A 57,671-nucleotide genomic window follows, 5' to 3' on the forward strand; every position below is an offset into this window, starting at 1 on the left:
TTCGGCCGCCGAAGCGCCTGTTCCCCTTACAACGGGCTGCAGTTTTTCATTGAGCGCATAGGGCAGTGTGGTTCTGAGCCACGGATAATAAGCCGCACCATAGCTGAGGTTATTTACACCTATCTTTGTCCTGAAATCAGTCGCCAGGTCGGCAAACGACTTAATCCCCTTATCTGCGGCATCGATATAGAGATCAACCAGTACGACGCGGTCTTTCAGAAAGGCGGCCTGCGCAAGCCCCTTGGAGGTATAAAGTCCGTAATATTGATCGATGGTCAGTGTCAATGCGTCCGTCATCAGCAGCATGGTCGGTTCATCTTCCTTTTGCAGGGCGTCAAATGCTTTTTCAAAATCAGCCAACGCCGGATCAACCGCCGCACCTGTCTGTCCGCACGAGGCGATATAGCAAGGTCCACCTCCATTGGCATAAAACAATTGCAGGCTATAGTATAACCTGAATTTCAAGGCAGAAAACGGGTCTGTAATCGCTCCGTCGGTCACGAAACGGTTACCCCTTTTATTGATCTTCAGGCCGGTTGCCCCCGCTGTGCTGAAAACGGTGTTTTCGGCAAACCCGAAAACCTCCTCGTACTCCTTCAGCGATTTGATCCGCGTCGGTTTGTAAAGTAGTGGTAAACCATTGTACGAAATATTTTGTGTATAGCCGATAAAGGCTGGGATTGCCGTTTCGACTTCTGCTACAGATGGTGGGAGACGTGGGGTTTCTTCTACATAGACACCGGGGGTTTTGTATGCCATGATTTTTTTATTTACTATATTTTAGACATATATTTCTGAGAAGACCTGGTTCGTTTCCGGTTTGATCATCTGAACCGCAGGATTTGGAAGCTCTGTCGTGGTCAGTACACCGTTCTTATCTTTTACCTTGACCGGGATAAACCCCTGCCGGGTAAGCAGTAGTGTGGTATCGCTCACCGAGTTGGCGCCAAAATCAACCCCGATATACCGCCAGAACGTATACCTGTTCTTGAACCGGAGCGTAAAAACCGTTTGGTACATTAAATTCAGGTTCATTGGGCTAGTTTAAAAAGTAACCCACCCGCACAAAATCCCTAACTGATACTGTTGTTCAATTCTATTTCTTTGATAATTCCGCGGCTTTCTGTCCGGTTGTCTCTGAATACTTCCACAAGCCGCATCCGGTATAAAACATGTGGGAACTGTTTTCCCCCAAGCGTACTCCATAAGTAATTGGCCTGTTCAAAGGTGGGAGAAAAAAGGTCCAGTGTAAATTTAAAGTTGTTCAGGTCCTCGTTGAGGGTTGGGCTATTCTGATTGGTAAATGTGTTCTTCCCCTGGAAGAACGCGACAATCTGGGAAAGGTAGCTGAGCGACTTCTCGTATGATTTGGTTACGCAACTGGAAAACAGCACATACATGTTGAGGTATACGGGCGCATTTCGGTAAATGGTAGAGCCACCTTCCTGCTTGTAATTCGGAATATTCTTCATGGTCGATTCTTCCGAGATATTGACCAGCGTAATAAACACATTATCCAGCGCCATGCTTTCCTGTTCCGTAAGTTGTGCCACATTCTTTAAGACAACAAACTTTTCGGGCAAATCGGCATTTTCCTCAAGAGTCTGGAGGTAGGCATTCACCTGTTCCGTAAGGAAACTCAACGACTGGTATATCATAGAAGAAATTCAAAACGTGTTATAATTGGTCGATTATATGAGTTACAGGTCTAAGATAACAATATTTAACTAAATTATATTTTTTTTAATAATCTTTTCATGCAGAATGATCGCTTTCTGACATGTATGCGTATTCTTGCTAAATAATGGTTTACAGGTTGTTACAAGCACCTACTCCAAAAACTTAACTTCCGTGTTAACCACCTGCCGTAGGAGGCTAACCGATCTTGGTCGATTAAATGACTAATCTGCTTAACATACTTGAATCTATAACGAAAGGACCACTACACCCCAACGACGAACGTGTAAAACGTCTTAACCGTGACGGTTATAGATTTGGTCGTACCTCTCCTTGGTTTGACATTTAGCTTATAGTCAAACTTTCCCTTCATCATATACGGTTTCAGATCCACTGCACCGTCTGTTACCGGAATGGACAGTGAGGTTTTGTATACATCCGGATTGTTGGCAATCTCCGCGATAACCTTCTCTCCAACACCATCGGCTCCGACCGCCACCCGGATCGTTTCCAGGTTCTGGAGGTTGTTGTCTTCGTCGGCATCTGCCAGTTCGATGGTAATACCGGTGAGATTAATCTTCCTGACATTATCGGCACTGACCAAAGGGGCATTTAGCTGGATAATCGCATCCAGATCCATCGCTACCTCCTTGGTCACTTCAAAGTCCACGCCGGCAATCGGTACCGCTGGTATAGTGAAGGTAATGGCCTCTGCTTCATAGTCAAAATCTGCTTTCAGATTTTCTTTGATTTTGCTGCAAGAAGTTAAAAAGCCTGCGGCGAAAATCAAAATGAATACTAAAACTGGGTGAATCGTTTTCATACGAATGATTAAAATTTTGTCGTAGTGTGCGTGATTTCATCAGCACGCTTATTGTATTTTAACCAAAACGGATGCCAAAAAGCCATTGGCCCTACAGATTACTCCACCATCGCTTGGACAACCCCTATATATGCGGAAGAATGTTTGCCGTTTTCCCGAGCATCCATCACACAGCACCTTCTGACTCCCCAAGGCTCATTTGTCGGGCCATAGGGAAGGGGAACGGGCAGTTTTTCGAATGGTTAGATTTAAGCTTGAAACACAATTCACTCTTACGATGGTTCGAGAAGGCTCAGCAGCGCGTTAACGGCCTCGGCCTCACTCGCCTGTTTTGGGCCAGCTTCGTATATTTCTTGTGTCATTACGGAGCCGGCGGGAACGTCGAAACCGCCAAAAACAGTTATTTTAGCATTAATATAGGTGCCACTATCGTCTAAAATAAACATGATATAGCGCCAATTTGGCTTATCGTTATCATTGTTAGAGAAAATCTCAATGTTGGAATAGGGAGGTTTCCCAAGCCGGTAATCATTGATGGGTTCATGATACGGGTTGTTATTTTCGCTCTCTCTGAGGAATGTTTTTTCGGCAAGAATATGGCCGAGTACTCCTCTATCATAACTAAAGATTCCGGCTGTTCCCATTTCTCCCCATGAGACTACAAATTGCCGATCGGTAACGCCAGCAAGGAAATCTGCGTAATTGGAGTTAACCGTATTATATCCGTGGTATCCCGTTAGGAAATCTCCAAGAGCTTGTTTTATTTCGCTGTCTGATTTAAACATCCGGAATTTGCTGGTTTTGCTTACCGGCACCTCCGCTTTTTTACTACAGGCTGCTATGTTTACCATTACCAAGACAAGTAATAGGGTTAGTTTTGGTCGGTTCATCATGTTTAAGTTAGTGTATCAAATATAGTTATCTTTTTATTCAACTTATCAGCCTTACTTTTTTGACTATCTTTCGCGCCTATTTAAACTAATCGATCTAAATTTATTCGTTATCCTATACGTATTAATTGACAGGTCCTGGTATTACGGTGACATCGGCCTCCTGACCATTAACCAAACGAGCCGACAGCATCAACAATATGCTTGGCAGTAATTTACATTTTTCCATTCAGTTCTTTTTATCACTATAAGAATTGTTCTTCAATTTTCCTTCCATCGAGGTAATTTTGGCGGATCATCGGTTTACCCTCGTCGTCATAAATGATGGTTTCCCCACACAATACCAGATCTTTGAAATGGTTGTCAAACCGTTTCAGCCCATTTTCATCATAGATAATTACCCGTGTCACGCCGTTGCCTAAAAAAAAGGTTTCGCTCATCCCCGTTTTCAGCTGTACCGACTGGTAAACAAGCACCCCATTTTCAAATTTTTGGATGATCCAATCGGTTTCATCCGTTGTAAATCCGCAGCTCCCCGTAAAAAGCTTGTCAGGGTTATCTTTTTCATATGCCAGTTTATTCACGTACACGATCTTATCGGTATATGGCGGAGATTTCTGTTTCATAAGTTTTGCTATTTATTCCTGATCATCGCTGAAATTCCCCGAGTCTCCTTAAAGTGCTCAGTAAAACGTAGCGCTTCCGACCTGTCGTCGAAAATCGCGAAGGGCGGATCAATGTAGTTTTCCTCAGAATACACCAAATGGATCATCTGGTTTTTCATGGCTTATTAGGTTTTGCGGCTCACCGCGTGAAAATCAGCCGTCAAGAGTTTGGCTGGGTTAGTTGTTAGCTAAAGGTAGGGGTTTATAATCCAAAATCCAAAACTGGAAAGGTCATCCGTTGAAAGTAGGAGGGGTAAGCCCTCTTCTCCAGCAACCGTTTTCGAATCCGGGCAAGCCAACAACTAGTAGGACGGCCCCACAGAACGGTTCTAAATTAAAATCGGACTGCCCGAGCTGTCCCGGAATGTTCTACTTTTGAGTTTTTAGTAATTTCCTATGGCAAAAACAAGACTTACCATTAATAATAATGGGTCAGTGAAAATAGAAGGCGATTTTGAAATCGTCGATAAAAGTGGCAACGCGTATGGTCTTCAGGGACGCACAGTGTTAGGTATCTGTCGATGTGGAATGTCTAAAAACAAGCCTTTCTGTGATGGCTCACACAATGGGCATTTTGAGCATGAAGCCGTAGCATTTGATCTGCCTCCAAAAAAGCAGTAATTCGTATTTAAAGGCCCGGCGACGGAGGGAATTCCCGCAGTGTAACGCGCGCGCCCCGGAATTCTTTAGTTTTGGGTGGCTAGCGCCAGATATAATAGCCACTACTTGATCTGATAGTCAAGGGCTCTAAAAACCGTCGGCTTTTTACTTCCAAAAAATACCCTTCGTTACTTACGCCCTGGATTACGCGGAATTCACTGCCAATATCACCCGTGACAAATCAACGGAATATCTCCCTTCCTGATTTTTAGAACCGCTGAATTGAACGTCCCCGTACTGAAAACATCTGTTGATTAAACAAGTAAAGGTCTGTTGCAGTAGCTGGCAAATAATATTTTCCGTCGCTGGTGTTGTCCTTCAGAAAAAATTCCATTGACGCAGATACACTGCACAGTCAACTCCTATAATTGTTCATGATTTTAGCTATTTAAACCTTTTTTTAGTTTGAAACATTGTAGCAAAATGAGACAACCACATATCTATACACAAAATGAAATCGAAAAAGCAGGTAACATCCTTATCTATTTTGCAGAGCGGATTCCTGATTTGTCCAAAAATAAATTACTCAAACTCATATACTTTATAGAGGAAACAGCCATAGAAGCCTATGCGCGGCCTGTTTTGAATTTAGATTTCGAAGTTTGGCAACTTGGTCCAGTTGCAAAGGATCTCTTTGTGGATCTCAGTTCCAGTGAGCAGCAGCTGTTAAGGAATTACATAGAAACCTCACTAGATGAGGGAGGAAGGGCATATGTGTCGGCCAAAAGGCCGTTTGATGATGGTGAATTTTCCGATAACGAAATAGCCCTTATGGATCACGTCATCGATCGGTTTGGGAAATGTACTGCCAAGGAACTGGTCAATCTCACCCACCGCCCACATTCACCATGGACGATGACTGCTCAAAAAAATGGTGTATTGGAAGGGCTACTTGCCGAAAAGATTATGACCACCGATCATCAAATCGATTTCAGTACCCTGTTGGATGACGAAGGAAAACGACGTTATGTAGATCATATCAAATACCTCGACATGTCCAAGTCGATGAAGTAAGTATTGTATTTGCCTACTAGTCAACTCTACATTCCACACTATGTTTCAGCCCAGCACCTTTATTTTCAATCCATGTTATTTTTCGAGCAGCCCGGTCTTGGTATCCCAGCCACATCTATAATTACCTCCTAAGCGAAAAACCCATGGATAAACCACCGCTTGGGGCGTTCATCGTCATAATGCCCCGAGCGGAACAGCCAGTACCGTCGGCCCTGGTCGTCCTCCACATAGTAGTAATCCCGGTGCTCGCCTTCGTCCATCCACCATTCACGTGCAATACGCTCGGGTCCATCCGCCCTTTTTACCTGGTGCACCGTGCCCTGGTACCGGAATACCATGGGTGGGTAATCCGGTATGGGCGCCGTTACATCTATCGGTTCCGGCCTGGCCAGCAGCCGCACGGGCCGGGGCCGGTCAGTGCGCCAGGCACTGGCAACCGGCTCGCTAATGGCCGTTGCCCGCCTGATCGACCGTTCCGGCCAGTGGTGCTCGTCGGGCAGGTAACGGCTTACCGTACAGCAGTTGTCCCTGCCCGTCAGCCGGTCCAGCAGCTCGGCCAGTGCGGTATCTCCAAGCCCCTGTTCGCTGCCCCACAGCGCTTCCTGCACCGGGTCCGCATCTTCCACCTTCGGTGCCTGCAATACAAACAGCTCAATGCCCAGGCCCGGTTCCAGCAGGGGTGTTTTCAGCGCGAAAAGCTTAAACAGGTGTGCGGCGTTGGCCGTAGCGCGGTTGGTGCCGATAGCTACCTGCACGGTTTTGCCATCAATGCGATAACCCATCAGCGTCGCCTTTCGCAGTCCCTTGCCCTCGCCGAGCAGCCGTCGGCATAAGGTCTCCAGTAGCCGTTGTACCGCAATCTCAATTCCGGTGGCCGTGCAGATGGGTTCCAGGCAGGGCAGCCGCTCCTCATACGGAGGCACCGGCTGCAGGGGCTGCAGGTATTCCGCCTCCTGGCCCAGCGCCTGCCGCAGCCGTAGCAGCAGCCCGTCACCAAAGCGCCGGCGCAGCACGGCCGGTGGCATGCCCATAAATGTGCCGATAGTGCGGAGCCCTAATTTCTCCAACCGCAGCAGCACCTCCGGCGGCAGGCGCAGCGCGGCAGGAGGGAGGGCAGGCAGGATGTCCAGCTGGGTACCCCGTTTTACAATAGCTGCCCCCGTCCCGAAGCGCGCTACCGCCCAGGCAGTGCCGATGGTATCGGCAATGGCTATCCGCACCTGATAGCCCTTACTGCCCAGCCGGGTAGCGATCTCTTCGAGGTATAACTGCTCACCGCCCCACAGATGCGCGCAGCCGCTGATATCCAGTGTCAGTCCGTCGGGTGGGGCTACGGCCACCGTAGGCGTATAGCGGATGCACCACAACCCCAGCGCTTTCAGCAGCCTGCCGGCCAGCCCCGGCCGGTCGTCCAGCACCAGCAACTGCGGCACGGACGCCCGGGCATCCGCCGCCGCCATTCCGGCGGTTACACCCTGCGCCTCCGCCGCTGGGCTAACCGCTGATATCACCATGCGACCATGAACGGGTGCCGCAAGGGCAAAAAGCCCGCCCCGCAGTTCCGGCCGGCGGATAGCCAGCCAGTCCGTCGTTAAATAACGGAACCATATGGCAGCAAAGCGTCCTGTCATCGTACATCACCCTGTTCGTTGTTCCGGCACCAGCCGTTCCGGCAGTGCCACCGTCTGTTTGTGCGGGTCAGCCACCGGAGCAAACCGGCCTGCAGCCCATTCCAGTGTCCAGGCCCCCGGACTGCCATTGCGCACTTTTAGCAGTTCCACCCGCCAGCGGGGCAGTCCCACGCCCGGCATCCCCGCCTCCGGCGCGCTGGGAGCCGGACTAACCTGCCAGCGGGCAGCACAGGCCGTATTGCCTATGCGGAGCGGCTGGCTGCGCAGCACAAAGCCCGTCACGCGGCTTTGCTCCACGGCCAGCTGCAGCCGCCGCGACTGCGCAAAATCCAGCTCGCGCAGCTCGGCCACCACAGCCGCCAGGCCGCTGCACTTAAGCGCTTCCTCCGTGGCCCATAAAATATCTCTTTCGCGTTTCATATCAATAAAAACAATGCGGTCCGGCGTTACGCCAAAAGCCCCGATCGCCGGGGGGAAAAGCGTCCGCGATGCACTGATCCAGAGGCACACACCTTCCTGCCGCATAAGCCGGGTCAGCAGCCCCCCGATAAACCCGCTGGAAGCCGCTGCCTGCTCCGGGGCCGCAGCGATAAACTCGTGGATGCTGCCGGCGGGAAACACCCCGTTCGGAAATGCCCGTTCCACCGGCCCCAGGCTCATGCGCACAGTATGCCTGGCCGTTGCCTGATAGCCCTGCCAATGCAGCATTTTCCGCTGCAACTGGCTGATTACCTCCCTTTTGTTTTCCGCTGTTACTATCATGGCTCCATCCGTTACCCTCCTGGGCAGTAAGCAAAGTTAACACTAATAATATTAGTAATAAACTGTTTTGTTTAATATTGTTTTTATCTAAATTATTGAAACACCACTAAATCAATGCTTGACGGCTAATATAATTAGTAATATATTTGTCCAATACACCCGAAATTGCCAATAATATGGCTTAAAACGTGCAGTATGGGCTACAGCGAACTACAGGTAACCACCAATTTCAGCTTCCTGCGTGGGGCATCCCACCCGGAGGAGCTGGTCGAAGAAGCCGCGGCACTCGGCTATGGTGCCATAGCCATTACCGACCGCAACAGCCTGGCCGGCGTCGTGCGTGCACACATTGCCGCCAAAAAGCACGGCATACCCATCATTCCCGCCTGCCGGCTCGACCTGCTCGATGGCCCCAGCCTGCTGGCCTACCCAACCAACCGTGCCGCCTATGAACGGCTCTGCAAGCTGCTTACTGACGGCAACCTGCGGGCAGAAAAGGGGCAATGCCACCTCTATAAATCCGATGTCTACGCCTACCTCGAAGACCTGCTGTTCATCGCCGTGCCGCCCGATGGCCTGACGCCCGCTTTCGAACTGGAGCCATCCTACATCCAGCACATGCAGGAATACCGCGCAGCACTAGGCAACAGCTTTCACATTGGCGCCAGCCGCACCTACCGGGGCGATGATGCCAAGCTACTGTTCCGCATCCACCAGCTGTGCGAACAGCTGGACACGCCCATGGTGGCCCTGGGCGACGTGCATTACCATATCCGCGGGCGGCGCGAACTGCAGGATGTGCTCACCTGCATCCGCGAGAAATGCACCATCCACACCGCCGGCTACCGGCTGCACCCCAATGCCGAGCGGTACCTCAAGCCCGTCGATGAGCTGCACCGCCTGTTCCGCCAGTACCCCGATGCCATCCGCAATGCCGAAACCCTTGCCGAAGCCTGCCGCTTTTCGCTTGACAGCCTTGAGTACGTTTACCCAACCGAGCTCACCACCGGCGGGCGCACACCGCAGGAAGAGCTTGTACACCTCACCTGGGCGGGCGCCCATACCGAATTTGGCGATGACATCCCCCAGGCCACCCGGGATACCCTGGCCATGGAGCTCGCGTTTATCGAAAAGAAAGGCTACGCCTCCTATTTCCTCACCGTATACGATTACGTGCGCTTTGCCCGTGAGCGGGGCATCCTGTGCCAGGGGCGTGGCTCGGCCGCCAATTCCGCCGTATGCTACTGCCTGGGCATTACCTCGGTCAACCCCGCCAAGTTCCGCCTGCTGTTTGCCCGCTTCATGTCCGATGCCCGCGATGAGCCACCCGATATCGATGTCGATTTTGAGCACGAGCGGCGCGAGGAAGTCATCCAGTACATCTATGAGAAATACGGCCGCCACCGGGCCGCCATTGTGGCCACCGTCACGCAGCAGCGGCAGAAGGGCGCCCTGCGCGATGTAGGCAAGGCCATGGGGCTATCGCTGGATGCCGTGGGGCGCCTTTCCAGTGTCATCGGCGGCTTCTGGGACAGCCCTATCGATGAGTCGTCCCTGGGTGAGCACGGCTTTAACCCCGCCGATCCCCACCTGCGCAAGGTGCTCCAGCTCACGCGCCAGCTCATGGGCTTCCCCCGGCAGCTCGGTCAGCACACCGGCGGCTTTGTCATTACCGAGGGCAACCTGCATGCGCTGTGCCCCATCCTCAACGCCCGCATGGAGGATCGCACCAACCTCGAGTGGAATAAAGACGACCTGGAAGCCTTGGGCTTCCTCAAGGTCGATGTGCTGGGGCTGGGTATACTCACCTGCATCCGCCGGGCCTTTGACCTGGCCCGTCAGCACTACGGCCTCGAGCTTACGCTGTCCAACATCCCACAGGACGATCCGCGGGTATACGAAATGACCAGCCATGCCGATACGCTGGGCGTCTTCCAAATCGAGAGCCGGGCGCAGATGTCCATGCTGCCGCGGCTGCGGCCCAAATGCTTCTACGACTTGGTCATCCAGGTGGCCATCGTACGGCCCGGCCCCATCCAGGGCGATATGGTGCATCCCTACCTGCGGAGGCGCAATGGCGAGGAAACTGTCGATTACCCCTCGGAGGAAGTCCGGGATATCCTCGAAAAAACACTGGGCGTACCCCTGTTCCAGGAGCAGGCCATGGAAATCGCCATCGTGGCCGGAGGTTTTACCCCCACCGAAGCCGATGAACTTCGGCGCAGCATGGCCACCTTCAAGGCTAAGGGCGAGGTAAGCCAGTTCCGCCAGAAGATGGTGGATGGGATGATCAAAAAAGGGTATACCGAAGAATTTGCCAGCCGCGTATTCCGGCAGCTCGAGGGGTTCGGCAGCTACGGCTTTCCCGAAAGCCACGCCGTTTCCTTTGCCCTGCTCGTTTACGTATCCTGCTGGATCAAGTGCTTCTACCCCGATATCTTCGCTGCGGCGCTGCTCAACAGCCAGCCCATGGGCTTTTACCAGCCCGCCCAGATCGTCATCGACGCCCGCAAGCACGGCGTTACCGTGCTGCCTATCGACGTCAACCACTCCACGTGGGACAACACCCTCGAAGGCACCTTTGGCCAGCGCCATGCCCTGCGTTTGGGCCTCCGGCAGGCCAAGGGCGTGGGCCAGGAAGATGCCGATGCGCTGGTACAGGCCCGGGGCAGCGGCTACACCACCGTGGCGGCGCTGGCCGATGCAGGCGTATCCCCCGCGGCGCTGGAAAAGCTGGCCGATGCCGACGCCTTCCGCTCACTGGGTCTCGACAGGCGGCAGGCCCTGTGGCAGGTCGCTGCGTTGCAAAGCCGCCCCGAGGCGCTCTTTGCCGGGCAGCCCGCCGAAACCACCACCGAAGGGCAAATCCAGCTGCCGCTGATGACCACCGGCGAGCACGTGGTACACGATTACGCTGCTACTTCACTTTCCATAAAAGCACACCCGCTGAGCTTCCTGCGCGAGCAGCTGAACCTGCTGCACGTTACCCCAACGGAGCAGCTGGCTGCAATGAAAAATGGCATGCACGTCAAAGTCTGCGGCCTCATTACCGTGCGGCAGCGGCCCGGCACGGCCAAGGGCGTGTTGTTTGTTACCATTGAGGATGAAACCGGATTTGCCAACGTGGTGGTATGGGGGGCGGTCTTTGAGAAATACCGGCGGGATATCCTCCAGGCCCGGCTACTGCTGGTGTCGGGCAAATTGCAGATCGAGGGAGAGGTTATCCACGTGATCGCCCAGCGCTGCATCAACAGCAACGGCCTATTGAAAGGCTTGTCCAGTAAGGGAGATGCCGATAATAATGAAGCCGTCTTCTATAAAGGGCGGAATTTTAAATAGCCACTGGTCCCAGCTATTCTGATCCGGAATAGCCGGGAATCATTGGCTTACGTACTAATTTCCCGCAATACCCATATCACTAAGCGTTCTAAAGAAATTAACCCACTATACAGCAGATTTAGATATTCTGCAATCATCCTTATACCACATCCCCGTAAAACTCCCTATCTTTAGCTCTCAAACCGAAGTATCTGGACATGAGCGATTGGCAAACCCTTATCAACAAACTCAAGGAATTCAATGAAGCGCGCGATTGGGCACAGTTTCATAATGCCAAAGACCTGGCGTTGGCCTTAAGCATTGAAGCCGCCGAGTTAAACGAACTTTTCTTGTGGAAGAAAGCCGAAGAAGCCGATCCCGAAAAAGTCAAAGAAGAACTGGCTGATGTATTTGCCTTTGCCCTGCAGCTTGCCGCCAAATATAACCTGGATGTCAACCAGATTGTGTTAGATAAAATTGCCAAAAACGCAACCAAATACCCGGTAGAGAAAGCCAAGGGCAGCGCTACCAAGTATACCGACCTATGATTGTTTACAGCCGAACAAAGGAGGATTTCAGTAATGATATCCTCACCAATGATATAGACCACATCATTTCACAGCATTTGCTTGAGAAAGCCGGGCTTCGTGTAGCCCAGGCCGAACTCAATGCCTTCAAGCATTCGCTGGGCTATATGGAGCGCGTCATGAGCGATCGCGATATTCCGGACGATTGCGGTATCAGCATTGAATACCACATCCCGCAAACCTCCAAGCGCATTGATTTCATTATTAGCGGTACCGATGGCGCGCAGGAAAACGTAATCATTGTAGAGCTTAAGGGATGGAAAAGCGCAAGCCTTACCCAAAAAGATGGGCTGGTGGTTACCCAATACAAAAAGGGCCTTGCCGAAACAAGCCACCCAGCATACCAAGCCTGGTCATACGCCGCGCTATTGCAGGCATTCAACGCTACCGTGCATGAAGAAAACATCCAGCTGCACCCCTGTGCTTACCTGCATAACTATGTGCCGGATGATGTTATTGCAAATCCCTTTTATGACTACTACCTCAAAAAGGCACCCATCTTTCTTAAGCCAGATGCATTGCAGCTGCGCGCTTTTATCAAGCAGTTTATCAAACAGGGCGATAAGGCCAATATCCTATACCGTATAGACCACGGCAAAATACGCCCCACCAAAACACTTGCCGATAGCCTAAAGAGCATGATTCAGGGCAACAAAGAATTTCTGATGATCGATGATCAGAAAGTCGTCTATGAAAATGCGAAGAACCTTGCCCTGCATTCGCACGAGCAAAATAAAAACGTACTCATCGTAGAAGGCGGGCCGGGAACCGGTAAATCCGTCATTGCCGTCAACCTGCTCATCAACCTCATTCGCAGCGGCAAGATGGCGCAGTATGTAACCAAAACCTCCGCTCCGCGCGATGTCTATTTCGATAAACTTTCCGGCGAGCGGAAAAAGGTAGAGCTACGGTCGCTCTTCGTCGGCTCCGGCTCCTACATCCACGCGTTACCCAACAGTATATCTACGCTTATTGTAGATGAGGCACACCGCCTTACCAAACAAACCGGCCCCTACCGGAACGGAGAGGATCAGATCAAAGAGATTCTGCGTACTGCCTGCTGTTCCATCTTTTTCATAGATGAAAACCAGCGTGTACACATCGATGACTATGGCGATATCGCGCGTATCGAGCAGTTTGCTGGCGAGATGGGCATTAAGGTACACAAGCTGCAATTGGAGTCACAGTTCCGCTGCAACGGTTCGGACGGCTACCTAGCGTGGGTAGATCACGTGCTTCAAATCCGGGACACGGCTAACCCCGTATTTTCAGCCGCTGATTTTGAGTTTGATTTCCGGGTAATGGACAATCCTAAGGCGTTACAGGAGCTTATTTATGAGAAGAACAAGGAAGCGAATAAGGCCCGCTTGGTAGCTGGGTATTGCTGGGATTGGGACAGTAAGAACAACAAGTCAGCCTATGATATCGAATTCCCCGAATACGATTTCCGCATGCGATGGAATTTGAAGGATTATGGTGGCCGATTCATTATCGATCCCGGTTCGGTTACGGAGGTAGGCTGCATCCACACGGCCCAAGGCTTAGAGGTAGACTACATCGGTGTCATCGTAGGTGATGACCTTATCGTTCGCAATGGTGAAGTACTGGTAGACCCCAAGCAACGCTCCTCGATGGATAAAAGCATCCATGGGTGGAAGAAAATGATGAAGGAACGGCCGGAACATGCTAAATCCCTTCTCCGGGCAATCATCAAAAACACCTATCGTACCTTGCTTACGCGAGGGATGAAAGGTTGTTATGTTTATTTTACGGATGAGGAAACGGCGGCGTATTTTAGGGAGCAGATAATAGGTCAAGAATTACGATAGACGATATTGATTAAATGAAATTTATATCACTTTCATAAATCTATACTAAGAATGTGTTTAGTGCCCCAGAATGATAGATTTACATCATAGCTTCTTGCCAGAAAACCATCTATCATGTAAACGACGCAGTCTGTAGGTGATTTAGGGATATGTCAAAATATCGTTCATTAGAGAACATACTTCTTTTTCGTTGGCTCCAACTTTCTAAATAAGCCTGAACGACCTGCTTTTCAAATGTTCTTTCTTTTTTTACGATATAATCGATTGACGATAATAATTCTAATCCAAAGTCCGAATAAAACCCCTCAAGGAAGCGCATCGTTTTCTTAGCGATTTCCAAAAGTTCAGGTCTACTTTCAATATAAGATTTTACTGTCTCATAACCATCGGCCACTAAAGTCAATGGCTCGAAAGCCTTTTTGTCTTTATCGCTATATCCCATGATGTAGCTGCCATTCAACGCATATAATACATGACGTACTTTTCCTGAATAAGGACCATAAAAATTAGGTTGAAAATCTAGTTTAAAATATTTCTTGGCTCCGAAGCGCTGTAAAAAATAGCAAACCTTTTCACACGAGAATTCCGATACATACTCTCCATTTTTAACAAGGTCGTAAAGTACATACAAAAGCAAAGCCCTTGCCGCTGTCAATTTTGTTCGTTCCTTTTTTAAATACTCTTTTATCTGTGTTGTTGGTTCAAATACATATATATCTGTATCCAAATGTCCAAGTTTAACCTCAATTATTCTTTTCACGTTCTCCCATTCAAGCCCTCCATTTCCGGCACCAAGAGGAGGTATAGCTATGCTTCTTATGTTGTATTCATTTATTGTCGAGACCAACTTATCGAGTCCCACTTCAATAAAAGAATACTCAGAAGGTCTTCGCCAGTCTTTTTTTGTAGGAAAGTTGATAATTAATTTCTCGCCAGCGTCGAGATTACTATCATGTGTCACTAAAAGCTTACCAATTTCAACTTCTCCGTTTTTACAAGCTTCAGCGTAAGCTTTGAAATTACTTGGAAATGCTTTTTTGAATTGCAAAGCGATACCTTTGCCCATGACGCCTACAGTATTCACTGTATTTACCAATGCCTCGGCATCGCTTTCTAAGATATTACCTTTTAGATATTTAATCATCGTCTTGTTAATAATACGCTCGGGGTACCACATTTATTGTTTCTTCGTTGATACCGAATGCCATAAGCTTTCTTTTTGCGCCTTCATTGTAACATCCTATCGATGCAATAAAATCAGAGGGCAAATCATTTTCTACTAAAAGCTCAGCTTGCTTTTTACGCTTAAGATTTAAGTTTTCCTGACCACTCCAATAAGAAGCTCGTACAGCCGACCAATCAATAATAGAGGACAACTCATTTATTTTGTCGCGATTATAAAATGTAGTGAAACCATCAGTTGCATGCCCATCTGTAAAATAGAAATTAAAACCCGAGTCGACAATTTTAGAAACTGAACACGCTAAATATATAATTTCTTCCGCAGGTGTTGCTCTCTCAACAAAATTACCTCCAATTTGCATGACATACAACATTGGCATCCTTACCCCAAAATAAAATGGGATAAAATCGCCTAATACAATCGATGGCGGGTCAATTATTGTGTAATCTCCATTGTTTATGAAAACTTGTTTTATATTCCTGGTATTAATTAACGTAACGTCGCCAATAGTAATGAAATGTGGATTTGCATTAGGCGATTTATAATGGGTAATTCCGTATTGCAGCAAATGAGGGACATTCTCTATATGCGTCATGCGGTATACTTTTATATTCGCTAATTCCATAAATATATACTATAGCGTCGATAATTAAAGTCAAATATAATATATAGTTGACTTCATTTCTTTCCTCTGTCTCATATATCAACACCCTTGTGTTAAAGCTTACAGATCTAAGGTGAATTGCCTTTCAGGATTTACTTTATCTTGATACGCTTCTTTTTCTGTCAATTCAATTGGCAACGCTTGTGTTGCAAGAGCTGTAGTGTAATGCTTATTCACCCACACAACTTCAATTCTCTCTTGTACTATACCCTTGGAACCCTTGGTTGACGCCTTTATTTCACGACGGCTCCACCCATTATTTTCGCTTAACAATAAGTCATACAAGTCGTTGTGATATCCGCTAATGAATATCATACAATTTGCTTGGTTTGCTAAGTTTAAAAGTTTTGTATGGTACTCTTCGTCGTTAGCGTCCCAAGTATATCCATTCGCCCTGTCTCCTAAATAGGGTGGATCTAAATACACCAGTGTCGCAGGACGATTAATAAATCTTTTAAGAATGGTAAGTGCATCCTTATTTTCGATACGTACACTTTTAAGTCGATCCACTACTGCCTTAAGTCGTTTTGGAAGGTTATTCCAACGATTTACTCGGGCGTCATGTCCGTTTCTAGTGTACGAGTCAGTGTAGGAAAACCCCCCTTTCTCCTTACCGAACACCCCATTAATTGCCATCATGGCTTGTACTAAAAAGCGCCTTGCCCGTTCGAGATCGCTAATGCCTTCGGATTCTTTTCTTGCTTCAATTAATTCTTGCTCCGCGTATGGCGTTAATTCAATAGCCTCGCACAATGCCTTATCACGGTCGCGCAACTGCCTAAATAAGTTTACAATTTCGCCATCAATATCATTAATTATTTCAATAGGAGCCGGTGCTTTTCGCAATGTTAACGAAGCTGATCCACAGAAAGCCTCTACCCAACAATTATGAGGAGGCAAGTTACTACATAGCTCCAGTGCTATTTTATTTTTAGAGCCAAAATATCCAAATGGAGGACTTATTTTTTTATTACCTCTTTTTGTATTATTATTTTTCAATTTTTTCTTCTAATTCCTTTTGAATAACCGTTTGTATGCCGTCACGTCATCATCTGCACTGTGGTACAAATCTAAGTCGTATATTTCATAATCTTGCTCAATAATATCATACATCTTTTGAGCCTTATTGTTGACATTAGCTATTATGTCTTGATCAATTGAATTTTCATATTGTAAAAAATAATAATGAGCCTGGTTGAATTCAGATCCTCCTACCCGGTGTATCCTATCTAGCGATTGGATATATTGAGCTGCATTATAAGATAAATCATAGTATATTGCATGAAAACATGTCTTATGCAGTGATATAGATTCTGCACATGCTGCAGGGTTGGCAATTAAAATATTTAACCCACTTTTAGGATCAACAAATTCGTCCCGAATATCTTCTCTTGTTTTTTCATCATCAATTTCTATTACATTGTTTTTCCTGACCGGTGTTTTTCCATAAATAAGTTCACAATTTTCGCCCCTCGATAGAAAATGACTTTTAATCAATTCTAATGTGCCGATAAAATTTGACCAAATCAATACTTTTTGATCATTCGCCCGTAATTTGGTGACCAAACTAGTCAGCTCTAATAGCTTGTTAGGAATTTCTAGCCTATCATACGAATGAATTTTAAGAGCTAAATTTGAATCTCTTACTATGTCCTCTGCGTATTCATCAATGGCAGAAAGCAATAATTTTGGATAGGACACCGCCTGACGTAATCTCATCATTCTTCCTCTCCATAATTTATTCAATACCTCTTCATTTGTGAAGTAGTCGCCTTCTGCAAGGTCAAAAAGTCTTGCCTTAATATACTGATAGATGTTTTCTTCGACTACGTTCATTTTAAGCACAATCGGCGGGTGAAATATGGGGGGAATAAGCCCTAAATCATTTTTGCGAACACGGTAAAATAATGGGCCTATTTTTTTATGAAGTAATTCCTTTATCTGCTCATTCCTTTTTTGTTTTTCCCATAATTCAATTTGTATTTTGTCATCCTCAGTTAGAGGAGATTGGTGTTGCCATAAAAAATCAAAAAGATTAAAAATATCTCTGTAACTTTTCGGAATAGGTGTACCTGTTAAAATACATTTATATGATGCATGTTGCCCAATTTTAAGTAGAGAATTTGCCCACGATCCTCCGATTTGTTTCATGTAATGGGCTTCATCGACTATTAAAAAAGCGAAAACGCCCCGCTGGGAAAGAAATTTAGCTATTTCAAGGTAGTCATTTAATGCAGTTTGAAAGGTGCATAGGTACAGCTCGCAAGAATCTTTTTGGGATTTAAAGTACTCGGAACGTCTGAACTCTTTGGTGTTGCCAGATAAAATTACAGAATCGCTGTCGCGGCCAAGTGTCGCCTCAAACTCGTGTCTCCACGGTTGAAAACATGAGGGAGGACCGATGATAAATAAGGTGTTGCATTTGCCTTCAATACGGAGTTTCTCATATACAGAAAGTACTACTGAAGTCTTCCCACTACCAGGCACTGAAAAATTAGCGCCGTTTCCAATACTATATAAATGATATGCTGCTTTTATTTGATGATCCTTTAGTTTCCGCGGTAGCTTAGTGAGGAATAAATTAAAGTTATCAAATGATTGGGCTTTTATTTTTCCATTTTTAATCTCTTGAGCGTTTTTAAATATTTTTGTGATTTCTTTGTTTTGTTTGTCAAAGTCTTCCAAAAAATTGATAGCACCTTCTGTTACGGTAACATTAATTCCTTCTTGTTCAAAATAAGCAACCATTTGAGCAAGGTCGGTGTTGAAATTGCTTGACTCCTTTTGTAATGTAGATTCAATGTGTTTAAAACCATAAAAATACAATTGAGAGACTTGATATTTTTTTAAATCTTCAATACCACTAATAATAATGGAAGTATTATGAATTGCAATTTTCACCTATTTTGCCTTTTTGCCCAAGGAGTTGTATTTTCCTCGTTCCTTATCTATTAATTCATATAGTTCATCTGCCTTAGCTGAGATGTCTCTACAAAAGCCAAGAGCAAGTTTGTAATTTTCAACGCCCAGTTCATCAATTTTCATGTTTTCGTGATTCAACTTTTTCAAAGAGTCTTCTAGTAATTCAAGTGGCTTTATTCTTTCTATATGATTATTGACCGCTTTATAGGCTTTCATTAGATTACCTAATACGCCTTTTTTAACAGCGGTTGTGTTAGACCATTTTTCATCGATCTCTCTTTCACTGTATCTATTACCTTCTTTATCGAACTTTTCGCTTTCAGGGATATCTTCATCTACCTCTTTAGCTATATTTATCAAATGTTTTTTTGCACTATCATTACCTAAATATTTTTTTAAATTGCCTCCTCTTACAAAAGCATGGACTTTACCCAGTGCTTTTTCTATCTCTGTTGATTTTAAATTTCTTTTGCGAATAATTTTAAAAATGGCATTTTCTATTAAGCCTATCTCTGATTCAATTATGCCAAATTTTATTCTGGCTGTGGGGTTGTTTAAAGTGCTATAGTAAAAATTGCTATAATCAATAAAAGCTTGCCATCTTCCTTCCTTATCACCCGCACTTTCCGAAATAGTGTTATATAATCCCTCTCTATTAAACGTCTTTAAATACCTATCCACACATTCAAGAGGCAGCAAATATTCTTTCTCAAAACGTTTTTCAATCGTATTCAATTCTTGTGGGGCTTTATCAGAATACTGAGGATCATCCATTAGCTGAGCCCTTAACGAATAGTTTTCTTTAATATTTTCTCTAATCGTTAATGCTCTGTTTAGACCATGGTATTCTGACTTTCCATCATCCTGTAATTGATACCTGTTTTCAATCCTTTTAATGTCAAATAATGACACATTTTCGGGTAGGATAACTACCCTCATTTTCTCGAATTTTGAATTTTTATGATGTTCTTCATAAAGTTCTTCAAGAATCATTTTGCGCCTATTGCCATTTATTAAAAATCCGTCACAGGTAATTATTGCGGGTTGTAGTTGCCCCTTATGTTTTATTTGCTGTTTTAATACCTCTTTCTTTTCTGGATCATTTTTACTTAGAAAACCTCTTAATAAGTCTTGTGTTGCATCACTTAATTCATCCAGCAACCCATTAATTTTTTCATAGCTTTCAACTTCCGCCTTAATTCGACCATTCTCCTTTCTAAATTTTAATTCTTTAACTGGTAATTCATATATTTTACTTGTTTTGCCCTTAAACAGATTGTTTTGAAAATCGATGACGTCTTCAGTGGGCGGTGTTGCATCGTCTCTCAGCTTGTCTAATTTCTCTTTCAAACTTTTATTTACTGAGCGCATAGGCTCAGTAAATGAAAATTCCTTCTCTTGCGTGGATGATTGAAAAATGTTCTGAGTACCAATCTGAGTGCCAATAATTTGATGTTTGGCTTGGTTATTAAATTGTGTTCCAGAGCCCTCATTTTTGTTATGTTTTTCCATATATTTATGAATTGCTTGGTCAACGATATTATCTGTTACTGAAAGTTGCTCTCTCACGAATTTTTCCTCGTGCAATGATTTATATTTTCGTAATTCGGGAGATGGGTATTTTTTAACATCATTAGTAATTTTATGATGAATTGGACAAAGCAGGATTAAGTTTTCAAAACTTCTTCTATAATCATCATTAGAATCCTTATTAAACCTTTCACCTCCTTGCTCGGCCGCCTCTATGTGGCAAATTTCTCCAATTACTATTCCCGAGCTTTCCACGATATGTTGATCACACCCAGGGAAAGCGCATTGATTGCCAGATAGTGCAAAGAGCTTTTTAATAACAGATGGTTTTAGTTGAAGCCGTGCCATAAAAAAGATTGATTTGTTATTTTAGCTAGTAAGACCATATTTTCTTGCATAATACAAATAAGAAAAAGGCGAGTTCCTTATCGCTGCCCTACGTTGGTTTCTGTTTTCGATATGGGAATAGCCAATTTGTAGAGTTGCAACAGTAGCTAATCCAAATCCAGTAACATCAAATGGTAGCATTAACAACCCGGCTTTGCTTAAACCTCCTGCTGCTGCTAAAAGAGTCGTTGGTGATCTTATATTTATCAGTGATGTTAAGGACTTACCAACATGACTAATATTTGAATCCGCTAAAACATCGGATATATCTCTAACTCCCAAAGAAATTGTGTCTTGGAAGTTGAATGATATTTCCTTCAGTTCAGATAACGAAGTCGAACTTGAAATTTTACTATTAAATTCTGATAATAATAATCTGAAACTTTTCAAATTGTCTATTCGTCTACGCTTAAAATCAATAATTTTCTCTAAAGGTACATTTTCGGCGGGGGTGGGAAGTATATTATTGAGTGCTACTCTTATAGCCGGGAATCCTTCTTTTTTAGCCACTCGTCTAAAATTTAGAGTTTCATATGCATTGGCATCTGTCCCTATTGTCATCTGCTCGGGATTAATATCAGCAAGGTACTTCGCCAGCAAAGACATATATATTAATCCCGTGTTGTTTTCAAAACTCAGCCATTCGGGGTCTTCTTGTCTATTTGCTAATCCTCGCTCTGCAAGGAAATCATAAATTTGATATGTCGTTTTACTAGCATGTATTCTTGATTGTTCACCAATTCTTAACTTATCCTGATGAATGTTGTACGTCACGGGTTTGCTTAGCCTATTTACTACCCGTAAAAATCTTTCGTTTAGAATAATTTCTTTAAATTCATCAACGAAATCATTTAAAAATTCATAAGAGTTAGGACTGGATAACAAGGATTCCGGATCTATTGATCGATATTGGCCCTCGTCAATTAAATAACGTATGTCTGTCGATAGGAATTCATCTTCTCGACCTGAAAAAGTTCTCGGGACGATTGAGCAGACTTCATCCCAGTACATCAAGGCATTTCTAAGCCAAGTTGAGCTGGGGATATTTATTTTTGGGTAATATAGAATTGACCTCTTCATCTGATAGTTCTCAATTTCATATAAGAATTAAATAAACACCCAATCACTCCTATGCCATTCAGGATTTCTCATTTAGGTTGCAGAATTTAGGTTAATGATTGGTTGGGGCTTTATCACCCCTTAATATTTCGTTTAAATTGCTCATACGTTATCATCGTACTTTTAGACCAGTTACTCTCGTATAAAAGTTCCCGGATATCAACCCTTAATAGCTCGGCTATCTTGTTTAGGTCACCCAAAGTCGGTTGCCTTCTATTATTGCGCCATTTTGAAACAGTGCCTTCTGATTTTTTCACATAATTTGCAATCACTCTATTAGTGATTTTCCTTTCTTCGAAAACTTCGTCAAGACGATTAATAATAGCCATCAATAAAATTCTTTTCAATAAAGTTTGTCGTTTAACGACCAACTTGTTATATTTGTATCAAATAGCGACAACAATGTGATGTGTCGTTGATGCATCGCTGTACGATGTCACTCGTTCGAAATCCGCCAGATTTTACCCACGAGTTGACGATGGAGTCGCCCTGTTAGCTGGATTTTATACCTTTGTATATATATCCAGTAGGGCGTCTTCCTATCAGACTTTTGTGGGTAACTCTCAACTTCGTGTAAGTTCGGGAGGGGGCTTCTGGCGGAGCCACGAGCGAAAGCATGGAGGGCGCCCTACTGGTTTTAACCAGTTGGCCACTTCCTTTGCTTTCGGAGTTGACATCGTTTCATAACCAAAACAGATTATGAAAACGAACCAAAAACCGCCAAGCCATCCATTCCGCAAACTAACTGTGGGAGGTGTTGCTTTATGCAATACCCGGATAGCGCCCCAACCATTACCTAACCTAACAAAGAACGTTAAGCGAAATCCGGAATAACTGAAAAACACAGCCTGGGGAGGGTAGGAGCCTGTAAAAAATAATGGCCTGCCTAGTATGGTGCCTGTCATATCGGCACCGATTCCCGGATGTAGCCGACCCCATGCCAAAAAAAGAAACAACGCGTTTGCTTATATTGGAACAGGTTCAGTTTAATAGGTTTCGCAAATTCTTTTAAAAGTAGAACCTAAATCCCATAAATCCAAATTTGGGTTAAAATAGCAACTGGTTTCTTAGGCATGGTGGTTTGGTTAATGTCAATTAATCCATGCGCCAATGAACAGAATATTCGCACACAGTACCGGTATAACAGCCACTCCAATAAACAAAAATAGGAGGGGAGTACGCACTTGTTTTGCCCTGGCTGGCGGTGTCGGATTGATTACAAGCGCTTGGGAAGTAAGTATCGCAAACCGATATAAGAACGTGAAAAGGAACCCGGAATGACCCGTGCGGCGAAAGCCGATACTGACCAAGCTAACCACTTAATTCCTTATACCTAAATACAACCAAATGAGTCAAAATTTACTTGAAGGGGAGGGGTGTGCCTTTTCCGAAAATATAAAATCGCACACAAAAAAACATAATGCGAGGATTTACATGAAGTCTTCGGCCAATATTCGGGTAATGTTGCAGGCGGCTTCGACATTTGTTCGGGATTCCTTCGGGACTGCTTCGGGGATTCCTCGAAGCTCTTCGGAACGCAACGGATTGCACTGCGAGCAGCCCCGAAGCGCTGTCGAAGCGGAGTCGAAGCCGACTCGAACAAAGGTCGAACAAGTCTCGAAGAGCAGTCGAAGCGCACTCGAACAACCCTCGAAGCACGCTCGAAGGGTAGTCGAAGAATATTTGAATACGGAATTAGTAGTTCACTCGCCCAGGTTTATTTCCAAGGGCGCTCGTGGAACCTGTGTAACCTTACATGGGCTACACAGGTTTCATGTGTGCAGCCATTTGCGCAGGCCCCTGACCAACCCCACATGGGGCCTCGCATTTGGTGTTTTGCTTGTGCTACTGTTTGCTATAAGCAAACCGTCATTTGCCCAGCAAATGCCGGCACCGATTGCGATCGGCGAATATGCGCCCGATTTCCATGCAGATCAGTTGCTTAATAATCCTAATGGCGCGTTGAAACTCTCCGATTATACAGGCAAGTTAATAATCCTGGATTTCTGGGCGACCTGGTGCCAGCCATGTATTGCCAAAATTCCGGAAATGGAGCGGCTGCAGCGGGAATTTGATGGGCGGCTGCAGTTTATCAGCGTAACAAGCCAAAGCCGAACTGAAATCCAACAGTTTCTGGACCGCAGGGAAAAAGGCCAGCGCACACCATCAAACATCCCATATATTGTGGAAGACAACCAGCTGAAAAATGCGTTTCCGCATGGTTCCATCCCGCACTATGTATGGCTAGCCGGAAACGGCAAGGTGCTGGCCATTACTGGATCAGAAGAGGTTAACGAGGCCAACATCCGGCAGATGCTGATCGAACCGGTTGCGTTGAAACAGAAAACGGAGTTGATTCGCCAATATGACCGACGCGAGCCGCTGCTGTTTGATATGGAAACGATAGCGGAAACCAATTTATTCTTTAACCGCGCACTGGTGGGCTATATTCCCGGTATTGGCGGAGGCATGGTGCAAACGATAACCAGCGACAGCACCAGTGAGTTCATTAAAGGACAGGGTAATTACCGACGCATTACCGTGCGGAATCAAAGCGTGGCGGGGCTATACCAGGTTGCCTTTAAGGATGGGAAGCGAAATTTTCGTTGGGAGAATACCATACTCAAGGTGCAGGAACCCGGTAAACTCTCTTCGGAAAAACACGGTGCTCCATATACGGAATGGCTGGCCGATGGTAATGGGTTCTGCTATGAACTGATTGTACCAAAGAACCAGGCACACCGCGCCTGGGATTTGATGAAGGAAGACCTCCGGCGCTGGTTTCCGCAATACACTGCGACAGTGGAAAAACGTGCAACACCCAGCATCTGCCTGGTGCGTACCACGGAACCCGACCTCCTTAAATCAAAGGGCGGCGAGCCAATGGTTAACATGGGGCCATTCGGTGGCGAACTGCGCAACGTAAACCTCGGATATCTCGTGCTTGAACTGTATATCAAGGGGCTGAAAGTCCACAAAAAGCCGGTGATTAACCTGACGGGCTACCGCAATCCGGTGGACATGAAGATCAATGCAGACCTCTCCAGCCTGGAAAGTATCAATGGCGCGTTGGAGCCGTATGGACTGGCATTAGTAGAGCAGGATCACGAAGTGGAAAACCTGGTGATACGCGACAGCGAATAACCTTTCTCATAACCTAAAGACTAATTAAAAATGATGAAACCAATTGTTTTATTATTGGCGCTTTGCTTATCCCTGGGCGCGGCGGCACAGCAGGATATTGAAGGGAAAATCCTTTCCTCGGATTCGCGGGAACCATTAAGGGGTGTGAATATACATGCCATAGGCACGGATGCTGTTTGGCAAAGCGATAACAACGGTGCTTTTTCGCTGCGGAACATAAAGCCGGATAGCCGGCTGGAATTTACGTATGTAGGTTACCGCACGCTGCAACTTACTGCGGGTGCGCTCATCGACAATCCAATTGTATTACTTTATGTCGAGGAGAGCCAACTGGAGGAAGTGCAGATTTCCACAGGCTACCAGCGGATTTCAAAAGAGCGGACTACCGGATCATACATCACGGTAGATAATAAACTCCTGAACCGGACGGTGAATACAGACATTATCAGCAAGCTGGATGGCGTTGTGCCGGGGATGCTGTTTAACCGGAACAGCAACTTTAAGATCAACATCCGCGGGCAGAGCACGCTATTCTCCAACATGGAGCCGCTGATTGTGCTGGATAATTTTCCATTCGAAAGGGATATCCTGGATATCAATCCCAATGACATTGAAAGCGTGACCGTGCTGAAAGATGCTGCTGCGGCAAGTATCTGGGGTGCCCGGGCGGCCAATGGCGTGATTGTATTGACCAGCAAGAAAGGCCGGCGCAACCAACCCTTGCAGATCGATTTCCGCAGTAACATCAGCATCGTGGAAAAGCCGGATATATACTATCAGCCCCGTATGTCGAGCGCGGATTTTATTGATATCGAGGAAATGCTTTTTGAACGGGGGGTATATGCATCCGCAGAAAACTCCATTTTGAAAACGCCGTATACACCGGTGGTGCAGTTGCTGATTGCGAAACGGGACGGGACAATGGATGCCGCATCGGTGGATGCGCAGCTGGCCCGCCTGAAACAGGCTGATATCCGTGACGACCTGAGCCGGTATGTTTACCGGAAAGAGATTAAACAGCAATACGCGCTTAACCTGAGCGGCGGAAGTAACATCAACCACTTTTATGTGTCGTTGGGTTATGACCAGAACCGCGACGAACTGGTGCGCAACGGCATGAAGCGGTTTTCATTGATGGCAAAGAATACGTTGTCATTGTGGAAGGACCGGCTGGAGGTGTATACCGGCCTTGAGCTGAGCAACCGGATCGCGGCAAACCCGAATTCGGGAGCGGTGGGATTGGGAATGGGTGGGCAAAGCCGCTTATACCCCTATGCCAGCCTCATGGATGAATCGGGCAACTACGCCCGGACGGTGCGGAACTATGCACTGCCATTTATCGATGCTGCCTATGAACAGGGATTGCTCGACTGGAGTTACCGCCCGCTGGAGGGGGTATACCTGAACGACCAATCGACCAAATACGCACAGTACCGTGTTAATACGGGTGTACAGGCGAAGATTTTGCCCGGGCTGGATGCGGGGTTGCTGTTCCAGTACATCAACGGCGCCAGCGATTACCGCAGGTACCGTTCGGTGGATACCTGGTACGCACGTGACATGATCAATAATTTAACAACGGTAAATGAAGACGGTTCGTTGACCCGGCCGATACCGTTGGGTGGTATTCTGGATAACAGCTATGGGCGGTCTGCGAGCTACAATTTCCGCGGGCAGCTGAACTTTGCCCGGGACGTCGCCGAGGGGCAGCACCTCACGGCAATGCTCGGCTATGAAGTGCGGGATAATCGGTATACGAGTAACTCCAGCCGGATGTATGGCTATAATGACAACCTGGCCATTGGCACCAATGTGGATTTTGTGAACCGCTTTCCGCGGTATGTATACCCCGCATCGACTGCCGCCATTGCAAATAATCAGGAGGTTAGTGAACTCATTGACCGCTACCGATCGGTATACGGGAATGTTTCCTATACGCTCCGCGGGCGCTACGTATTGTATGGCAGCGCCCGTTTGGATCAATCGAACCTGTTCGGGGTACGTACCAATCAGAAGGGGGTACCGCTGTGGTCGGCGGGTGCGGCGTATACCCTGTCATCGGAAGATTTTTACGGTATAGATTGGCTACCGTACCTGAAACTGCGGGCTTCCTACGGCTATAACGGCAACGCCAATAAATCGGTTACAGCGTATACCACCGTGCGCTATGACGACGGCCGCTTTACCCGGTCGCGGTTACCTTATGCGCGCATTACCAACCCTCCGAACCCGGAACTGCGGTGGGAAAAGGTAAAGGTGGTGAACCTGGGGGTGGATTTTGCGTTGCGTAAGAATATGATCAGCGGAACGGTGGAATACTACCGGAAGAAGGGCCTCGACCTGATCGGCGAAACACCGTATGCTCCCTCTAGCGGTGTGCAGGAGTTTACCAGGAATTATGCGCATACAAAAGGGCAGGGGATAGATGTGCAATTGCATAGCCAAAATACCCGTGGCCGGTTCGTATGGACGTCAGATGCGGTATTTTCCTGGGTGCAGGATGAGGTAACGCATTACCTGGCGGATCTATCGTCGGCATCAAGTTATGTTAACGCGGCACATCAGAATCCGGTAGTAGGCCGTCCGCAATTTTCGATATACAGTTTTGACTATGTCGGACTCGATGGACAGACGGGAAATCCGGTGGGTTACCTAAATGGTGAGCCGAGTGAGGATTACCTCGCTATCCTGTCAGGCAGTTCGCTGGATGACCTGGTATTCCACGGAAGTGCCCGCCCCACATTTTTCGGCGGGCTGCGCAACACTTTTCAATGGAACCGGTTTTCGCTTTCGGCCAACGTGGTGTTCCGGGCAGGTTATTATTTCCGCCGGAGTACGGTAAACTTTGCTACGGTATGGCGCGGAACGGAACAGCATGGCGATTACGCGCTGCGCTGGCAGCAACCGGGCGATGAACGGCACACCGTGGTGCCGTCTATGCCGGAAACGGCCAACCCGGCCCGCGATCTTTTCTATGCCAATACAGGGGCTTTTGTGGAGCGGGGCGATCATATCCGGCTACAGGATGTAAACCTTACCTACAGCCTGCCGGAACGGCTGGCGCAGGTGGCTCATGTGAAGGCGTTGGATGTGTACCTGTTTATGGAAAATCTGGGTGTCCTGTGGAAAGCGACGGACCTGGGTTTAGATCCGGACCATGCTTATGCGGATTACGTACCACCGCGCTCCATTGCACTGGGTATTAATGTGAAATTTTAAACCTTACAAATGAGATCAGTCATGAAAAATATACTTTTTGGTGTTTGCTGCCTATTCCTGTCATGCAGCGAAGGTTTTTTAGACGCCAAGCCTGATAAGGCGCTTGTAGTACCGGCCACGTTACAGGATTACCGGGCGTTGCTGGATGATTCGGAACAGCAGATCAGCCAAACTCCGGGGCTTACCGAATTATCGACGGATGACTTATATTGCATAGATGGTTTTTGGGATACGGGAAACCTTACCCGGGGCAATGCGTATGTGTGGAAGGCGGATATTTATGCGGGAGAGGATGCTTTTATGGGCGGGGACTGGACCAAGATGTATGCGCAGGTATTGCGGATGAACGTGGTGTTAGAAGGGCTTAATGATATCGAACGGAACGACCGGAATGGTGCGCTTTACGACGAGCTGAAGGGCGAGTCATTGTTCTTCCGGGCATGGCATTTTTTTGCATTGCTGCAAAGCTTTTCCCTGCCGTATGATCCGGCCACGGCAAACCAGGATTTGGGAATTATATTAAAGCTGAGCGCGGACATTAACGAAAAGACCAACCGTGCGGATGTGGAAACCTCTTACCAGCGGGTGCTGGCCGATTTAACGGCTGCGGTGGAACTATTGCCACAGCAGACGGCTTATGTATCGCGGCCGAATTTAGCAGCTGCCTATGCGCTGCTGGCAAGGGTATACCTGAGCCGGTTCGACTATGAAAATGCTGGTAAATTCGCCAACTTAGCTTTGGAACAACAGGATGATCTGATGGATTTTAATATGCTTGACTTAAATGGAAGGTTTCCAGATCCGTTTACGGATGATAACCCGGAAATGATGCTCTATTCGATGCCGATTTTGTTTTCGTCAGCCTTTTTCCGGGAGGGGTATGTGGCCGATGAGCTTTATGCCGATTACCGGGAAAGTGACCTCAGAAAACCGATGTTTTTCAGCGAAGATGGGGAAGGCCATGCAAGGATTAAGGCGACTTATTATGCCAGTGATGTATTTCCGATGACGGGTTTAACAACTCCGGAACTTTACCTGATCAAAGCGGAATGCCTCGTCCGGGAGGGGCAGACCGATGCGGGGTTGAATGTGTTGGACGACTTGTTGCGAACGCGTTGGGATACGGAGGCAGACTATTCACCCACAACGGCGTCAGATGATGAGGAAGCCCTGCGCATCGTTTTGACGGAGCGACGGAAGGAACTGGTGTTTAAAGGGCTGCGTTGGTATGATCTGCGGCGCTTGAATAAAGATCCCAGATTTGCGAAAACGTTGACCCGGACATACAATGGGGAAACCTATACACTGGCGCCAGACAGCAAGCGATACGCATTCCCTATCCCCAACACGGAATGGATGGCTAACCCAGGGATACAGCAAAACGAAAGGTAGGGTGAGACAAAAAATACGTCGGATGCTCCTTATAGGAACACCCGACGTACTCATTTTTATTACCCCCTCGCAGGTCTACGGAATATCCACGAAGCCGGTTTCTTCGCTTTCACCAAGATAACCCAGATCAGCGTCGGTACCGGTGATTGGCTGCGTGTTCTCTTCGTAGATTACCTTGCACGCCTCCTGTGCAGGTTCACAGGGTGCATTTTCAAGGCCAAGCTCCGTGAGATTCCGCCATTGACCCTCGGCATTCCGCGCCCACATATTTTCGTTGGCACCTGCTTTCGTTGTCTCAGGCGTAAAGGCGTAGGCTGCTGCAGCCGTAGCCAGCATGGCCACAAGGGCCAATGCATTGAATTTATTGCTTTTCATTTAATTAAAAGTTTAAGTTTATTATTGTTATGCATTAATAATAAACAGATTAAATGTCGTTGATTTCCGGAAGCCTCCAATCCAACGACGGGTGTATTTCTATAGCGAATGTAATCTGCAGGTGAGGCTTCGAACCCTGCTGTTCAGTCAACATGTTCCTGTCATACGGCCTCCTTTCCTTGCTGGTTAGTGGTATGATATGGAAAATCTTGGTGTTGCAGGTAGAGGCCTGCCGCCGCGATGGCGGTATAGCAGAGGTTGAAAACGAGGTGAACGGAATAGCTCATCCCCGTTAGGATTCCGCCGCAGCTACAGGGTATACGGCCGAAAATGCCAGTCATAACCAGGCCAACATAACCCGAAAAGGCAACTAGTAGCAAGAGGGAACCGAAGAGTGCCTTTGGCCGGGTACCCTGGAATAAGAGCAGTATAGCCAGCAATAGTTCCGCAAGCGGCACAAGCCATACCAGCATCTCGGCTATCCACGGTGGAAAGATCTGATTAAGCATTTGAAGGCGGCTTCTTTCCATATTGGATAATTTCGTGACCGATGCATAACTCCATAAAATGACGAGCATTGCATAGATTAGCTCCAGTATTTGGTTTTTATATTTCATGGCATGTTTGATAATCAGGTTCGCTTGAAACAAAGTTCGGGGGCATGTTTTGAACATACCTGTATCACCTGATACAAATACCCGGCGGTGGCTATAGCTCGCGAAGGTAACGGGCAATGGATGGGCGCGACAGGTTGAGAAAATCGGCCTGTTCCTGCTGGCTGGTGATGCGCCACAATGCAGGCATGGATTGTTGAAATTGGAGGTAACGTTTGTGGGTGTCGGCAATCTGCAGCAGTTTATTTTGTGCCCGTAGCTCCTTGATCTGCTTTTCCCGCAGTACATGTACTAACTCATTTCCGGCGGCGTCAATCTCCCGGTATCGCTTCAGTGCCAGGGAAGGTATGCGCAGTATTTGGCTCCTTCGCAATGCCTTAAGCCCGTAGTCGAGCTGTTTGCTGGTATATAGGTTGCAGCTGGTGAGAAGGCTATGGCCCGCAGGAATCAAGCAGGGGATGCGCCGGTGGCCGTCAGCATCCCACCATATACCGGCTAGTAAACCATCGTTGATAAAGTAAAGGTAGTCCGGCCGATCGCCGGGTTGAAAGAGCTGTGATCCCTGTTTCACCGAAGATCGGATTTCCACGCATCCGGCCAGCCATTCCCATTGTGGGGCACCCAGCCGGGGATAATGGCGTTTCCAGTACGCCCAAAAGGGAGCAATCGCAGGGTGGCCGATATGCAGGGGTTTAGACATGGCACGTGGAATGGGCTGCTCCAAATTTATCCCCGCTGTATGATTACAACGAATTGTGGGACAGAAACTCGGGCTGGTGTGACGAAAGGGTTTATTGACGTGATGAAACCGATTCGTCACACGGTTGGCAGGTTTTGTCACGCCAGTTAGTGCTTATATCCCAACATAGCGCACAGTTGGATGATTTGCCTGATGTTAGCCATCGATATCACAACCCCCGCCGGCGGGGTCAGGGAAATGCCCGTCCCTGCGATGTTCGGGCAACCAATACATTCAAACACATACGACCATGAAAATGAACCAAAAGACGGAAGTGATGGGAACGGGTGGCATGGGCTGACAACGGCCGATCCCGGTAACCCCAAGGGAACGGGTAAGGGCAGGTGACACAACGCCAACATATCCGGTACCCAAGTGCCACTTTTTTCCATTTTAACAGGGGACCGGCGGCCCCGTTTGGGGTCGCCGGTTTACCGATATTGAGGGTAATTAAAGCTAAATAGATGGATAAAATAACTTACAATAACGAACTTAATAACAGTGTGCAACGGTGGCGTGAACGAGATCTGTTGGCCGATGAGGCGGTGCACCGTAGTTTTTCGGTGTGCTGCGCCAACCTGATGCATTTCAGGCGCGGTACGCAAGTGGCGGATATGGCTAATATCTTCCGGGGCATCGCCACCCGTCAGCGGCTGGCGGCAATGGATGTGCAATGCCCGGAACTGGCCGATGCGGTAAAGATAACCGGCTGGGAGGATTCCCGGTTAAACCGGCTGCGGCAGCGGCCGGGCATCATCTGTACTTACCATACGGGCGCTTACCGGCTGCTGTGCCGCCTGCTCGCCGAAGCGGGGATTTCGGCGGCGCTGCTGCTGAGCAGCGATGTGCTGGAAACGCAGGGTGCCGCTTTTCAGGCTATTTACCAACGGGCGGCGCTGTGGCACCCGCAGGCAGAACTGCTGCTGCTTAATGCGGGAAAGCCAACTTCGCTGCTGGCCATGGCCCGCGCGGCAGGGCGGGGCATGCAGGTGCTGGTGTACATCGATGGCAACACGGGTGCGGAGGGGCGCATGGATAACCGGACCACCATCCGCTTTATGGATGCCGCCATGCAGGTGCGTCGCGGGGTGGCGTTGTTTGCCCTCCGGTCGGGCCTGCCGGTTTACACGGTGTACAGTACCCGGCCGGGATGGCGCCATATCCACTGGGAATGGACGGAAGAGGCGACCGGACCGGAAGCTGGGATGGATAGCCACGGCTATACCGAACACCTGTTTGCACCGCTCGGCCGGCTGCTTGAGGGACGGCCGGACGAATGGGAGGGATGGCTTTACGCGCATACCCCGGTGGGTAACGGGCGGGAGCCGGCCGTACCGCACGAATGCACGGCGGATGGCCTATCCGAGGGCCTGTTTCCCTTTGTGGTGGACAGCCGCATGTACGCCGTATCCGGGCATACGCTACGGGTGACCGAGGTGGGCCCGGGAGTGTACGAAGCGCTGTTGCGGAGGCAGCGGCAAACCCTGGAATTTGGCGAACTGGATGAAAAGGCCTATATTTAACGTTCCTTTTCAATCCGGATACCGATTGTTGCCTAAATAAACCGATCATGAAACCTAACCGTTTCAGCATAGTATTCCATGTAGTTGGCTGGTTGATATATGTATTGTTAACCTGGCTGAGCAACGCGCACGTTGGGCTTTGGTTTGTCCTTAAAGTGATTGTAGGGATCGCCCCGCTATTCTACTGCGTGTACTACATCGTTGCGGTATATGTGCCGGTCTGCGGCTGGCCGCGGGGAGGGGCGCTGCTGGTGTTGCTGTTCCCGGGCGTATTAGGGTATACTTACGGCTGGGTGTATGGGATACTGCCTTATTGGGGTGCACGGCTGCAACGGCCCGAAGCAACCTTTTCCCTGGTAGAGTTTGTAGCGATGGTGGGGTTATTTTACCTGCGCCTGGTGGTCTATGCGATCCTGTTAAACGCGGTGCGCCGCGGCGGGATACTGCTTGCTAAACGGATAAAGGCCGAGAAAGAACGGAACCGGATACGGGATTCGCTGCTGCGGTTTCAGATCAGCCCGCATTTCCAGCAAAACGCGCTTAACGTGATTGCGGCAAACGCCGCAACGAACCGCGATCATACAACCGGGGAAATGGTGACGATCATGGCCAGCCTGCAGCGTTACTGCATGGAAGCGACGACCGGCCGCCTGGCGCTGGTGGCGGTGAGCCGGGAGGCCGCGAAACTCCGTGAATTTGTTAAACTGGTATGCTTGCGGTACGGTGGCCAGCCGGTGATGCAGCTGACCGTCAGCGGAGCGCCTGCTGCGGAATCAATTCCGCCGCTGACGCTGCTTACGGGTGCCGATAACATGGTAAGGCATGGAGTGCTCACCGCAACGCATCCGGGAAGGATGCAGCTTGTATTCGGACCGGACGGCTATACGTTCCGCTGCCGCAACCGGATTGCCGCGAAGGGGGAAGACGCAGTTGCCGGAACCGGTGGCCAGGGGTTGGCCAACATACGGGAACGGCTGGAACTGCTCCTGCCGGGGCAATACATGCTGGAAACACGGAAAGAAGGGGAGGAATTTATCAGTGAACTGACGATAACGCACACGCCGCATGAAAGCAAACACGATTACCTGCGCGGTCGTAGACGATGATCCGAAAGCGATACAGCTGCTGGAACTGATGATTGAAACGGAACCCAGGCTGAAGCTCGTTTTTACGGAAACGGATTCGATGCGTGCCATGAAATACCTGCGCGAACATCCGGTTGGGCTGTTGTTCCTGGATGGCCGCATGCCCGGCATAGACGGCATCGGCCTGGCCAGGGTGCTCATACCGCCGCCGAAAATCATCCTCGTAACGGGGCACGATGAGCTGGCCATGCAGGCGTATGAAGTGGGGATAGCCGACTGTATTCCCAAGCCGGTGGATATCCAGCGCTTTACACTCGCGGTGCATCGCGCGGTAGGCGACCATTGGGCGCCGCCGCCGCTTCCGGTGGCACTGCCGGAATACATGCTGATAAAACCAATAGGCGAACGGATAAATACCAAAGTGTATTTCGACGATATTGTATACATCGAAGCCAACGGCAACAACCTGAAAATAAAACTGCCGGCCGATGAGGTAACCGTGCGGCACACGCTGAAGGAAATGGAGGAGAAGCTGCCGGCCGACCGCTTTATGCAGGTGCACCGGAGCTTTATTGTGCCGCTACGGCGGGTATTCCGGTTTGCGCCGAAGCACACGTGGCTGCGTGTGCAGGGGGCGGAGAAAAAGATCCCGATCGGGAACGATTACCTAAAGGCTTTTCTGGAGCGCATCGTGGAGCAATCGCCTTAATCGGCTATACGGCAAAACGAGAAACATCAACCAAATCAACCAACTATACCTGACAACGCATGGAACAACACCGACAACTGCTGGAAACGGCACGGAACATTGTGCACCTGCTGGAGGAGATTTCGACCCACACGGCCACGCTTGCCGAATCCGCACCCGCGGCTTACACGGCAGCAGAGCCGGAAAAACTGATGGACATGCAGGAAGTGATGGATTACCTGGGCATTGCCCGCAGCACCTACTTCCGCATGGTGAAGAGCGGCGAGCTGACGCCGCGCCGCAAGGGCCGCCGCCATTACTTTTACCGCCGTGACCTGCGTGCCGCCCTGGCCGAGAGTGTTAGGCGGGGTAGGGTGTAAGTTGGATAACTCACTGATAAACAATTTGGGGAAACAAAAATTGGCAAAAAGATTTTTATATATTGGACAAACCATCATTAATGGCAATGTAGCATTAAACAGAGAAGCTACGTCATACAAAGTAGCTGACAAATGATTTACCGTCGAATTTCTCACGAACCCTTGGAGAATTCTTTCCTTAATAATTAAAACCATAAAAATATGATCTCCAAAACAATTAGATATATAGTGATGCTGGTATTGCTGAGTTTCTTTTCTTGTAAAAAAGAAAATAGCGATTCCGATTTGGAATTTTCAAGGACCTGTGATTTTACGGGTTCCGATGTCGAGGCCGTCAACAGATTAAGCGGTTCGATCAGTTATACGAATAACATAATGGATATTCCCCCCTCGGAACTTCCGCCCAACGCCGACCATGTGTTTCTAATTCGGTCATCCGGTCGTTTACAGATGGTTGTCTGCAACATGCCTTCCGAGTTCGAAATGACGGAGGGAGAATCAAGAAATATAACATTCAGTGGCCGTGTTGTAGTGCTTTCTGACAGAATCGATGCAACGAGCACTTGGATCGAATTGAAATATTTGAAATTCGAATAGCATCTTGTTTTTTTAAATGAAACAACCATCATGAAAAAAAAGCATCTTAACTGACAGGAACCAATAAGGCGACGGGCGAAGGTGAGGAGCCGAAACGGTTGCATAACAAATCAATTGGTCCGTTGCCGCTCATCCTTTGAACCCGATTCAAATTTTTGAGTTGCTACTTTATTTGTATTAAACCGGTATGAAAAAGTCAATCGTCCAGCCGGGTATTGACAATGGTAAGGGCGTTCGTGTCCATCGTTAATTCTGATCGCTTAGTACCAGTTCCATTTGGATATTGGCGCGTTTGTAAGGCGTGGGATGCCCCGCTATTTTCTGGAACCCCATTTTGTAATACAGGCTGATGGCGGGTTTCAGGATGGTGTTGCTCTCCAGGTAGATGGCCGAGGCCCCGAGTTCCGTTGCGGCTTGGATGATGGCCTGCCCCAGCAGCCAGCCGATGTGCTTTCCCTGCGCCTTGGGCGAAACGGCCATTTTGGCCATCTCGTAATCGTAACGGGGGTCGTCCATTTTGATCAGGGCGCATACGCCTACCGGTTCGCCGTGGTACAGCGCCACGAATATGTTGCCGCCCCGGTTCAGGATGTACCCTTCGGGATCATCCAGTGCCTTGTAGTCGGCTTCCTCCATTTCAAAGTAGGTGGAGATCCAGGCCTCGTTCAGCGACTTGAAAGCGGACTGGTATTGCGGCTCGTAGGGTACGATGCGGACATCCAGGCTTTCGCGGCGTTTCTTCTGCTCCTGTACCCGTTTGAGCAGTGACTTTTGCTCCAGCAGAAATTCCCACTCGGCAACGGCCTCCCAGAGGTTGTGGGTGGCTTCGGCCAGGATACCGTCCACCGCCACGTCGATATCGGCGCACTGGACCCTGATTTTTTCGATAAGCGCCGTGCCTTTCGGGGTCAGCGCCACTATGTTCTGCCGCCGGTCGCTGGATTTGAGGTTATTTTTTACCAGCCCGGCTTTGGCCATTTCCTTAATGATTTTGGTAACGGAGGGCTGGGAGTGCCCGATTTCGCCGGCAATTTCGGTAATGGTTTTCGCGCCGTCTTCCGCCAGTACAAAGAATGCCGGAAACCACTTGGGCGAAAAGCCCCCGGCATCGTACAATTCGTAAATCTGGCTGGCGTCGTCGGTCAGCTGGGCGGTGAGCAGCCGCATCCGGCTGCCGAGGGCTACTTTGCCTGTCCGGTCAAATATGGGAGCCATAGTATAACTAATTACATAACTAATTATGCAAATATAAATAAAAAGATTCCACTCCTGCAACTGCTTGGTTCCGTGCCATCCGGTGCCATGGGGTACGCTATCGTCCGGTTGGATGCCAAAAGTTGCCCCGGCGGGCCCGCTGTCGCTATGTTTGACGGCAAGATGCAATGAAAATACCGGTATCAAAACGCATCGGAACTGATGGTTTAACTTTTAAATTTTACAATTATGGCAACATTTCTGAAAGGGATCAACGGGGCGTATTCGGGTAAGGTAGGCAACGTGGTGGGCAGCCGCTGGCGCGAGGTGGACTACGTACGCAGCTTGCCGCGGCCCAGCAGCAAGCCGGCTACGGAGGCCCAGCTGAACCAGCGGGCACGCTTTGCGCTGGCCGTGGCGTTCCTGAGTCCGATCAAGGACCTGCTGAACCTGGGCTTTTCCGACAGCGAGCAGGCATCGGCCACCGGCTACAATGTGGCGCTGAGCCACCTGCTGCGCAACGGCATGACGGGCGATTACCCGGTAGTGGAGATCGACTACACCCGCGTGCGGATCAGCCGGGGGTCGTTGGGCGCGCCGGTTGGCCTTACCATTGCGGAAACACGGCCGGGCGAGGCTACGGTGAGCTGGCAGCCCATCATCAACACGTTCAATGCATTTGCGGATGACGCGGCAGTGGTGCTGGTGTACAACACGAGCAAGGCGTTCTTCAGCGTGTATGAAAATGCCGTGCGCGAGGATGGCATCTTGACGTTTACCCTGCCCGTCGGGTTCTCCGGCGATGTGCTGGAAACCTGGGTGTTTATGGGCCACCGCGATGGCCTGCGCACGTCTAATAGCGTGTATGCGGGCCAGCTGACGGTAACTGCCGCATAGCGGACCACGGTACCGGGGGACGCCCCGGTACCGTAAGTGTTGCCGGCACGGCGCGCCGTGCCGGTTCTTTTGCCCATTGGGGCACAATGATTCAATTAAAACCGATTAACCATGAAAACGAAATACGAATTCATTAACCGGGTGCAGGCACCCACACCGGGATTTTTTAAGACGATACGCCACATCGGTATCACATTGGGTGCCGTGGGCACGGCGCTGCTGACCGCACCGGTGGTATTACCGGCGGTGATTACGGCCGCGGCGGGTTACCTGGTGACAGCCGGACTGGTAGCCACGGCCATAGCCAGCGCGGCGGTAGCCGACAGCCGAGGCAACGGCGACAACGCCTCCGGCGGCACGCCGGATACGAGTGCGGGAAGCGGGGAGGGGGCCGCGCCGTGAGCTGCCGAATCGTCCGCGTGGCGCAGGGAAGGAACACGACGCTGAGCCACCTGTACATCAACGGGCTGTTCTGCTGCTACCTGCTGGAGGACCGCCTGCGGCCGGTGAAGGTGGCGGGCAGCACGGCTATTCCCGCCGGCCGGTACGGGCTGCGGCTCAATGCCTGGGCGGGCATGAACGTGCTTTACCGGGGGCGCTACCCGAAGCTGCACCGCGGCATGGTGGAGATCACCGGCATCCCCGGGTTCAGCGGGGTGTTCATCCACATCGGCAATTACCACACGGACACGCGGGGCTGCCCGCTGACCGGTTCGTATGCACAGCTGATCGACGGCGACTACCGGGTGGTGCATTCCGCCGCGGCGTATAAAAGGGCTTATGCGCGACTGGTTGAAGTCATTGATGCCGGAAACGCAGGGATAACGGTGGAAGATAGGCTTTAAAACACGCATGCAGGCCTTTCGGGGCCTGCATGTATGTGTTGATGGGATGCGGTGGTCCAACATACGGTCGGATTTACCGGCCGGCCGGCGAGCGATTGCGTTAGGCGAACAGGTCGTTGAAAGCCTCTGACATGGTGGGATGCGTGTAAATATGATCCCGGAGCACCGGATAGGCGATGCTTTCATTGATGGCCAGCTGGATCGTATTGATCAGTTCGTGCGCTTCGGCGCAATGCAGCATGCAGCCGAGTATTTTCCCCGTATCCCGGGCTACAATGGCTTTCAGCAGCCCTTCTTTTTGCTGGAGGATGGCCGCCTTGGGAATGTTGGCTGCAGCCAGGGTGAATACCGCATAGTCTATGCCCTGCGCCTGGGCCTCGGTTTCATTGATGCCGATGCGGGCGAATGGTGGCGTGAGGAATACCGTGGTGGCATAGGATTTCCGTTTGGTAGTGGAATTGTAACCGGTACCGGCGAGCTGATTTTTAATGATCCTGAAATCGTCGAGGGAAATATACGTGAACTGCGGTCCGCCGTTTACATCGCCAATAGCCCACACGTTGGGGGCCGATGTCTGTAATTGATCGTTTACGCTGATAAAACCCTTCTCGTCTGTTTCGATACCGGCTGCCCGGAGATTAAGGGCGGTGGTTTCGGGTATGCGGCCGGTGGCCATCAGTACAGCATCGGTGGTAGCCTGCTGTTCGCCTGCCCGGCGGTAATGGATGGTGACACCATCGCCCGCGGGTGAAAATCGTTGGACGGCAGCGCCCTGGATAACGTGCAGCCCTTTTTTGGCAAGGCTGCTGTGAATGGATTCGGCGATATCGCGGTCTTCTTTGGGGAGGAACTGTTCCTCGCGGGTGAAAAGCGTCACCTCGGAACCGAATTTCAGCAACATATCGGCAAATTCCAGTCCCACCACCCCGCCACCGATAATGGCCAGGCGTTTGGGCATTACGCTGAGCTCCATCAGGGTGGTACTGTTGTAAATATGGCGGCCGGTGATGCCTTCCATGTCGGGCATAAAGGGTTTGGTACCGGTGTTGATGAAGATGCGGTCGGCGGTAATGGCCCTGTCGCCGTCCGCAGTCTGCACGTTTACGCGGTTGGCGGACAGGAAGGAGGCGGTGCCGTCGATTACCGTGGCATGGGGCGAACCGGCAATTTTCTGGTAGTTTTTCCGGCGCATTTCCGCGGTGAGCTCGTCCTTAATGGTGTGTGCTTTGGCATAGGGAACTCCTTTTTCCGCATTGACAATAAGGGACTTGGTGGGGATGCACGCCACGTTGATGCAGGTGCCGCCATACCTGTTTTTTGATTTTTCGATCAGGACTACTTCCTCGCCGTTGGCGGAAAGCCATGCCGCGAGGGTTTTTCCGCCCTTGCCGAAACCGATAATCAGGTTCTTGTAGTGCGCTTTTACGGTATCCATCTGTCGCTTGTTTTAAAGGTGTGCGGATTATTGGAAAACAAGATACGAAAAAGGCTTTACCTAAACAGGCCCTGCCGATAAACAGCAGGGCCTGTTTAGGTAAAGCCAGCGCCTTTATTTTTTTTCGGAAAGGTAATTCACCAGCGCTTCGGGGTAGTCCGTCTGGATGATGTTGACCAAAGGGAGCCGCTCAGCGAACGAATGGTAACTGCCACCCTGCTGCTGCGCCTGCCGGTCATATTCGCCAAGACTGTTGGCCCATACCCGGACACCCTTTTCCCGCATCATGCGCACTAAGCCGGCCTCGTAAAACGATTCGTCGATATGGATGACGCGGATTAACGGCTCCTGCATGATGGTGTGTACTTCGTCGGCCGAATGGGCGCGCGGCATCACCAGTACGTCGGGGTTCAATGCCAGGCATTTTGATACCTGCTTGGCGTCGTACAGAAAGAACAGCACCTGCTTTTCCATGCCGAGTTCCTCGATGACCGCGTAGCAGGCTTTGGCCGCTTCCATGTTGCCGGCTTTGAAGTCGATATCGACCAGGATACGCCCCTTCACGGATTCGAGGGCTTCGCGGAGGGTGGGGATGCGGTGCTCGGTGGCGGCGCCATTGTGCAGCAGCCGCAGTTTTTTGAGCTGTTCCAGTGTCATGCGCTCTACGGTACCGCGGCCATCGGTGGTGCGGTCTACCGTACGGTCGTGTACCACTACGAGCTCACCGTCTTTGGACTGCCTGACATCCAGTTCCAGGACGGCCGCACCGGCTTCAATGGCGCCTTGGAAGGCCGGGATGGAATTTTCCGGATGGGAAAGGTGGTCGCCCCGGTGGGCGGCAACGAGTAGCTGTTCGGGTTGGGTGAGCAACACCTCCCGGAGGGAGTCGGCCCGGGTTTGCCCCGTGGCGGCCAAGCCCGACGAAAGGAGGATGAGGGCCGCCGCAGCAAACCTGAACAGGGAACGGAATCGATGAAATGAAATGGAATTGATCATCTTGCTAGTCATTTATGTGATTAATAATCTGGATTCTGGGGGAATTCAACAGTAGTGAGGTCAATCTGTTGCAGGGGGATGGGGCGCAATGCATGGTGGGGCTGTATATTGGCTTTTCCATTGGTGTTATACAGGCGCACACGCTCCACCAGCTTACCGGTACGGGTGAGGTCCATCCATCGCTTGGCTTCGCCGCCGAGTTCGCGGGCCCGCTCATCCAGGATGGTGTCCATATTGATGTCTGCTGCGGTTACGGCGGGTAAGGTGGTTCCCGGTTTTGCCGCGCGCTGCCGCACCGTGTTCAGGTAGCCGGCTGCGGTTTCCGGCTGGTTGGCCAGCAGGTAGCCTTCGGCAGCCAGCAAATAGGTTTCCGACAGCCGGTACACGAAGAAATCGCGGAAGCCGGCCAGGTCCTGTGCGCTGGCGCGTGTGGCATCGTCATGCTTTTTGATCCCCCAGTGCATGTTGGTGACATTCGGGGCCGTGGTGGAGAACACGCCCGGTTCGATTTCCCAGACAACGGTATCGCCAATGGATTTGCCGGCGGGAAGCGTGGCGGCGTTGTTGTAAAACCAGTGGCGGCGGAAGGTGGCATCAAAGCGCTCGTCGTTGGCTTCGAACAGGCCGATGAAAAACGGCGTGGGCCGGAACCGGGCATAAGGACGCCCGCCCTGGGCTACGTCGCGCGCCAGCCCGGCAAACTGGTCGTAGGCCGGTGTGAAGAAGGCGTGGCCCTGGTTTCCGGAGCCGTTGTTCAGCACAACGTTGGTGTATTGCACGGCGAATACGATTTCGCTGTTTTGCTGGTTGCCATAGTCGAATACCGCGGCGTAATCGTCCAGCAGGTTATACGGCCCCTCGGTGATGACGCGCGCTGCCGCGTCGCCGGCGGCCTGGTTTTCGCCAAGCAGGAGCAGGATGGAGGCCAGCTGGTGCAGTGCCGCACCCTTTGTTGCCCGGCCGTAGGCTGCCGGTGTCCAATCGAGGTGCTCAACAGCAAACTCGGTGTCTGCTTTCATGTGCTGCCAGATTTCGGCTTTGGCTGTCCGCCCGGCATCGGTAATGACTCCTTTTGTTTCCTGGTCTGTCCAAACCACATCGCCGAACTGGATGGTGAGCCAGTAATAGAAGTGTGCCCGGAGGAACCGGGCCTCGGCGCGGTACTGGTTTTTCTGCTCCTCGGAGATGGGTACGGCATCTACACGCTCCAATACGGTATTGGCACCATTGATGGCGCGGTAACAGGTGTTCCAGACGTCATACAGGTAAGACATGGACGGGTCCAGCTCGGTGGTGTACAGGTCCATGGCCTTGTAGCCGCCGTCCTTGCCGTGCATAAACAGGTCGGTTCCGAAGGTGGTCAGCGTAAATCCCTGCTGTGAACCGTATAGGCCCCGCAGCAGTGAGTATACACCATACACCCCATCGCGGATGCCGTTCGGTGTGGTATACAGCATATCGGGCGTAGCCTCCGATAGCGGGATTTCTTCGAGGCTGCAGGCCGAAAACCCGGCACACAGCGAAAAGCAGGCGAGTACTTTACAGAAAGTTGCTTTTATTCCTTTGATTCGTATGAACATAGCGGTGTCAATTAAAAAGTGGCGTTGATGCCAAGTGAATAAAGTTTGGCGGAGGGGTACATGGCCCGTTCACCGGAGGTCTCAAACTCGGGATCGTAACCGTCATAGTTGGTAAACGTAAACGGATTTTCCGCGGTCAGGTGGATGCGCAGTCCCTGGATGCCCAGCCGTTGCACGGCCTGCTGCGCAAACCGGTAGGCCAGTGCTATGTTGCGTACCCGTACGAAACTGGCGTCTTTGTATGCCAGTGTTGAACCGAGGTAAACCGACTCCTGGTTGACGTCGGGACGGGGGTTGGCATTGGTGGGGTTTTCGGGTGTCCAGTAATCGACGTTCAGGTTGTTGTACCGGCCGGCCAGCCGGTTGCTGTTGTTGTGCCAGCTGGAGTTGGTGAGGTATCCCTGACGGGCGTGCAGCACGGCCGATAGTTCCCATTCCCTGAACGCCAGCCGGGTAGTCAGGCCGCCAACCCAATCGGGGGTCTGCGCGCCGAGGATCACCCGGTCGTTTGCATCCAGGATGCCGTTATTGTCTGCGTCGGCCACTTTGATCATGCCCGGACGGAAACCGTATCCGGCGGCTTCTTCTGCTTCGCTTAGCTGCCAGATCCCGATTTTGCGGTAGTCGTAAAAGGCGTGGATCGGCTGCCCGATGAACCAGCCGTTGCCCACATCGTCGGCACCGGTACCGAACAGGTCGATGATCTTGTTCCGGTTGCGCGAGAAATTAATCCCGAGGTCCCAGCTGAAATCGGGGGTCTGGATGAGCGTTCCCTGGAGGGCAAATTCAATTCCCCGGTTGTTCAGTGCGCCGATGTTCTGCAGCACTTCTTCGAATCCGGTGCTTCCGGGCAGGCTGCGGTACAGCAGCAGGTCTTTCGTGTCGGCGTCGTAAAATTCGAATGTACCCGTCAACCGGTTATTCCAGAACCCGAAATCCAGTGCTACGTTGAGCTGGCTGGTGGTTTCCCATTTCAGGTCGGGGTTGGAGATGGAACTGGCCAGGAAACCTGCGCCGCCGGCATCGCCGAATGCGTAGTTGGTTTTATCCAGGAGGCTGAATGTCTGGTAGGGCTGGATTCCGGTATTTCCGGTAATCCCGTAACTGAGCCGCAGCTTTAAATCGCTCAGCCAGGCAGCATCGGCGAGGAAGCTTTCTTCACTGAGGCGCCAGGCCAGCGCGGCGGACGGGAAGAAGCTCCACTTGTTACCGGGGGCAAAGCGCGAGGAGCCGTCGGCACGGGCGGCGAGCGTGACGAAATACTTGCCCTGCAGGCTGTAGTTGACCCGTGTCATGTACGAAAGCAGCTTCCACTGCTGGTAATTGCTCCCTACGCCGCGGATTTCGCCGGCGGTATGGATGGCGTGGTAATGCTGTGAATCGTATGGCAGGTTGGCCACGTCGGCAAACGATGTTTTGGTCTGTTGTTGCTGGTAGCTTTGCAGCGCGGTAACCTGCAGGTGGTGGTCGTTGCCGAAACGGCGGTCGTAATCGAGGATATTCTCCAGTGTGAATGAAAAAATATCCGAGTCGCTTACCCCTGCGCGGGAGAGTCCGCCCTGCGTAGCCGTGGTCAGCGAGCCGTAGTAGTAGCCCCGTTTGCCGTATTCCAGTTCAGGCCCTATATTCAGCCGGTATTTCAGTCCTTTGGCCAGCTCATATTCACCGAATACACTGGCAAAAAGCCGGGTGGTAAACCGTTCGTCCAGCTGGTTTTCCAGATCGGAAAGCGGGTTGACGCGCTGCCCCTCGTCATTGGTGGGCCGGAACAGCACGTTGCCGGCTTCGTCATACGGTTTTCCGAGTGGGCTCAGCCGGACGATATTGTCGTAAATGTCGTTGGTCTGCGCGGTTTGCTTCGACCGGCTGGCGAACGTGGAGACCCCGAGTTTCATCCGGTCGTTTACGCGGTGGTCGAGGTTTACGCGCAGCCCGCCACGGCGGTAGTACATGCCTTCGAGCAACCCGTCTTCGCCGAAATAGTTCAGCGATACGGCAAATTGGGTGCGTTCGTTTCCGCCGTTGAAACCGAGCTGGTGATTTTGCCTTGCCCCGTTCTGGTAGGCGAAGTCCTGCCAGTCGGTAGACATGCCGTTAGCCAGTGATTGCAGGGCGATGTCATCGAACAGGGTTTCATCGGCAGGGTATGAACCGTCGGCGCTTGCCGTGCGGTTGGCCTCGCGCCGCAGCTGGGCGAACTGCTGGCCATCCATCAGGTCCAGTCTGTTGCTTAGCTGCGAAATACCGTAGTAGCCGTCGTAATTGATGCGGGTTTTGCCCGATTCGCCGCGCTTGGTGGTAATGAGCACCACACCATTTGATGCCCGTGAACCGTATATGGCGGTTGCGGAGGCGTCTTTGAGGATTTCAATTGACGCAATGTCCTGTGGGTTGATTTCGTTTAACCCGCCGGAAATGGGTATCCCGTCCATCACGATAAGGGGGCTGTTCGATCCGGAGATTGATTTTTCGCCCCGGATGCGGATATTGATACCGCCACCTGGTTCATTTCCGCTGTTGAAGATATCCACGCCCGCGGCTTTCCCTTTTAATGCCTGAATGGGGTTGGTGGTGGGGATTTCACCGATTTCGCTGCCGCTAACCGAAACGATAGACCCGGTGAGGTCCTCGCGCTGCTGCGTGCCGTAGCCCACCACCACAACCTCCTGCAGTGCATCCTGTGCTTCCTCGAGCGTGAAATCGGCCACGGTACGCCCGTTGGCGGATACGGAAATATCCGCGCGGCGTTGACCGGTATAGGCGATATACGATACCGTAAGGGTATAGGTGCCCGGCTGTACGGCGAGGCTGTAATACCCCTGTTCATCGGTACGGGTGGTTAGGCCGAGGTCGTGTAACCGTACGGTGGCACCGGCCAGTGCCTCGCCGTTTCTGCCGGTGACCCGGCCGGTGATGCGGCCGTTCTCCTGCTTGCGCAGCAGGGTAACGGTACCCGATACTTCTTCTTTGTAGGTGAGCCCGGTTTTGTTCAGCAGGGCATCAAGAACATCCCGCACGGGGGTATCCGCAAAGCGGTGGGGGCTGATCCGGACGGTTTGCCGGTCGAGCAATGCCGACTCATAAGCGAAGAATAATGCCGTTTGGCGTTCCAGCTGCGAAAGGGCTTCCGATAGGGTAGTGGTCCCAGTGAAATCCACATCGATCCGCTTTTCCAGTACCTGACCTTCAACGGGATAGGCCAGTAGAAGCGGGGAGGTGGATAGCAGCATCGCATAAATTAACATAGAAATCCGCATGATTTTTTTCCAATGTCGTATCTGACTATTCATAAAAATGATTCATTCATGAAAATGCACCTGTTCGTGTGGGCAATTCCATATATTTGGGTGGTTTTGTTAATTAACCGTTAACAACTGTGTTGCAGGGATGCCAAGCGGGTTCCAAGCGGCTTGGCGGTGCCTGCGCAACCGTATCCGGGTTTGCCTTTGGCAGGCCCGGTTTTTTTTAATATATGCTGATTACGTCATCGGCGTCCCTCCTATATTGGTTAGCGTGAATGGAACAAATAACTTTTAGTGCCTGGTCCAGCGTATACGTGCTGGGCAGGGTGAGGTTATAACGGTGTTCGTGGATGGCGGGATTCGCTACGCGCAGGGTTACCCCGAATGAATTGCGCAGCACTACCTGGAGATCCGTTATCGTGGCATTGCGCAGGCGGACGATGCCTTCCTGCCAGCCCGCACCCTGGCTTTCTGTTGCCGCGTCTACGACAAACTGCCGGGTCGACCGGTCCATCGATAACCGTTCCCCGCCATGCAGCGCGTCTGCCAATATGCGGTTTGCGGTATCCGTAACGCGGACGCTGCCGTTGGTTACACCTACGGTTACGGTTTGCAGCAGGCTGTAATTCCTTACGTTGAAGACGGTACCAAGTACGGTAGTCTGCAACGCGCCGCTATGCACCAGAAAGGGGCGTTCGGTATCGTGCTGCACCTCGAACGAGGCCTCGCCTTCGTCAAGGAAAACAGGCCGGATGCCGTCCTGTCCGAAACGTTCGGGGATGCGGATGGTGGTATTGGCATTCATCCAGACCAGGGAGCTGTCGGGCAATACAATTTTTTTGACCTGCCGGACACCGGTAACGAATGTTTGGTAGCGTTCGGATTCCGGCTGTCGGGCATCGCCCGCCCGGTACAGCCAAAGCGCCGCGGCGGCAACGAGCAGGACGGCCGCAGCAGCACGTAGGATGCGGGCGAGGCGGCGATAGGCCGGTACCGGCTGGATTTGTTGATGGATCCGCGTATACAGGGATTCGCGGACCTGCCGTTCGCGGTCGGGATGGGTAAAGGCTTCTTCGTCAGCTAATTCCGAGAACCCGTCATACCATTGATCTATTGTGTTGCGCTCGCGGGCTCCCGCCTGTCCTTTCAGGTACCTGTCCAGTAACCGGGTAAAAGTTTTACGATCCAATTTCGTCTGTGTTTTACCTATAGCGGCGCGACAGGGCAAAAACTACTTTTCGAAATCGTTAAGCGTTTGTGAATTAATTGTAATATAGCGAGAGGAGGATGCCCAGGCAGGTCATGTATTCACCCGGGGGTTGGTGGTTGATTTTTTTCCGCAGTCGTTTCACCACTTCATTCAGGTTATTGGAAACCGTCTGCTCGGCAATACCCAGGATGTCGGCAATCTCCCGGATGCTGCGGTTATCACAGCGCAACAGGAACGACTGGCGCATGTTTTCAGGCATGCCCTTGAGTGCCCGTTGCAGGGAACGGTCCATTTCCGCCTGCGGCAGGGCTTCGGTATCCAGCAGGATTTCCATCTGCTGCATGGCTTTTTCAATAACCCGCAGCCGCACTTTTTCTTTTTTGAAATAGGCCAGCACCTGCAGTTTGACGCAGCCAGCCAGAAAGGCCTCCATCGAAACGGAAATGGCCAGCCGTTCACGCTTCTGCCAGAGGCTGACAAATACATCCTGTACAATATCCTGGGCTACCTGATCGTCTTCGACCCGGCCCAGCGCCTGTTTGTACATCGATTTCCAGTGCTGTTCATATAATTGCGCGTAGGCCCCGGGCTCCCCGCGCTGCAGTGCTGATATCCATTCGGTGTTTGTCATCTTACGCGGGTCAAAGCTACACATGTCCTGTTAACCTATCGTTACGTTTTAATAGCGCAATCGGTTAGTCGCCTGGCGGCACAGACCGGCCGCCGCTGCAATGGTATGGGCTGGGCTGTTTTAAAATACGGATATGAATTCCCTATCTTTGACGGCGACAACGCATAATTCTTTTGCACGCTAATCGAAGACTATGTTTGATGCGGAGGCACTGATCCAGTACGGCGGGTTATTGGCGGTACTGCTGGCCATTTACGGGCAGACCGGCTTATTTTTCTGTTTTTTTATCCCCAGCGGGGCGTTCCTGTTTGCGGCGGGCGTGATGGTGGCCAACGGCTTGTTTGCGCATGGTTTTTTAACGCTGTGCTGCCTGGGTGTGGCGGCCTGTGTGCTGGGTAACATTACCGGCTACCTGATCGGCTATAAGGCGGGTCCGTTGCTGTACCGCCGGTCGGAATCGAAGTTTTTTAAGCAGCAGCACCTGACCGCCGCGTCGGATTTTTATAAGAAATACGGTGCGTGGGCGTTGTCGCTGGGTGTTTTTTTCCCGCTGATCCGTACGTTCGGGCCGATAGTCGCCGGCATCATCCGGGTGAAATTCAGCCGGCTCCTGCTGTTTTCCTTTGCCGGTTCCGTGGTGTGGATCACCTCATTTGCCTTTGCCGGTTACCTGATCGGCAGCATGCCGTTCCTGCAGCCGTACCTCAATTACGTGGTGGTCGGCATCGTGGTGGTGGTGACCATTCCGGTGGCCGCTAAAATTATCCTGGGTGTCCGGAAGAAGGCGGCCGTTTCGGCCGTTTCCCCGGCTGCGCAGGAATCCGAATAGCGGTTGCGGTAATGGCCACCACCGCCTCACCGGCAGGGTGGCTTAATGTGTCAATGTCAGTGCTTAATAGACATGCGGCTGTGCATTGCCGCGTTTAACCAGTTCCTCTTTTGAAATGTTGATCTGCCTGCCGATGGGTTTTCCATCCCGGTAGGTAATGGCGTTGAGCTGCGATGCGCCAACGGGAAATGTTAAGTTGGAGCCGTCGTATTTCCGGGCGTGTAAATCGGGGATCGTATGGTCAAATGTGTAATAGATATCCAGGCCCGGTGCCTCGGTCGCCAGGGTTACCGATACCCCTTGGCCGCGGATGTTGGTGGGGTTAAAGATGACATCATATGCGCTTTTGGCGTAATTGATATCCTGGGCATCCAGGCGTTTGAACTCCCATTCCAGGCGCTGGAAAAAGTCTTCCCAGTTTTTCTTGGCCTTGGGGCTCCAATACACTTCGGACAAGGCGATGGCGCGCGGCCAGATCATGTATTCCAGGTGCCTGAATGTGGGAATGGACTCTGACCATACGTTGCCCTGCCCGCCTAAAATCAGCGCTTCGTCCACGCCTTCGGGCACCGGCTCATACTGATAGCTGTCGATCAGCCGGCACATGCCGTAGGTGTCGGGCTCCACCAGCGGGTCGCCCTGATACAGATCGAGGTACACATAATCCCAGGGGGTCATCACCACGTGGTGGTTCATTTTCGCCGCTTCAATACCGCCGCTCATTCCGCGCCAGCTCATCACGGTGGCTTCGGGGGCCAGTCCGCCCTCCAGGATTTCATCCCAGCCAATCAGCTTCTTGCCCTTGGAATGCAGGATTTTAACCAGGCGTTTTATGAAGTAGCTCTGCAGTTCCTCGACGTTCTTTAGTCCTTCTCTTTTCATTAGCTCCTGGCAGTTCGGGTTCATTGCCCAGTAGGTTTTATACGCTTCGTCGCCACCGATATGGATGTAGGGGTTGGGGAACAATTCAGCTATTTCGCCGAAGATGATATCCAGTTTCTGGTATACGGCTTCGTTTGACGGGTCCAGTACGTTGTCGTCCTGCGGCTGGTTCCGCCAGCCTGCATTGACGCTGTAGGGTTTCTGCGTACTGCTCAGTTCGGGGTAGGTGCTGATCAGCGACAGGCTGTGCCCGGGTACGTCAATTTCGGGTAAGATGGTGATGTAACGGTCGCTTGCATACTGAATGATCTCTTTGATATCTTCCTGTGTGTAAAAGCCGCCGTCAGTGGCCTCTTCGTTGGCCAGCGCTGGCTGGAAGGTGCCCCATCGGCCGGTGCGCTTTACCCGGTAGGCGCCCTTCTGGGTGAGTTCGGGCAGCGCCTTGATTTCAATCCGCCAGCCGTTATCGTCGGTCAGGTGCCAGTGAAAGGTGTTGTATTTGTACCGGACCATTTCATCGATGAATCGCTTGACTTCATCTTTGGTGAAAAAATGCCGGCTGACGTCCAGCATAAGCCCGCGCCACCCGAAGCGTGGATAATCGGTGATGTTGACGGCAGGAATCTGCCAGTCGCCTGTTCCGGCGGTTAGTGCCGGCGGCAGTAATTGCAGGATGGTTTGCATGCCATAGAACGCACCGGCTGCGGTGTTGGCAGTTAATGAGATGCTGCCGGGTGCGACTGCCAGGCGATAGCCCTCGTTACCCAGCTGCGAATCGGCTGTTTTGTTCAGGTTGATGTGGATTTCCTTCGATCCGGTGCGGCCGATGGTTACCCCGGTTACGCTTTTAACCGTCTCGGTAAACCAGTTCAGGCTTTTGCGGAGCGCCGGATCATTGGAATCAGTTGCCAGGTTCACCTGGTCATCGAGTACAAATGTTCCGCTTTGCGCTTCCATATGCACCGGTTCGGGAATCAGGTGGATGGGGTCCCCGTCTGTGGCCCATGCGGGCAGGGAAAAGAGGACAATGGTAATTAAGGATAAGATAGCGTGATAAATGCTTGCCATAATCGCTGAGTTAGTCTGTGAGTAATTGAGGAGTAACGCCAACGGTTTGAGGATGATGGGGTTACTGAGGGGTAAGGTAGGAAATACCGATTGGTTATGCAAGCGCGGAATTTATTTTTTTAACGGCAGGCTATCAGCGGCCGGCAATAAGCGCTCAGGGGGGTAATTACTTGTCAGCCGGTAATCAGCTGTTGGTGTTGAAAGGATTGAAACTATCGTCCCGCGAAAAAAGTCGCCTGGCACACAACCTGAAACCATGAAGCAGCCCGGGGAACAACCCCGGGCTACCGGAACCGGTTATAACAGGGTTTCCCGGAGGGCGGCTGCCGACAGCGGCGACAGGTAACCGAGCGGGATGTCGAATACGGTGCGGGCACCGGTGTGGCCTTCGTTGGCCAGTTTACCCACTGCACGTGCACACGCAACCAGCACACTGGCCGTAAACTCGGGGTTGCTCTCCAGCGCCAGGCTGAATTCGATGCGCTGCCGCGAACCGTTGCCTGTGATGCCCGACCGGAATACGGTGCCGCCGTGGGGCATGCCGGAGTGGTTTGCCTGCAGCTCTTCTTCATCGATGAAGTGTACCGTGGTGTCGTAGGGTTTGAAGTAATGGGGCATCTCCTTGATGTTTTTCTCGATTTCACCGCGGTCGGCCCCTTCCTGTGCCACCACGTAGCAAACGCGCCGGTGGCGGGCCGCTGCACTGAGCTCAGGGGTTTCACCTGAACGCACCTGCGCAATGACATCTTCCAGCGGCAGGGTGTACTGCACGCCGTTTTTGACGCCCGCGACCCGTCGTACAGCATCCGAGTGCCCCTGGCTGAGGCCTTTTCCCCAGAACGTATATTCCTCGCCCTCGGGCAGTATGCTCAGTCCCAGCAGGCGGGCCAGCGAGAACAGTCCCGGGTCCCAGCCGGTGGATATCAGTGAAAGTGTACCGGCAGCGCGGGATACATCATCCACCTGTGCGAAATAGGCCGGAATTTTGGCATGCGTATCGAAGCTATCCACCGTGTGGAACAGCCGGGCAACGGAAAGCACCTGCTCAGGCAGGTCGGTTGAAGACCCGCCGCAGAGGATCATGACGTCGATAGCCTCCCGGTATTCGGCGAGCTGTGTGTAAGGTATTGCATTTGCCACACCCGCCAGCGCGCCAGGCGGCCGCCGGGTGAAAACAGCTACCAGTTCCATATCCGGCTGCTGCCGGATAGCGAGTTCGACACCTTTTCCCAGGTTTCCATAACCGACAATCCCGATCCGCAGGATGTCGCGCGATTCTTTTTCCATTAGTTGATCTGCTTATTTAACGATGACCCCGGCGGGGTTCGGCCGGCGAAATTAAGTAAAATATCATAGGATAGGGAATCGGTTTGATCGTAGGACTTCGATCGCCTACACGGCCCCGGTACTGTCCGGCCCGGGTACCTGCCGGAGCCGGACAGTACGGCTATTGATCCATCAGTTTTATTCCTAAATTTGCGTTATGGCACCCGTACAGGAAGTGGACCTGCATCTCCGTGCATTCATGCGCAACACGTCCGGCCTCAGTGGCGAAGACATGGTACAGCTGAGCATCGAGCGTATGCGCACGGCACTGGATAGCGCCATTGCCAATGGTCAGCAGGAAATCCGCTTCATCCACGGTCAGGGTACCGGTGCATTGCGCGACCGCGTATACCAGGAACTGCGTGTATACGAGCGCAAAGGGTTAATCGAATCGCATGAACCTTCTTTTTTCAATCCGGGTATGGTGAACGTGATTATCCGGTATTCCTGATGGAATTTACCCGCAGCAACAGGTTACAAATCGGCTGGGCCCAACGTTATTGCGGCCGCTCACGCACCTCTACGGTACCGCCATGCTCCAGTATGGGGCATTGTTTAGCCAATGCGGTTGCCTGGGTGATATTTTCTGCCTGGAGCACGACAATGCTTACCACTTTTTGCCCGCCCCACGTAACCAGACCCGCTTCCACCTGCCTGTCGCGCCCCGTAACGATGTAACCCGGTGCGGGAAAAGCGAAACTCTCCACGTATACTCCTTCGGTTTTCCACGATTCGAGGGTCATATCCCACGCAGGACCAACCTTTTTTGCCTGTTCGCTGTCATAGGTTTGCGGTACCCGTACCACCAATACAAACTTTTTAAGGGCCGATGCCGTCTTCGGCTCACCTACTGGCAGGCCGGCGATTGTCATTAAGATCGTTGTAATCATTGTTATCCTTGTTTTTCACAAAGGTCGGTCCGTATAGGCTGCCATCCTTGTAAAAAATCATTGATTACCAAAAGCGGGATTGGTCGAAGAATTCGCGGGGCGGCAGGCCGGTGAACCGTTTGAAGGCCCGATTGAAATGCGCTTGATCAAAGTAGTCACCCTCCAGTGCCAGGCGTTGAAAAGATTGACCGTGTCCGTACTGACTGATAAGTGTCCGCAGGCGAACGATGGCGGCAAACGGTTTGGGTGATATGCCTATGGTTCGCCGGAACCGCTTTTCGAAAGCATCCTGACTCAGACAGGCGTTGTCTGCCAGTCCGGATATGGATAATCTGCCTTTCGCCTGATGGATAGCTGAAACGGCACGGATCATGGCAGGATCGGGCCCTAGGGGCCGCAACCTGGCCAGCAGGAAGTCCTCCAGGACAGCCACCCGCATGCGGTGATTTCGGGCCCCGGTCAACTGATCCTGTACACGGGCGATTTCAGTGGCTGAAAAGCAGGTGTCCAAACCGAGGGTAAGCCCGGTCAGCTCATGAAGCGGATTACGGAACAGGGCCGGAGCCATCCCTTCCTTCAGCAGCACCACGATGGTGCCTGAGTGGGGGAGGTAATTGATGAGGCGAGCCGATTGGCGCAGTCCTGTCAGCGATGCTTCGGGAAGGACGGTGTGCCGGTCGTGCCCATAAGCTACCTGTCCGCCGAAGCGGAAAGCCAGTGCAATCGCCGTATCCGGCAGTACCCGGTTTTGGAGGGGTAGTCCCTGGCTCTCAATGACGTGAAATGCCCTGATATAAGGTCGCAACACGGGGCTGGGTATATGGGTTTCCATGGTCATCGGCTAACAAAAATAGACGAATCGGGATATATCTTGATAATGGTACCGTCATCTTTTGCTGCTTTTACCCAGCTGCTGTAGTTGCAAATCGGGTCAATTTTCCTTAATATTGATCATGCAAACATTAAAACGATCGATCCTCCTCTGTGTATTGTTTATTGTCGGTATGGCCCACATCCGGGCTGCGGAGCGGAGCGATACCCTGCGTGTGCTGGCCATTGGCAACAGTTTTTCGCAGGATGCGGTAGAACAATACCTGTATGAACTGGCCGAAGCGGCCGGAAAACCCATGATCATCGGTAACCTGTATATCGGTGGGGCGCCGCTGGCCAAACACCTGGCAAACGTGCAATCGGACAGTGCAGCATACAGCTATCGGAAAATTACAGCTGACGGTGTGAAGACCACCACCGAGCATACCAGTATCCGCATGGCCCTGCGCGATGAACCCTGGGATTATGTGTCGCTTCAGCAAGCCAGTCCGTTGTCGGGCCAGTTTGATACCTACCGTCAGCCGTTGCCCGCGCTGCACCATTACATTGATAGCGTAACGGGTGGCAGTGTGCGTTACAGCTGGCACCAGACATGGGCGTATGCGGCCAATTCCACTCATCAGGGGTTTGCAAATTACGATAATGATCAGCAAACCATGTATAGGGCGATTATGGAGGCTTCGGGACAGGTGAAAACGCTGATCCCGCTGGATTTGCTGATTCCAGCCGGCACGGCGATCCAGAATGCCAGGACAAGCTTCCTAGGGGATCATTTAACGCGCGACGGCTATCACCTGGATTTGCATATCGGACGGTTTATTGCCGCATGTACGTGGTTCGAATCGCTATTCGGAGAACCGGCACCTGTCGGGGATTATCGTCCGGATGGGGTGTCGGAAGCCGAAGCTGAAGTGGCCCGGGAAGCTGCCCATGCCGCCGTAATGTCGCCGTTTTCAGTGACGGCTGTTGCCGCAGATGCAGCGGCTTTGGAGGCCACGCCCTGACCCGCGATCGGCAACGGTATCAGCATACTTTTAGCTCCGGTCGCATGGAATGAACGGCCGGATATTCTCCCGTATCCGAATGGTCCCAACGCACGGAACGGGGTGGGGAGGCGCCCTGTTTTGCGGACGGTACCTGCCGGCAAAAACAGACTGATCGACCAATAACCTCATACGTACGCCATCCGATTTTTACCACCCGCTATATGGTGCGGATGTCTGTACGGTGTAACGTAAAAACACATCTTTCTGCGGCCTCTCCGGGCGGTAACAGCAGGATAAAAATCACGCACTTCTTGTTTCCGGAAACGACCGGTTTTATTGTTTTACTACCGAGTATTGCGTTGTTTTAATGACTATATGGACAGGAGGTACTATTTACTGCTAATGCTGATTATTAAATATCATTTATTTCTGTTTATTAATTAATTATGATTGTTATATGTAGTTTTTGTTTCTATTTTACCTGTATTTTTAATATATTAGATTATATTCTATGTATTTTTATTAACTATTTATATTCAATTAATTATGTTATCTATATGAATTAATTGATTATAATAGAAAAATTGCGTAAGCTTCGCTATCGTTCTTGCAAACACCCGTTTGCATTGATGGGTATAAGCCGGATAAAGCGGCATACAGAAACCGCTTCCCGCGGCCCTGCCCGTTTAGTGAGAAATGTTATATTTGCCGGTGAAGTAACCCCATGTACATGGAAAGTATCTACCAAAATTTACAACAGGCACACGTCCGGATCGCACGTTATGTTGAACTGGACGAACACATGGAACAGCGGAAATTCCGTATACAACTTTACAGCCGGCGACGGATGTTTGTATGGTGGGGCGTTGCGGCGGGCTGGATCATTTACCTGCTCTGGTACCGTATCGGTGACCTGCAGGGACAGGGTGTGGTTGTGCCGGGCTTGCTGTCGTTCGGCGGAAGCATTGCAGCCATGCAATATGTCATTGGTCCAATACTGGACCGCAGAAAGAAAACGGCCATGGAACGGCAGGCAACCACTGAATTTACGCCGATGATTGCAGAGATGAACCTGCTGGCTGATGAGCTGGAGAAGGACAGTGTGCTGCCGCCGAAATACCGTACCCTGCACGCCTGTACTAAATTGCTGGAATATGTCGAAAATGGACGTATTGCAACACTGCGGGAGGGAATTAACCTGTATGAGGAAGAGGCCAGCCGCGATCTGCAGCATCAGCAACTCCGGCAGCTGGCACAGCAAAACCAGCAATTGATCCGGCAGCAGCAGACACTGATAAAAAATACTCGAGATATGGTACGGGCACAGCGGGTAACCAACGATTTATTGCGCTTCCGGTAACGGGATAACGTGGCCCTATGGTTGATATTGTCACTATAACGAATCGGAAATGAAACGGTTGTTTTCCATAATCGGGCTTTGTATCGTAGTGACAATAGGTTTGGGCCAGTCCGCTGCACCGGTGTCAGGATCGCGGTTTTCCGCGTTCGGGACGCTGCCCATCAAGACACCTGACTCCCTGCTGGGAAAATGGCATACAGCCGGTAACCTGACCGAAAGGGTGCTCGCCGGACAGGCGCTGATTCATTTTCACGAAGCGGCCGGTACGCACGACTCCGTTATTTTCTATGCACAGGACATCCAGCGTCGGCTGGCAGAAAGTACATTGGAGGAAAGGGAAAAAAGCCGGTATACGGCATCCGCAGTCAACGCGCTGGCCCGGGCATACCAGGAAAAAGGCCTGTATGAGGAGGCGTTACGGCATTACCTGGCGGGTATCGGTACAGGAGAGAAGCTCGCCGACGAATCCATGGTCAACCGAAACCGATTTGGACAGGCGACGGTGTATTTCCTGCGGAAGGAATACCCTAAAGCCATTTCAATTTACCGGGAAATACAGAAACAATCGAAAGATGCCGAGCTGGTACAGCAGGTTAATAAACGGTTGGGCATGAGTTACCTGGCGCTGCAGGATCCGGAACAGGCAAGGGGATATCTTGAATTGGCCCAGCGCTATTTTTCGGAAGCAGAGGAGCTGAAACAGTTGCTGGAAACGCGCCTGTACCTGGCCATGGCGGCGGAGGCCGGCGGCCAGCCGGATAGTGCGTTCACGCGATATGAAAAGGTAAAGGACCGCGCACTGGAACACCGGTATTTTGATATTTATATTCAGGCGGGACAGCGCATGGGCGACCTGCTGATCGCGGAAAAAGACTACGATAATGCGCGTATCCTGCTTTCCATGGTTTATGTCAATACCATGCAATGGGGGGACCTGGAGGCCCAGCGGGATGTGCTGAACAGCCTGCAGCAACTGCACGCTACCATCGGTGATTACAAAAACGCTTATGCCCTGATGTCGCAGTACAGGCGTGTGACCGGTGAAATCGCGGAGCAACAGAACAGGAGAGAGGTAAACGAACTGGAAGTTAAGTACCTGACTGCACAGAAAGAGAAGGAAATCCTGCGGAAGGAAAGTGAACTGAATTACCAGAAAACTGTGAAGTATGCCTTGCTGATCGGTTTCATTGTGGTCCTGATACCGGTGATCGGCCTGCTGTACCTGTACTACCAGAAATTGCAGGCACAGAGCCGGCTGAACGCCAGTCTGGAAGAAACCAACCAGCAACAGATCCGGGCGATGCTGAAAGAGAAGGAACTGGAGCTGTTGGCCGCCTCCGTGGAAGGACAGGAACAGGAACGGAAACGGATTGCCAAGGAGTTGCACGACAGCATCGGAGGTAATCTCGCAGCCATCAAAATGCAGCTTTCGCTGGCTGGTGGCAATGCCGGGACCGTGATCAATCAGGTGGATGATACGTATCAGCAGGTTCGGGATTTATCGCACAACCTGATGCCGCGGAAATTCAGCAACACCGGGTTTACGGAATTGGTTAATTCGTACCTGCAGGGATTCCGGCGCGATCCGGAACGGGAGGTTCATTTTGAAGCTTATCCTGAGGAAGCGGTTAATCTGCTGCCCACATCACTTAAGGTGGCAGTATATGCCGTCGTCCAGGAGCTGATGACCAATGCGCAGAAACATGCGGCTGCTTCGCGGATTACCATCCAGCTGACGCTATTGGATAATGCGCTGGCGTTAATTTTTGAAGATAATGGCCGGGGGTTCGATGTGAGCAGGACATCCCCCGGTATTGGACTGCAGAACATCCGCGAACGGTTGAAAATCCACGGCGGAAGCATGGACATCGACTCCCTGCCCGGGCGCGGCACCGTGGTGAATATTGAGATACCGGTTAAATAGACGACACATGAAATATAACATTGTACTGGCTGATGATCATCGGCTGTTCCTGGAGGGGTTGGTACGGCTCATTAAACTTGAAGATGACCTGCACGTGTTGTATCACGCCCACGGCGGGAAATACGTAG

General features: G+C 50.8%; 50 protein-coding genes (2 of these 50 only partly in view). 21 read left to right on the plus strand and 29 right to left on the minus strand.

Translation table 11 applies throughout. The features are described 5' to 3' along the window. From NEV57_RS08385 to NEV57_RS08410, 6 genes are all read right to left on the minus strand, one after another. Positions 1-759: the 5' portion of a phage tail sheath family protein gene (locus NEV57_RS08385; RefSeq protein ID WP_257657865.1), read on the minus strand. Its footprint begins 690 nt before the window's first position; only the first 759 of its 1,449 coding nucleotides appear in the window; the start codon lies at positions 757-759; its stop codon lies off the left edge, out of view. 21 nt (positions 760-780) lie between these two features. After that, entirely contained in the window at positions 781-1,035 is a 255-nt protein-coding gene (locus tag NEV57_RS08390; protein WP_257657866.1) for a hypothetical protein, read from the minus strand. A 38-nt stretch (positions 1,036-1,073) separates the two neighbouring features. Continuing rightward, positions 1,074-1,658 (minus strand): Pvc16 family protein, encoded by a 585-nt coding sequence (locus NEV57_RS08395; protein ID WP_257657867.1) that lies wholly within the window; start codon positions 1,656-1,658, stop codon positions 1,074-1,076. Positions 1,659-1,942: 284 nt separating this feature from the next. After that, positions 1,943-2,500 (minus strand): hypothetical protein, encoded by a 558-nt coding sequence (locus tag NEV57_RS08400; protein ID WP_257657868.1) that lies wholly within the window; start codon positions 2,498-2,500, stop codon positions 1,943-1,945. Between the two features lie 272 nt (positions 2,501-2,772). Then, complete coding sequence (locus NEV57_RS08405; protein WP_257657869.1) at positions 2,773-3,393, minus strand: hypothetical protein; 621 nt, start codon at positions 3,391-3,393, stop codon at positions 2,773-2,775. A gap of 242 nt (positions 3,394-3,635) precedes the next feature. After that, a complete protein-coding gene (locus tag NEV57_RS08410) occupies positions 3,636-4,016 on the minus strand; it encodes a toxin-antitoxin system YwqK family antitoxin (RefSeq protein ID WP_257657870.1) in 381 nt (126 codons plus the stop codon). A 435-nt stretch (positions 4,017-4,451) separates the two neighbouring features. On the opposite strand from NEV57_RS08410, the gene NEV57_RS08415 reads away from it, so the two are divergent. Then, complete coding sequence (locus tag NEV57_RS08415) at positions 4,452-4,676, plus strand: CDGSH iron-sulfur domain-containing protein (RefSeq protein ID WP_257657871.1); 225 nt, start codon at positions 4,452-4,454, stop codon at positions 4,674-4,676. Between the two features lie 462 nt (positions 4,677-5,138). Beyond that, positions 5,139-5,729, plus strand: coding sequence for a Panacea domain-containing protein (locus tag NEV57_RS08420; RefSeq protein ID WP_257657872.1), 591 nt, complete (start codon positions 5,139-5,141; stop codon positions 5,727-5,729). A gap of 128 nt (positions 5,730-5,857) precedes the next feature. On the opposite strand, the gene NEV57_RS08425 is transcribed toward NEV57_RS08420, so the two are convergent. After that, a complete protein-coding gene (locus tag NEV57_RS08425; protein WP_257657873.1) occupies positions 5,858-7,360 on the minus strand; it encodes a Y-family DNA polymerase in 1,503 nt (500 codons plus the stop codon). 6 nt (positions 7,361-7,366) lie between these two features. After that, positions 7,367-8,122 (minus strand): ImuA family protein, encoded by a 756-nt coding sequence (locus tag NEV57_RS08430; protein WP_257657874.1) that lies wholly within the window; start codon positions 8,120-8,122, stop codon positions 7,367-7,369. Between the two features lie 195 nt (positions 8,123-8,317). On the opposite strand from NEV57_RS08430, the gene NEV57_RS08435 reads away from it, so the two are divergent. The 3 genes from NEV57_RS08435 to NEV57_RS08445 all read left to right on the plus strand — a co-directional run bounded on the left by NEV57_RS08435 (position 8,318) and on the right by NEV57_RS08445 (position 13,856). Then, positions 8,318-11,461 carry an error-prone DNA polymerase gene (locus NEV57_RS08435; protein ID WP_257657875.1) on the plus strand — a complete coding sequence of 1,048 codons (3,144 nt, stop codon included), beginning with the start codon at positions 8,318-8,320 and terminating at the stop codon, positions 11,459-11,461. 197 nt (positions 11,462-11,658) lie between these two features. Next, positions 11,659-11,988 (plus strand): nucleotide pyrophosphohydrolase, encoded by a 330-nt coding sequence (locus NEV57_RS08440; protein WP_257657876.1) that lies wholly within the window; start codon positions 11,659-11,661, stop codon positions 11,986-11,988. After that, complete coding sequence (locus tag NEV57_RS08445; RefSeq protein ID WP_257657877.1) at positions 11,985-13,856, plus strand: DUF2075 domain-containing protein; 1,872 nt, start codon at positions 11,985-11,987, stop codon at positions 13,854-13,856. Before NEV57_RS08440 ends, NEV57_RS08445 begins: the two co-directional genes overlap by 4 nt. 112 nt (positions 13,857-13,968) lie before the next feature. Here NEV57_RS08445 and darG read toward each other — a convergent pair whose 3' ends face one another. The 7 genes from darG to NEV57_RS08480 all read right to left on the minus strand — a co-directional run bounded on the left by darG (position 13,969) and on the right by NEV57_RS08480 (position 21,990). Further along, a complete protein-coding gene (gene darG / locus NEV57_RS08450) occupies positions 13,969-15,000 on the minus strand; it encodes a type II toxin-antitoxin system antitoxin DNA ADP-ribosyl glycohydrolase DarG (RefSeq protein ID WP_257657878.1) in 1,032 nt (343 codons plus the stop codon). 7 nt (positions 15,001-15,007) lie between these two features. Then, the gene (darT, locus tag NEV57_RS08455; protein WP_257657879.1) at positions 15,008-15,664 is read right to left on the minus strand and encodes a type II toxin-antitoxin system toxin DNA ADP-ribosyl transferase DarT; all 657 of its coding nucleotides are present in this window, start codon (positions 15,662-15,664) and stop codon (positions 15,008-15,010) included. A 99-nt stretch (positions 15,665-15,763) separates the two neighbouring features. Then, positions 15,764-16,702 carry a DNA adenine methylase gene (locus NEV57_RS08460; RefSeq protein ID WP_257657880.1) on the minus strand — a complete coding sequence of 313 codons (939 nt, stop codon included), beginning with the start codon at positions 16,700-16,702 and terminating at the stop codon, positions 15,764-15,766. Positions 16,703-16,711: 9 nt separating this feature from the next. Further along, the gene (locus tag NEV57_RS08465; protein ID WP_257657881.1) at positions 16,712-18,604 is read right to left on the minus strand and encodes an SNF2-related protein; all 1,893 of its coding nucleotides are present in this window, start codon (positions 18,602-18,604) and stop codon (positions 16,712-16,714) included. Next, a complete protein-coding gene (locus NEV57_RS08470; protein ID WP_257657882.1) occupies positions 18,605-20,503 on the minus strand; it encodes a hypothetical protein in 1,899 nt (632 codons plus the stop codon). It abuts the gene before it with no gap. 21 nt (positions 20,504-20,524) lie between these two features. After that, positions 20,525-21,622, minus strand: coding sequence for a DUF6236 family protein (locus tag NEV57_RS08475; RefSeq protein WP_257657883.1), 1,098 nt, complete (start codon positions 21,620-21,622; stop codon positions 20,525-20,527). 113 nt (positions 21,623-21,735) lie between these two features. Next, a complete protein-coding gene (locus NEV57_RS08480) occupies positions 21,736-21,990 on the minus strand; it encodes a helix-turn-helix domain-containing protein (RefSeq protein WP_257658021.1) in 255 nt (84 codons plus the stop codon). A gap of 1,555 nt (positions 21,991-23,545) precedes the next feature. Here NEV57_RS08480 and NEV57_RS08485 point away from each other — a divergent pair. The 3 genes from NEV57_RS08485 to NEV57_RS08495 are packed head-to-tail and all read left to right on the plus strand — an operon-like array spanning position 23,546 to position 29,416. After that, on the plus strand, positions 23,546-24,805 hold the full coding sequence (locus NEV57_RS08485) for a TlpA family protein disulfide reductase (RefSeq protein WP_257657884.1): 1,260 nt from the start codon (positions 23,546-23,548) through the stop codon (positions 24,803-24,805). A gap of 30 nt (positions 24,806-24,835) precedes the next feature. Next, on the plus strand, positions 24,836-28,024 hold the full coding sequence (locus NEV57_RS08490; protein WP_257657885.1) for a SusC/RagA family TonB-linked outer membrane protein: 3,189 nt from the start codon (positions 24,836-24,838) through the stop codon (positions 28,022-28,024). A gap of 21 nt (positions 28,025-28,045) precedes the next feature. Beyond that, on the plus strand, positions 28,046-29,416 hold the full coding sequence (locus NEV57_RS08495; protein WP_257657886.1) for a RagB/SusD family nutrient uptake outer membrane protein: 1,371 nt from the start codon (positions 28,046-28,048) through the stop codon (positions 29,414-29,416). Positions 29,417-29,491: 75 nt separating this feature from the next. Here the strand turns inward: NEV57_RS08495 and NEV57_RS08500 are convergent, their stop codons facing one another. The 3 genes from NEV57_RS08500 to NEV57_RS08510 all read right to left on the minus strand — a co-directional run bounded on the left by NEV57_RS08500 (position 29,492) and on the right by NEV57_RS08510 (position 31,105). Beyond that, the gene (locus tag NEV57_RS08500; RefSeq protein ID WP_257657887.1) at positions 29,492-29,791 is read right to left on the minus strand and encodes a DUF6520 family protein; all 300 of its coding nucleotides are present in this window, start codon (positions 29,789-29,791) and stop codon (positions 29,492-29,494) included. 161 nt (positions 29,792-29,952) lie between these two features. Beyond that, a complete protein-coding gene (locus NEV57_RS08505; protein ID WP_257657888.1) occupies positions 29,953-30,408 on the minus strand; it encodes a MauE/DoxX family redox-associated membrane protein in 456 nt (151 codons plus the stop codon). Positions 30,409-30,499: 91 nt separating this feature from the next. Beyond that, entirely contained in the window at positions 30,500-31,105 is a 606-nt protein-coding gene (locus tag NEV57_RS08510; protein ID WP_257657889.1) for a Crp/Fnr family transcriptional regulator, read from the minus strand. 503 nt (positions 31,106-31,608) lie between these two features. Between NEV57_RS08510 and NEV57_RS08515 the strand changes: the two genes are divergently transcribed. Genes NEV57_RS08515 through NEV57_RS08530 form a run of 4 tightly spaced genes read left to right on the plus strand, consistent with a single transcriptional unit; the run spans position 31,609 to position 34,820 of the window. Further along, positions 31,609-32,667 carry a hypothetical protein gene (locus NEV57_RS08515; RefSeq protein ID WP_257657890.1) on the plus strand — a complete coding sequence of 353 codons (1,059 nt, stop codon included), beginning with the start codon at positions 31,609-31,611 and terminating at the stop codon, positions 32,665-32,667. 47 nt (positions 32,668-32,714) lie between these two features. Then, positions 32,715-33,773 carry a sensor histidine kinase gene (locus NEV57_RS08520; RefSeq protein WP_257657891.1) on the plus strand — a complete coding sequence of 353 codons (1,059 nt, stop codon included), beginning with the start codon at positions 32,715-32,717 and terminating at the stop codon, positions 33,771-33,773. After that, entirely contained in the window at positions 33,733-34,461 is a 729-nt protein-coding gene (locus NEV57_RS08525) for a LytR/AlgR family response regulator transcription factor (protein WP_257657892.1), read from the plus strand. The genes NEV57_RS08520 and NEV57_RS08525 overlap by 41 nt, the downstream gene beginning before the upstream one ends. A gap of 59 nt (positions 34,462-34,520) precedes the next feature. Beyond that, the gene (locus NEV57_RS08530) at positions 34,521-34,820 is read left to right on the plus strand and encodes a helix-turn-helix domain-containing protein (protein WP_257657893.1); all 300 of its coding nucleotides are present in this window, start codon (positions 34,521-34,523) and stop codon (positions 34,818-34,820) included. A gap of 843 nt (positions 34,821-35,663) precedes the next feature. Here NEV57_RS08530 and NEV57_RS08535 read toward each other — a convergent pair. After that, positions 35,664-36,632 carry a bifunctional helix-turn-helix transcriptional regulator/GNAT family N-acetyltransferase gene (locus NEV57_RS08535; protein ID WP_257657894.1) on the minus strand — a complete coding sequence of 323 codons (969 nt, stop codon included), beginning with the start codon at positions 36,630-36,632 and terminating at the stop codon, positions 35,664-35,666. 228 nt (positions 36,633-36,860) lie between these two features. On the opposite strand from NEV57_RS08535, the gene NEV57_RS08540 reads away from it, so the two are divergent. The 3 genes from NEV57_RS08540 (at position 36,861) to NEV57_RS08550 (ending at position 38,353) form a co-directional block, all read left to right on the plus strand. Continuing rightward, positions 36,861-37,508 carry a DUF6266 family protein gene (locus NEV57_RS08540; protein ID WP_257657895.1) on the plus strand — a complete coding sequence of 216 codons (648 nt, stop codon included), beginning with the start codon at positions 36,861-36,863 and terminating at the stop codon, positions 37,506-37,508. A gap of 111 nt (positions 37,509-37,619) precedes the next feature. Continuing rightward, a complete protein-coding gene (locus NEV57_RS08545; RefSeq protein WP_257657896.1) occupies positions 37,620-37,910 on the plus strand; it encodes a hypothetical protein in 291 nt (96 codons plus the stop codon). Then, positions 37,907-38,353 carry a DUF5675 family protein gene (locus tag NEV57_RS08550; protein ID WP_257657897.1) on the plus strand — a complete coding sequence of 149 codons (447 nt, stop codon included), beginning with the start codon at positions 37,907-37,909 and terminating at the stop codon, positions 38,351-38,353. The genes NEV57_RS08545 and NEV57_RS08550 overlap by 4 nt, the downstream gene beginning before the upstream one ends. Positions 38,354-38,453: 100 nt before the next feature. Here the strand turns inward: NEV57_RS08550 and NEV57_RS08555 are convergent, their stop codons facing one another. The 6 genes from NEV57_RS08555 to NEV57_RS08580 all read right to left on the minus strand — a co-directional run bounded on the left by NEV57_RS08555 (position 38,454) and on the right by NEV57_RS08580 (position 47,447). After that, positions 38,454-39,788 carry an FAD-dependent oxidoreductase gene (locus tag NEV57_RS08555; protein WP_257657898.1) on the minus strand — a complete coding sequence of 445 codons (1,335 nt, stop codon included), beginning with the start codon at positions 39,786-39,788 and terminating at the stop codon, positions 38,454-38,456. A 114-nt stretch (positions 39,789-39,902) separates the two neighbouring features. Then, positions 39,903-40,784 (minus strand): glycerophosphodiester phosphodiesterase family protein, encoded by an 882-nt coding sequence (locus NEV57_RS08560; RefSeq protein WP_257657899.1) that lies wholly within the window; start codon positions 40,782-40,784, stop codon positions 39,903-39,905. A 20-nt stretch (positions 40,785-40,804) separates the two neighbouring features. Next, positions 40,805-42,364: a RagB/SusD family nutrient uptake outer membrane protein gene (locus NEV57_RS08565; protein WP_257657900.1), complete on the minus strand. Its 1,560-nt coding sequence runs from the start codon at positions 42,362-42,364 to the stop codon at positions 40,805-40,807. A gap of 11 nt (positions 42,365-42,375) precedes the next feature. Continuing rightward, positions 42,376-45,621, minus strand: a complete 3,246-nt coding sequence (locus NEV57_RS08570) for a SusC/RagA family TonB-linked outer membrane protein (RefSeq protein WP_257657901.1) — start codon at positions 45,619-45,621, stop codon at positions 42,376-42,378. A gap of 208 nt (positions 45,622-45,829) precedes the next feature. Next, a complete protein-coding gene (locus NEV57_RS08575; protein WP_257657902.1) occupies positions 45,830-46,795 on the minus strand; it encodes a FecR family protein in 966 nt (321 codons plus the stop codon). A gap of 73 nt (positions 46,796-46,868) precedes the next feature. After that, positions 46,869-47,447, minus strand: coding sequence for an RNA polymerase sigma factor (locus NEV57_RS08580; protein WP_257657903.1), 579 nt, complete (start codon positions 47,445-47,447; stop codon positions 46,869-46,871). A 193-nt stretch (positions 47,448-47,640) separates the two neighbouring features. Here NEV57_RS08580 and NEV57_RS08585 point away from each other — a divergent pair, with 193 nt between their 5' ends. Further along, on the plus strand, positions 47,641-48,276 hold the full coding sequence (locus NEV57_RS08585) for a DedA family protein (protein WP_257657904.1): 636 nt from the start codon (positions 47,641-47,643) through the stop codon (positions 48,274-48,276). 63 nt (positions 48,277-48,339) lie between these two features. On the opposite strand, the gene NEV57_RS08590 is transcribed toward NEV57_RS08585, so the two are convergent. Both NEV57_RS08590 and NEV57_RS08595 read right to left on the minus strand, forming a co-directional pair. Continuing rightward, a complete protein-coding gene (locus NEV57_RS08590; protein ID WP_257657905.1) occupies positions 48,340-50,226 on the minus strand; it encodes a family 20 glycosylhydrolase in 1,887 nt (628 codons plus the stop codon). 297 nt (positions 50,227-50,523) lie between these two features. Further along, a complete protein-coding gene (locus NEV57_RS08595) occupies positions 50,524-51,513 on the minus strand; it encodes a diaminopimelate dehydrogenase (RefSeq protein WP_257657906.1) in 990 nt (329 codons plus the stop codon). 196 nt (positions 51,514-51,709) lie between these two features. Between NEV57_RS08595 and NEV57_RS08600 the strand changes: the two genes are divergently transcribed. Beyond that, positions 51,710-52,003: a Smr/MutS family protein gene (locus tag NEV57_RS08600; protein ID WP_257657907.1), complete on the plus strand. Its 294-nt coding sequence runs from the start codon at positions 51,710-51,712 to the stop codon at positions 52,001-52,003. 46 nt (positions 52,004-52,049) lie between these two features. Here the strand turns inward: NEV57_RS08600 and NEV57_RS08605 are convergent, their stop codons facing one another. Together NEV57_RS08605 and NEV57_RS08610 are read right to left on the minus strand one after the other, a co-directional pair. Then, on the minus strand, positions 52,050-52,442 hold the full coding sequence (locus tag NEV57_RS08605) for a YciI family protein (RefSeq protein WP_257657908.1): 393 nt from the start codon (positions 52,440-52,442) through the stop codon (positions 52,050-52,052). Positions 52,443-52,506: 64 nt separating this feature from the next. Then, positions 52,507-53,274, minus strand: a complete 768-nt coding sequence (locus NEV57_RS08610; protein ID WP_257657909.1) for a helix-turn-helix domain-containing protein — start codon at positions 53,272-53,274, stop codon at positions 52,507-52,509. A gap of 121 nt (positions 53,275-53,395) precedes the next feature. On the opposite strand from NEV57_RS08610, the gene NEV57_RS08615 reads away from it, so the two are divergent. The 4 genes from NEV57_RS08615 to NEV57_RS08630 all read left to right on the plus strand — a co-directional run. After that, positions 53,396-54,277, plus strand: a complete 882-nt coding sequence (locus tag NEV57_RS08615) for a DUF4886 domain-containing protein (protein WP_257657910.1) — start codon at positions 53,396-53,398, stop codon at positions 54,275-54,277. A 712-nt stretch (positions 54,278-54,989) separates the two neighbouring features. Next, positions 54,990-55,619, plus strand: a complete 630-nt coding sequence (locus tag NEV57_RS08620; protein WP_257657911.1) for a hypothetical protein — start codon at positions 54,990-54,992, stop codon at positions 55,617-55,619. Positions 55,620-55,668: 49 nt separating this feature from the next. Continuing rightward, positions 55,669-57,543, plus strand: a complete 1,875-nt coding sequence (locus NEV57_RS08625; RefSeq protein WP_257657912.1) for a tetratricopeptide repeat-containing sensor histidine kinase — start codon at positions 55,669-55,671, stop codon at positions 57,541-57,543. Between the two features lie 7 nt (positions 57,544-57,550). Continuing rightward, positions 57,551-57,671: the start of a response regulator gene (locus tag NEV57_RS08630; RefSeq protein WP_257657913.1), read on the plus strand. The gene runs 521 nt beyond the window's last position; 121 of the gene's 642 nt are visible here — the first part of the coding sequence; its start codon is at positions 57,551-57,553; the stop codon falls past the right edge of the window.

Source organism: Parapedobacter lycopersici, assembly GCF_024643285.1.
Lineage (GTDB): Bacteria > Bacteroidota > Bacteroidia > Sphingobacteriales > Sphingobacteriaceae > Parapedobacter > Parapedobacter lycopersici.

Excerpts from the sequence above, each read along its gene's own strand:
- NEV57_RS08560 (WP_257657899.1), bottom strand. The coding sequence starts at position 40,784 with ATGATCAATTCCATTTCATTTCATCGATTCCGTTCCCTGTTCAGGTTT.
- NEV57_RS08525 (WP_257657892.1), top strand. The coding sequence starts at position 33,733 with ATGAAAGCAAACACGATTACCTGCGCGGTCGTAGACGATGATCCGAAA.
- NEV57_RS08595 (WP_257657906.1), bottom strand. The coding sequence starts at position 51,513 with ATGGAAAAAGAATCGCGCGACATCCTGCGGATCGGGATTGTCGGTTAT.
- NEV57_RS08555 (WP_257657898.1), bottom strand. The coding sequence starts at position 39,788 with ATGGATACCGTAAAAGCGCACTACAAGAACCTGATTATCGGTTTCGGC.
- darT (WP_257657879.1), bottom strand. The coding sequence starts at position 15,664 with ATGGAATTAGCGAATATAAAAGTATACCGCATGACGCATATAGAGAAT.
- NEV57_RS08400 (WP_257657868.1), bottom strand. The coding sequence starts at position 2,500 with ATGAAAACGATTCACCCAGTTTTAGTATTCATTTTGATTTTCGCCGCA.
- NEV57_RS08545 (WP_257657896.1), top strand. The coding sequence starts at position 37,620 with ATGAAAACGAAATACGAATTCATTAACCGGGTGCAGGCACCCACACCG.
- NEV57_RS08475 (WP_257657883.1), bottom strand. The coding sequence starts at position 21,622 with ATGAAGAGGTCAATTCTATATTACCCAAAAATAAATATCCCCAGCTCA.
- NEV57_RS08610 (WP_257657909.1), bottom strand. The coding sequence starts at position 53,274 with ATGGAAACCCATATACCCAGCCCCGTGTTGCGACCTTATATCAGGGCA.
- NEV57_RS08415 (WP_257657871.1), top strand. The coding sequence starts at position 4,452 with ATGGCAAAAACAAGACTTACCATTAATAATAATGGGTCAGTGAAAATA.
- NEV57_RS08425 (WP_257657873.1), bottom strand. The coding sequence starts at position 7,360 with ATGACAGGACGCTTTGCTGCCATATGGTTCCGTTATTTAACGACGGAC.
- NEV57_RS08435 (WP_257657875.1), top strand. The coding sequence starts at position 8,318 with ATGGGCTACAGCGAACTACAGGTAACCACCAATTTCAGCTTCCTGCGT.
- NEV57_RS08495 (WP_257657886.1), top strand. The coding sequence starts at position 28,046 with ATGAAAAATATACTTTTTGGTGTTTGCTGCCTATTCCTGTCATGCAGC.
- NEV57_RS08515 (WP_257657890.1), top strand. The coding sequence starts at position 31,609 with ATGGATAAAATAACTTACAATAACGAACTTAATAACAGTGTGCAACGG.
- NEV57_RS08430 (WP_257657874.1), bottom strand. The coding sequence starts at position 8,122 with ATGATAGTAACAGCGGAAAACAAAAGGGAGGTAATCAGCCAGTTGCAG.
- NEV57_RS08570 (WP_257657901.1), bottom strand. The coding sequence starts at position 45,621 with ATGCGGATTTCTATGTTAATTTATGCGATGCTGCTATCCACCTCCCCG.
- NEV57_RS08440 (WP_257657876.1), top strand. The coding sequence starts at position 11,659 with ATGAGCGATTGGCAAACCCTTATCAACAAACTCAAGGAATTCAATGAA.
- NEV57_RS08520 (WP_257657891.1), top strand. The coding sequence starts at position 32,715 with ATGAAACCTAACCGTTTCAGCATAGTATTCCATGTAGTTGGCTGGTTG.
- NEV57_RS08410 (WP_257657870.1), bottom strand. The coding sequence starts at position 4,016 with ATGAAACAGAAATCTCCGCCATATACCGATAAGATCGTGTACGTGAAT.
- NEV57_RS08485 (WP_257657884.1), top strand. The coding sequence starts at position 23,546 with ATGCCGGCACCGATTGCGATCGGCGAATATGCGCCCGATTTCCATGCA.
- NEV57_RS08565 (WP_257657900.1), bottom strand. The coding sequence starts at position 42,364 with ATGTTCATACGAATCAAAGGAATAAAAGCAACTTTCTGTAAAGTACTC.
- NEV57_RS08600 (WP_257657907.1), top strand. The coding sequence starts at position 51,710 with ATGGCACCCGTACAGGAAGTGGACCTGCATCTCCGTGCATTCATGCGC.
- NEV57_RS08620 (WP_257657911.1), top strand. The coding sequence starts at position 54,990 with ATGGAAAGTATCTACCAAAATTTACAACAGGCACACGTCCGGATCGCA.
- NEV57_RS08625 (WP_257657912.1), top strand. The coding sequence starts at position 55,669 with ATGAAACGGTTGTTTTCCATAATCGGGCTTTGTATCGTAGTGACAATA.
- NEV57_RS08505 (WP_257657888.1), bottom strand. The coding sequence starts at position 30,408 with ATGAAATATAAAAACCAAATACTGGAGCTAATCTATGCAATGCTCGTC.
- NEV57_RS08605 (WP_257657908.1), bottom strand. The coding sequence starts at position 52,442 with ATGATTACAACGATCTTAATGACAATCGCCGGCCTGCCAGTAGGTGAG.
- NEV57_RS08540 (WP_257657895.1), top strand. The coding sequence starts at position 36,861 with ATGGCAACATTTCTGAAAGGGATCAACGGGGCGTATTCGGGTAAGGTA.
- NEV57_RS08390 (WP_257657866.1), bottom strand. The coding sequence starts at position 1,035 with ATGAACCTGAATTTAATGTACCAAACGGTTTTTACGCTCCGGTTCAAG.
- NEV57_RS08590 (WP_257657905.1), bottom strand. The coding sequence starts at position 50,226 with ATGGCAAGCATTTATCACGCTATCTTATCCTTAATTACCATTGTCCTC.
- NEV57_RS08535 (WP_257657894.1), bottom strand. The coding sequence starts at position 36,632 with ATGGCTCCCATATTTGACCGGACAGGCAAAGTAGCCCTCGGCAGCCGG.
- NEV57_RS08490 (WP_257657885.1), top strand. The coding sequence starts at position 24,836 with ATGATGAAACCAATTGTTTTATTATTGGCGCTTTGCTTATCCCTGGGC.
- NEV57_RS08405 (WP_257657869.1), bottom strand. The coding sequence starts at position 3,393 with ATGATGAACCGACCAAAACTAACCCTATTACTTGTCTTGGTAATGGTA.
- NEV57_RS08500 (WP_257657887.1), bottom strand. The coding sequence starts at position 29,791 with ATGAAAAGCAATAAATTCAATGCATTGGCCCTTGTGGCCATGCTGGCT.
- darG (WP_257657878.1), bottom strand. The coding sequence starts at position 15,000 with ATGATTAAATATCTAAAAGGTAATATCTTAGAAAGCGATGCCGAGGCA.
- NEV57_RS08395 (WP_257657867.1), bottom strand. The coding sequence starts at position 1,658 with ATGATATACCAGTCGTTGAGTTTCCTTACGGAACAGGTGAATGCCTAC.
- NEV57_RS08510 (WP_257657889.1), bottom strand. The coding sequence starts at position 31,105 with ATGTCTAAACCCCTGCATATCGGCCACCCTGCGATTGCTCCCTTTTGG.
- NEV57_RS08480 (WP_257658021.1), bottom strand. The coding sequence starts at position 21,990 with ATGGCTATTATTAATCGTCTTGACGAAGTTTTCGAAGAAAGGAAAATC.
- NEV57_RS08445 (WP_257657877.1), top strand. The coding sequence starts at position 11,985 with ATGATTGTTTACAGCCGAACAAAGGAGGATTTCAGTAATGATATCCTC.
- NEV57_RS08470 (WP_257657882.1), bottom strand. The coding sequence starts at position 20,503 with ATGGCACGGCTTCAACTAAAACCATCTGTTATTAAAAAGCTCTTTGCA.
- NEV57_RS08420 (WP_257657872.1), top strand. The coding sequence starts at position 5,139 with ATGAGACAACCACATATCTATACACAAAATGAAATCGAAAAAGCAGGT.
- NEV57_RS08585 (WP_257657904.1), top strand. The coding sequence starts at position 47,641 with ATGTTTGATGCGGAGGCACTGATCCAGTACGGCGGGTTATTGGCGGTA.
- NEV57_RS08615 (WP_257657910.1), top strand. The coding sequence starts at position 53,396 with ATGCAAACATTAAAACGATCGATCCTCCTCTGTGTATTGTTTATTGTC.
- NEV57_RS08580 (WP_257657903.1), bottom strand. The coding sequence starts at position 47,447 with ATGACAAACACCGAATGGATATCAGCACTGCAGCGCGGGGAGCCCGGG.
- NEV57_RS08530 (WP_257657893.1), top strand. The coding sequence starts at position 34,521 with ATGGAACAACACCGACAACTGCTGGAAACGGCACGGAACATTGTGCAC.